This window comes from Rhodovarius lipocyclicus, assembly GCF_009900765.1.
Lineage (GTDB): Bacteria > Pseudomonadota > Alphaproteobacteria > Acetobacterales > Acetobacteraceae > Rhodovarius > Rhodovarius lipocyclicus.
This window is the reverse complement of record NZ_JAAABL010000004.1, coordinates 1-55,436: the sequence shown is the minus strand read 5'-3', so window position 1 is coordinate 55,436 and position 55,436 is coordinate 1. Positions and strand designations below refer to the sequence as shown.

Annotated in this window: 53 protein-coding genes, 2 pseudogenes and 2 riboswitches (1 of these 57 running past the window's edge); of the genes and pseudogenes, 34 read left to right on the top strand and 21 right to left on the bottom strand. The window is 71.0% G+C overall.

The window, feature by feature from the left end; all coding sequences use genetic code 11:
• From GT007_RS06640 to GT007_RS06630, 3 genes are all read left to right on the top strand, one after another.
• Positions 1-187, top strand: the end of a protein-coding gene (locus GT007_RS06640) for a cupin domain-containing protein (RefSeq protein WP_160120813.1). The gene continues 194 nt to the left of window position 1, outside the view; 187 of the gene's 381 nt are visible here — the last part of the coding sequence; the start codon falls outside the window, past its left edge; it ends in the stop codon at positions 185-187.
• Positions 188-360: 173 nt separating this feature from the next.
• Positions 361-1,221, top strand: a complete 861-nt coding sequence (locus GT007_RS06635; protein WP_160120812.1) for a cyclase family protein — start codon at positions 361-363, stop codon at positions 1,219-1,221.
• Positions 1,218-1,769, top strand: a complete 552-nt coding sequence (locus tag GT007_RS06630) for an SRPBCC family protein (protein ID WP_160120811.1) — start codon at positions 1,218-1,220, stop codon at positions 1,767-1,769. The genes GT007_RS06635 and GT007_RS06630 overlap by 4 nt, the downstream gene beginning before the upstream one ends.
• Before the next feature lie 321 nt (positions 1,770-2,090).
• Here the strand turns inward: GT007_RS06630 and gcvP are convergent, their stop codons facing one another.
• The 5 genes from gcvP to GT007_RS06605 all read right to left on the bottom strand — a co-directional run bounded on the left by gcvP (position 2,091) and on the right by GT007_RS06605 (position 9,328).
• Positions 2,091-4,970 (bottom strand): aminomethyl-transferring glycine dehydrogenase, encoded by a 2,880-nt coding sequence (gene gcvP, locus GT007_RS06625; protein ID WP_160120810.1) that lies wholly within the window; start codon positions 4,968-4,970, stop codon positions 2,091-2,093.
• A gap of 20 nt (positions 4,971-4,990) precedes the next feature.
• Positions 4,991-5,362: a glycine cleavage system protein GcvH gene (gene gcvH / locus GT007_RS06620; RefSeq protein ID WP_160120809.1), complete on the bottom strand. Its 372-nt coding sequence runs from the start codon at positions 5,360-5,362 to the stop codon at positions 4,991-4,993.
• 14 nt (positions 5,363-5,376) lie between these two features.
• The gene (gene gcvT / locus GT007_RS06615) at positions 5,377-6,483 is read right to left on the bottom strand and encodes a glycine cleavage system aminomethyltransferase GcvT (RefSeq protein ID WP_201451817.1); all 1,107 of its coding nucleotides are present in this window, start codon (positions 6,481-6,483) and stop codon (positions 5,377-5,379) included.
• Between the two features lie 45 nt (positions 6,484-6,528).
• Positions 6,529-6,616: riboswitch (glycine riboswitch) on the bottom strand.
• Between the two features lie 3 nt (positions 6,617-6,619).
• A riboswitch (glycine riboswitch) is annotated at positions 6,620-6,715 on the bottom strand.
• A 64-nt stretch (positions 6,716-6,779) separates the two neighbouring features.
• Complete coding sequence (locus GT007_RS06610) at positions 6,780-8,261, bottom strand: flavin monoamine oxidase family protein (RefSeq protein ID WP_160120808.1); 1,482 nt, start codon at positions 8,259-8,261, stop codon at positions 6,780-6,782.
• The gene (locus GT007_RS06605; protein ID WP_236571536.1) at positions 8,258-9,328 is read right to left on the bottom strand and encodes an isocitrate/isopropylmalate dehydrogenase family protein; all 1,071 of its coding nucleotides are present in this window, start codon (positions 9,326-9,328) and stop codon (positions 8,258-8,260) included. Before GT007_RS06605 ends, GT007_RS06610 begins: the two co-directional genes overlap by 4 nt.
• 107 nt (positions 9,329-9,435) lie before the next feature.
• On the opposite strand from GT007_RS06605, the gene GT007_RS06600 reads away from it, so the two are divergent.
• Positions 9,436-10,404: a Bug family tripartite tricarboxylate transporter substrate binding protein gene (locus tag GT007_RS06600; protein WP_160120806.1), complete on the top strand. Its 969-nt coding sequence runs from the start codon at positions 9,436-9,438 to the stop codon at positions 10,402-10,404.
• Here the strand turns inward: GT007_RS06600 and GT007_RS06595 are convergent.
• The 3 genes from GT007_RS06595 to GT007_RS06585 form a co-directional block, all read right to left on the bottom strand.
• On the bottom strand, positions 10,401-10,892 hold the full coding sequence (locus tag GT007_RS06595; RefSeq protein ID WP_160120805.1) for a CinA family protein: 492 nt from the start codon (positions 10,890-10,892) through the stop codon (positions 10,401-10,403). The genes GT007_RS06600 and GT007_RS06595 overlap by 4 nt on opposite strands.
• A gap of 9 nt (positions 10,893-10,901) precedes the next feature.
• Positions 10,902-11,330, bottom strand: coding sequence for a phosphatidylglycerophosphatase A family protein (locus tag GT007_RS06590; protein ID WP_160120804.1), 429 nt, complete (start codon positions 11,328-11,330; stop codon positions 10,902-10,904).
• A gap of 286 nt (positions 11,331-11,616) precedes the next feature.
• Positions 11,617-13,551 (bottom strand): lytic transglycosylase domain-containing protein, encoded by a 1,935-nt coding sequence (locus tag GT007_RS06585; protein ID WP_236571535.1) that lies wholly within the window; start codon positions 13,549-13,551, stop codon positions 11,617-11,619.
• A 101-nt stretch (positions 13,552-13,652) separates the two neighbouring features.
• On the opposite strand from GT007_RS06585, the gene dapA reads away from it, so the two are divergent.
• The 5 genes from dapA to GT007_RS06560 are packed head-to-tail and all read left to right on the top strand — an operon-like array spanning position 13,653 to position 17,544.
• Positions 13,653-14,543, top strand: a complete 891-nt coding sequence (gene dapA, locus GT007_RS06580; RefSeq protein ID WP_160120802.1) for a 4-hydroxy-tetrahydrodipicolinate synthase — start codon at positions 13,653-13,655, stop codon at positions 14,541-14,543.
• Positions 14,544-14,550: 7 nt separating this feature from the next.
• Positions 14,551-15,048, top strand: a complete 498-nt coding sequence (smpB, locus tag GT007_RS06575; protein WP_160120801.1) for an SsrA-binding protein SmpB — start codon at positions 14,551-14,553, stop codon at positions 15,046-15,048.
• Positions 15,048-15,881 carry an alpha/beta hydrolase family protein gene (locus GT007_RS06570; RefSeq protein WP_160120800.1) on the top strand — a complete coding sequence of 278 codons (834 nt, stop codon included), beginning with the start codon at positions 15,048-15,050 and terminating at the stop codon, positions 15,879-15,881. Before smpB ends, GT007_RS06570 begins: the two co-directional genes overlap by 1 nt.
• Positions 15,878-16,711 (top strand): alpha/beta hydrolase family protein, encoded by an 834-nt coding sequence (locus tag GT007_RS06565; protein WP_201451816.1) that lies wholly within the window; start codon positions 15,878-15,880, stop codon positions 16,709-16,711. The genes GT007_RS06570 and GT007_RS06565 overlap by 4 nt, the downstream gene beginning before the upstream one ends.
• Complete coding sequence (locus tag GT007_RS06560) at positions 16,708-17,544, top strand: alpha/beta hydrolase family protein (RefSeq protein WP_160120799.1); 837 nt, start codon at positions 16,708-16,710, stop codon at positions 17,542-17,544. The genes GT007_RS06565 and GT007_RS06560 overlap by 4 nt, the downstream gene beginning before the upstream one ends.
• 12 nt (positions 17,545-17,556) lie before the next feature.
• On the opposite strand, the gene GT007_RS06555 is transcribed toward GT007_RS06560, so the two are convergent.
• Positions 17,557-18,492 carry a tripartite tricarboxylate transporter substrate-binding protein gene (locus tag GT007_RS06555; protein WP_160120798.1) on the bottom strand — a complete coding sequence of 312 codons (936 nt, stop codon included), beginning with the start codon at positions 18,490-18,492 and terminating at the stop codon, positions 17,557-17,559.
• A gap of 149 nt (positions 18,493-18,641) precedes the next feature.
• Here GT007_RS06555 and GT007_RS06550 point away from each other — a divergent pair, with 149 nt between their 5' ends.
• Positions 18,642-19,319, top strand: coding sequence for a sulfite oxidase-like oxidoreductase (locus tag GT007_RS06550; RefSeq protein WP_160120797.1), 678 nt, complete (start codon positions 18,642-18,644; stop codon positions 19,317-19,319).
• Positions 19,312-19,857, top strand: coding sequence for a glutathione peroxidase (locus GT007_RS06545; protein ID WP_160120796.1), 546 nt, complete (start codon positions 19,312-19,314; stop codon positions 19,855-19,857). Before GT007_RS06550 ends, GT007_RS06545 begins: the two co-directional genes overlap by 8 nt.
• A gap of 90 nt (positions 19,858-19,947) precedes the next feature.
• Here GT007_RS06545 and GT007_RS06540 read toward each other — a convergent pair whose 3' ends face one another.
• The gene (locus GT007_RS06540; protein WP_160120795.1) at positions 19,948-20,499 is read right to left on the bottom strand and encodes a DUF4337 domain-containing protein; all 552 of its coding nucleotides are present in this window, start codon (positions 20,497-20,499) and stop codon (positions 19,948-19,950) included.
• A 68-nt stretch (positions 20,500-20,567) separates the two neighbouring features.
• Between GT007_RS06540 and GT007_RS06535 the strand changes: the two genes are divergently transcribed.
• Together GT007_RS06535 and GT007_RS06530 are read left to right on the top strand one after the other, a co-directional pair.
• A complete protein-coding gene (locus GT007_RS06535) occupies positions 20,568-21,635 on the top strand; it encodes a threonine aldolase family protein (protein WP_160120794.1) in 1,068 nt (355 codons plus the stop codon).
• The gene (locus tag GT007_RS06530; protein ID WP_160120793.1) at positions 21,613-21,987 is read left to right on the top strand and encodes a YraN family protein; all 375 of its coding nucleotides are present in this window, start codon (positions 21,613-21,615) and stop codon (positions 21,985-21,987) included. Before GT007_RS06535 ends, GT007_RS06530 begins: the two co-directional genes overlap by 23 nt.
• A gap of 3 nt (positions 21,988-21,990) precedes the next feature.
• Here GT007_RS06530 and GT007_RS06525 read toward each other — a convergent pair whose 3' ends face one another.
• Positions 21,991-22,473, bottom strand: coding sequence for a Fur family transcriptional regulator (locus tag GT007_RS06525; RefSeq protein WP_160120792.1), 483 nt, complete (start codon positions 22,471-22,473; stop codon positions 21,991-21,993).
• 21 nt (positions 22,474-22,494) lie between these two features.
• Between GT007_RS06525 and hisI the strand changes: the two genes are divergently transcribed.
• The 4 genes from hisI to lpxB are packed head-to-tail and all read left to right on the top strand — an operon-like array spanning position 22,495 to position 25,490.
• Positions 22,495-22,881 carry a phosphoribosyl-AMP cyclohydrolase gene (gene hisI / locus GT007_RS06520; protein WP_160120791.1) on the top strand — a complete coding sequence of 129 codons (387 nt, stop codon included), beginning with the start codon at positions 22,495-22,497 and terminating at the stop codon, positions 22,879-22,881.
• Between the two features lie 22 nt (positions 22,882-22,903).
• Positions 22,904-23,497: a GNAT family N-acetyltransferase gene (locus GT007_RS06515; protein ID WP_160120790.1), complete on the top strand. Its 594-nt coding sequence runs from the start codon at positions 22,904-22,906 to the stop codon at positions 23,495-23,497.
• Entirely contained in the window at positions 23,494-24,360 is an 867-nt protein-coding gene (locus GT007_RS06510; protein ID WP_160120789.1) for a carbon-nitrogen hydrolase family protein, read from the top strand. Before GT007_RS06515 ends, GT007_RS06510 begins: the two co-directional genes overlap by 4 nt.
• On the top strand, positions 24,357-25,490 hold the full coding sequence (lpxB, locus tag GT007_RS06505; protein WP_160120788.1) for a lipid-A-disaccharide synthase: 1,134 nt from the start codon (positions 24,357-24,359) through the stop codon (positions 25,488-25,490). Before GT007_RS06510 ends, lpxB begins: the two co-directional genes overlap by 4 nt.
• A gap of 3 nt (positions 25,491-25,493) precedes the next feature.
• On the opposite strand, the gene GT007_RS06500 is transcribed toward lpxB, so the two are convergent.
• On the bottom strand, positions 25,494-26,198 hold the full coding sequence (locus GT007_RS06500; RefSeq protein WP_160120787.1) for an aspartate/glutamate racemase family protein: 705 nt from the start codon (positions 26,196-26,198) through the stop codon (positions 25,494-25,496).
• Positions 26,199-26,324: 126 nt separating this feature from the next.
• Between GT007_RS06500 and leuC the strand changes: the two genes are divergently transcribed.
• The 9 genes and pseudogenes from leuC to GT007_RS06455 all read left to right on the top strand — a co-directional run bounded on the left by leuC (position 26,325) and on the right by GT007_RS06455 (position 36,844).
• Entirely contained in the window at positions 26,325-27,689 is a 1,365-nt protein-coding gene (gene leuC, locus GT007_RS06495; protein WP_160120786.1) for a 3-isopropylmalate dehydratase large subunit, read from the top strand.
• A 2-nt stretch (positions 27,690-27,691) separates the two neighbouring features.
• On the top strand, positions 27,692-28,318 hold the full coding sequence (gene leuD / locus GT007_RS06490; protein WP_160120785.1) for a 3-isopropylmalate dehydratase small subunit: 627 nt from the start codon (positions 27,692-27,694) through the stop codon (positions 28,316-28,318).
• Positions 28,315-29,390: pseudogene (gene leuB, locus GT007_RS06485) on the top strand (3-isopropylmalate dehydrogenase). Before leuD ends, leuB begins: the two are co-directional and overlap by 4 nt.
• 166 nt (positions 29,391-29,556) lie before the next feature.
• Positions 29,557-31,494 carry a calcium-binding protein gene (locus tag GT007_RS06480; protein ID WP_160120784.1) on the top strand — a complete coding sequence of 646 codons (1,938 nt, stop codon included), beginning with the start codon at positions 29,557-29,559 and terminating at the stop codon, positions 31,492-31,494.
• Between the two features lie 71 nt (positions 31,495-31,565).
• Positions 31,566-32,543 (top strand): glycosyltransferase family 2 protein, encoded by a 978-nt coding sequence (locus tag GT007_RS06475; RefSeq protein ID WP_160120783.1) that lies wholly within the window; start codon positions 31,566-31,568, stop codon positions 32,541-32,543.
• A complete protein-coding gene (locus tag GT007_RS06470) occupies positions 32,536-33,747 on the top strand; it encodes a glycosyltransferase family 2 protein (RefSeq protein WP_160120782.1) in 1,212 nt (403 codons plus the stop codon). Before GT007_RS06475 ends, GT007_RS06470 begins: the two co-directional genes overlap by 8 nt.
• Positions 33,744-35,279, top strand: coding sequence for a glycosyltransferase (locus GT007_RS06465; protein ID WP_160120781.1), 1,536 nt, complete (start codon positions 33,744-33,746; stop codon positions 35,277-35,279). The genes GT007_RS06470 and GT007_RS06465 overlap by 4 nt, the downstream gene beginning before the upstream one ends.
• Before the next feature lie 27 nt (positions 35,280-35,306).
• Positions 35,307-36,131 (top strand): ABC transporter permease, encoded by an 825-nt coding sequence (locus GT007_RS06460; protein ID WP_160120780.1) that lies wholly within the window; start codon positions 35,307-35,309, stop codon positions 36,129-36,131.
• Between the two features lie 5 nt (positions 36,132-36,136).
• A complete protein-coding gene (locus GT007_RS06455; protein ID WP_160120779.1) occupies positions 36,137-36,844 on the top strand; it encodes an ABC transporter ATP-binding protein in 708 nt (235 codons plus the stop codon).
• 24 nt (positions 36,845-36,868) lie between these two features.
• Here GT007_RS06455 and GT007_RS06450 read toward each other — a convergent pair whose 3' ends face one another.
• The 3 genes from GT007_RS06450 to GT007_RS06440 all read right to left on the bottom strand — a co-directional run bounded on the left by GT007_RS06450 (position 36,869) and on the right by GT007_RS06440 (position 41,062).
• Positions 36,869-38,038, bottom strand: coding sequence for an acyl-CoA dehydrogenase family protein (locus GT007_RS06450; protein ID WP_160120778.1), 1,170 nt, complete (start codon positions 38,036-38,038; stop codon positions 36,869-36,871).
• A 132-nt stretch (positions 38,039-38,170) separates the two neighbouring features.
• Positions 38,171-40,267: an acetate--CoA ligase family protein gene (locus tag GT007_RS06445; protein ID WP_160120777.1), complete on the bottom strand. Its 2,097-nt coding sequence runs from the start codon at positions 40,265-40,267 to the stop codon at positions 38,171-38,173.
• Positions 40,268-40,270: 3 nt separating this feature from the next.
• Positions 40,271-41,062, bottom strand: a complete 792-nt coding sequence (locus GT007_RS06440) for an enoyl-CoA hydratase/isomerase family protein (protein WP_236571534.1) — start codon at positions 41,060-41,062, stop codon at positions 40,271-40,273.
• Between the two features lie 121 nt (positions 41,063-41,183).
• Here GT007_RS06440 and GT007_RS06435 point away from each other — a divergent pair, with 121 nt between their 5' ends.
• The 7 genes from GT007_RS06435 to GT007_RS06405 all read left to right on the top strand — a co-directional run bounded on the left by GT007_RS06435 (position 41,184) and on the right by GT007_RS06405 (position 47,871).
• Positions 41,184-42,593: an MmgE/PrpD family protein gene (locus tag GT007_RS06435; protein WP_160120775.1), complete on the top strand. Its 1,410-nt coding sequence runs from the start codon at positions 41,184-41,186 to the stop codon at positions 42,591-42,593.
• 293 nt (positions 42,594-42,886) lie between these two features.
• Positions 42,887-43,300: a holo-ACP synthase gene (acpS, locus tag GT007_RS06430; protein ID WP_160120774.1), complete on the top strand. Its 414-nt coding sequence runs from the start codon at positions 42,887-42,889 to the stop codon at positions 43,298-43,300.
• Between the two features lie 79 nt (positions 43,301-43,379).
• Positions 43,380-44,114, top strand: coding sequence for a signal peptidase I (gene lepB, locus GT007_RS06425; RefSeq protein WP_160120773.1), 735 nt, complete (start codon positions 43,380-43,382; stop codon positions 44,112-44,114).
• Positions 44,111-44,767, top strand: coding sequence for a ribonuclease III (gene rnc / locus GT007_RS06420; RefSeq protein WP_160120772.1), 657 nt, complete (start codon positions 44,111-44,113; stop codon positions 44,765-44,767). Before lepB ends, rnc begins: the two co-directional genes overlap by 4 nt.
• Positions 44,764-45,672: a GTPase Era gene (gene era, locus GT007_RS06415; RefSeq protein WP_160120771.1), complete on the top strand. Its 909-nt coding sequence runs from the start codon at positions 44,764-44,766 to the stop codon at positions 45,670-45,672. Before rnc ends, era begins: the two co-directional genes overlap by 4 nt.
• Positions 45,673-45,931: 259 nt before the next feature.
• Positions 45,932-47,431, top strand: coding sequence for a peroxidase family protein (locus GT007_RS06410; protein ID WP_160120770.1), 1,500 nt, complete (start codon positions 45,932-45,934; stop codon positions 47,429-47,431).
• 14 nt (positions 47,432-47,445) lie between these two features.
• A complete protein-coding gene (locus GT007_RS06405) occupies positions 47,446-47,871 on the top strand; it encodes a hypothetical protein (RefSeq protein ID WP_160120769.1) in 426 nt (141 codons plus the stop codon).
• A gap of 273 nt (positions 47,872-48,144) precedes the next feature.
• Here the strand turns inward: GT007_RS06405 and GT007_RS06400 are convergent, their stop codons facing one another.
• From GT007_RS06400 to uraH, 5 genes are read right to left on the bottom strand one after another with little or no spacing between them, the layout of a single operon-like run.
• Entirely contained in the window at positions 48,145-49,059 is a 915-nt protein-coding gene (locus tag GT007_RS06400; protein WP_160120768.1) for an NAD(P)-dependent oxidoreductase, read from the bottom strand.
• On the bottom strand, positions 49,049-51,067 hold the full coding sequence (locus GT007_RS06395) for a BTAD domain-containing putative transcriptional regulator (RefSeq protein ID WP_160120767.1): 2,019 nt from the start codon (positions 51,065-51,067) through the stop codon (positions 49,049-49,051). The genes GT007_RS06400 and GT007_RS06395 overlap by 11 nt, the downstream gene beginning before the upstream one ends.
• Before the next feature lie 43 nt (positions 51,068-51,110).
• Positions 51,111-52,265, bottom strand: coding sequence for a YcaO-like family protein (locus GT007_RS06390; RefSeq protein WP_160120766.1), 1,155 nt, complete (start codon positions 52,263-52,265; stop codon positions 51,111-51,113).
• Complete coding sequence (locus GT007_RS06385; RefSeq protein WP_160120764.1) at positions 52,262-53,440, bottom strand: urate hydroxylase PuuD; 1,179 nt, start codon at positions 53,438-53,440, stop codon at positions 52,262-52,264. The genes GT007_RS06390 and GT007_RS06385 overlap by 4 nt, the downstream gene beginning before the upstream one ends.
• Complete coding sequence (gene uraH, locus GT007_RS06380; RefSeq protein ID WP_160120763.1) at positions 53,440-53,796, bottom strand: hydroxyisourate hydrolase; 357 nt, start codon at positions 53,794-53,796, stop codon at positions 53,440-53,442. Before uraH ends, GT007_RS06385 begins: the two co-directional genes overlap by 1 nt.
• A gap of 111 nt (positions 53,797-53,907) precedes the next feature.
• Here uraH and GT007_RS06375 point away from each other — a divergent pair, with 111 nt between their 5' ends.
• On the top strand, positions 53,908-55,191 hold the full coding sequence (locus GT007_RS06375; RefSeq protein ID WP_160120918.1) for a M20 family metallo-hydrolase: 1,284 nt from the start codon (positions 53,908-53,910) through the stop codon (positions 55,189-55,191).
• A gap of 118 nt (positions 55,192-55,309) precedes the next feature.
• Here the strand turns inward: GT007_RS06375 and GT007_RS22340 are convergent.
• Positions 55,310-55,436, bottom strand: a pseudogene (locus GT007_RS22340) (IS1595 family transposase); the annotation flags it as partial.

The window sequence follows — 55,436 nt, the reverse complement described above, 5'->3', positions numbered from 1 at the left end:
CGAGGGCACGGTGCGCGACCACGACCGCGGCACCGAACTGCCGTTCCGCGCGGGCCAGGCCATTCATGTGCCGGTGGGCCGCAAGCATGCCGTTTACGCCGACAAGGGCGTGGGCACGGTCAGCGTCGGCGGGCCGTGCCCCGCCGACAAGGGCCTGCTGCGCGCCGCTGGCATCCTGAAGGATTAGCGGGGCTGCATGGGCATGCGGCCGGTCGGGTCTGGCGGCGGCTTTTCCGCCCTGGGTGCGTCAGCCGCTTGCCCCGATGAACCACATCGGGGCTGCTCGTCTTCCTGCCCAGTTCGAAAAATCCACCACCATCCCTCAACCGCCGCATGCCCAAGCAGCCCCGGAGGCCATTCATGAAAATCACCGACCTGACGCATCTGATGAACGTGCACACCCCCGGCTGGGTGGGGTATGCCGAGAACAAGATGTACTACGCGCAGAACCTGCAGACGAAGCGCATCGTCGCCCAGCGCGTGGACATGGCGCTGCATTGCGGCACCCATATCGACGGCGCCATGCACGGCACCGACGGCATGGGCGACATGGCCAGCTACCCGATGGATTTCCTGGTCGGCGCCGGCGCCGTGGTGGATATCAGCCAGTACATGGACGACTGGGCCCTGATCACGCCCGAGATGCTGGAAAACGCCCCGGTCGAGATCAAGGAAGGCGACATCCTGATCCTGCACACTGGCTGGCACCGCTATTGGGAAGGGCAGCCGCAGCAGGACCTGGTGCGCTACTTCTGCATGCACCCCGGCCCCGGCATGGCCATGCTGGACTGGATGCTGAAGAAGAAGATCAAGTGGTTCGGCATGGACACGGGTTCCTGCGACCACTCCATGAACACCTCCATCCGCTACATGCGCCCCGACCTGGCGGCGCAGTTCGAGGCGAAGGTGGGCATGAGCTGCTCCGAATATTTCGGCACCTTCGAGTACAAGCACAACAAGTCCGGCCGCATCGTGCGCGACGACGTGTTCCCCTTCCACTCCATCGCCTTCCAGGAAGGGCTGATCCACGCCGAGAACATCGGCGGGGATATCGAGATGATGCTGAACAAGCGCTGCATCATCGGTGCCTTCCCCTGGCGCTATGAAGGGCTGGAAGCCTCGCCCTGCCGCATCCTGTGCATCGAGGATGCGGGCGAGCAGGTGGAAGCCGTGGGCAATGTCGCCAAGGCCATCTTCGGGCGCAGCGGCCGCCAGGGATGAAGGTCGAGCAGCGCTTCACCGTCGCGCGGCCGATCGGGGATGTCTGGGCCTTCTTCCAGGACATCCCCGCCGTGGCCTCCTGCCTGCCCGGCGCCGAGATGACCGGGGAGAAATCCCCGGGCGTCTATACCGGCAAGGTCTCCCTCAAGCTCGGCCCTTTCGGCGCCAGCTTCGAGGGCGAGGCGGCGGTCGCCTTCGACGCGGCCGCCCGCACCGGCCATGTCGAGGGCAAGGGCGTGGACAAGCGCGGCGGCAGCCGCAGCAAGATGGTGGTGGATTTCGCGCTGACCGAACCCGCCCCCGGCAGCACCGAAGTGGCGGTGGATGCCGACGTGACGCTCTCGGGCGCCATCGCGCAGTTCGGACGCACCGGCATCATCCAGGAAACCGCGAACATCCTGGTGGGGGAATTCGTGCGGAAGCTGGAAGCCCGGCTGGCCCCAGCCGAGGCCGCCGTGGCCCCGCCCGCGCCCACAGGGGGCGTCAGCGTGCTGCGGCTGGCGTGGATGGTGGTGAAAAGCTGGGTGGCGCGGCTGCTGGGGCGGTAGAAGGCCGGGGGCCTTGCCCCCGGAGCCCCCAGCAAGGGGCTCTGCCCCCAAGGGCGCAAAAGACCGAGGGGCTCTGCCCCCAAGGGCGCAAAAGACCGAGGGGCTCTGCCCCTCGGCTCCCCGCCAAAGGCCGAAAGGCCCTTGGAACCCATCGGTTTGGCGCTTTACCTTGCCAAGTAGAGCGCCATTTTCATTAAAAAAATCAATGGGAACCGCCTGGGCGGAACCAGCGCCAAACTGATGGGGTGCAGGGGCCTTTCGGCTCCTGCCGGGTTCCAAGGGCAGCGCCCTTGGTGGGGGTCCGGGGGCAACGCCCCCGTCTTACTCCGCCGCCTGCGCGAACGCCTTATGTGCGTAGTCTTCCAGCGGCGCGCAGGTGCAGATCAGGTTCCGGTCGCCGTACACGTTGTCCACCCGCTTCACCGGCGGCCAGTATTTGCCCGCCCGCACCCAGGCCAGCGGGAAGGCCGCTTCCTGGCGCGAATACGGGTGTGTCCAGCTTTCCGCCATCACCTCGGCCGCGGTGTGCGGCGCGTTCTTCAGCGGGTTGTCCTGCTTGTCGCTGCGGCCTTGCTCCACGGCGCGGATTTCCGCGCGGATCTGGATCATGGCTTCCACGAAGCGGTCCAACTCCGCCTTGGGTTCGCTTTCGGTGGGCTCCACCATCAGCGTGCCGGCCACGGGCCAGGACATGGTGGGGGCGTGGAAGCCGTAATCCTGCAGGCGCTTGGCGATGTCCTCGACCAGCACGCCGCCGCCCTGCTGGAAGCCGCGGCAATCCAGGATGCACTCATGCGCCACCATGCCCTGGCGGCCGCGGTACAGGATGGGGAAATGCCCGCCCAGCCGGCTGGCGATGTAGTTGGCGTTCAGGATGGCGACCTGGGTGGCCTTCACCAGCCCCTCGGCGCCCATCATGCGGATATAGGCATAGCTGATGGGCAGGATGGCCGCGCTGCCGAAGGGCGCGGCGGAGACCGGGCCATAGCCGGTGGCGGGCCCGGCCTCGGCCACCAGCGGGTGGTTGGGCAGGTGCGGCGCCAGGTGGGCCGCCACGCCGATGGGCCCGACACCCGGGCCGCCGCCGCCATGCGGAATGCAGAAGGTCTTGTGCAGGTTCAGGTGGCACACGTCGGCGCCGATGCGCCCGGGCGCGGTCAGCCCCACCTGCGCGTTCATGTTGGCGCCATCCATGTAGACCTGCCCGCCATGGGCATGGATGGTCTCGCAGATCTCCTGGATCGCTTCCTCGAACACGCCGTGGGTCGAGGGATAGGTCACCATCAGCGCGGCCAGGTTGGCGGCGTGCTCGGCGGCCTTGGCCTTGAGTTCGGCGACATCGATGTTGCCGTCCTTGTCGCAGCCGGTGACCACCACCTTCATCCCCGCCATGGTGGCGCTGGCCGGGTTGGTGCCGTGGGCCGAGGAGGGGATGATGCAGATGTTGCGATGCCCCTCGCCGCGCGCCTTGTGATAGGCGCGGATGGCGAGCAGCCCGGCATATTCGCCCTGGCTGCCGGCATTGGGCTGCAGGGAGACGGCGGCGAAGCCGGTGACGGTGGCCAGCCACCCCTCCAGCCGCCGGATCAGCGTCAGGTAGCCCTGCGCCTGGTCGATCGGCGCGAAGGGATGGATGTTCGCGAAGCCGGGGAAGGTGATGGGGATCATCTCCGCCGTCGCGTTCAGCTTCATGGTGCAGGACCCCAGCGCGATCATGCTGCGGTTCAGCGCCACGTCCTTGTCCTCGAGCCGCTTGAGGTAGCGCAGCATCGCGTGTTCGGAGTGGTGGCTGTTGAACACCTCGGCGGTCAGGAAGGCGCTTTCGCGCGCGAGGCCGGCGGGGATGCCGCCCTTGGCCTCACCCAGCGTGCCGCCCAGGATGCCGGCCAGGGTTTCCAGCTCGGCGCGGGTGATGGTGTCGTCCAGCGCGATGGCGACCGCATCGGTGCCGACGGCGCGCAGGTTGAAGCCGCGCTCCAGCGCGGCGGCGATCACGGCGCTGGTCTCGGTGCCGGTTTCCAGCACGATGGTGTCGAAGAAATCGGCATGGCGCAGCGCGAAGCGGGAGGCCCCGGCCAGCAGCCGCGCCTGCAGGTGCACGCGGGCGGCGATGCGGCGCAGCCCCTCGGGCCCGTGCCACACGGCGAACATGCTGGCCATCACGGCCAGCAGCACCTGGGCGGTGCAGATGTTGCTGGTGGCCTTCTCGCGGCGGATGTGCTGCTCACGCGTCTGCAGGGCCAGGCGCATGGCGGGCGCGCCGGTCACGTCCACGGAAACGCCCACGAGGCGGCCCGGCATCAGGCGCTTGTGCCCGTCCTTCACCGCCATATAGCCCGCATGCGGCCCGCCATAGCCCAGCGGCACGCCGAAGCGCTGGCTGGAACCCACGACGATATCCGCCCCCATCTCGCCCGGCGGCTTCAGCGCCACCAGGGAGAGGATGTCGGCCGCCACGATGGCCAGGCCACCCTTGGCCTGCACCGCCGCGATCTCGGGCGTCAGGTCGCGCAGGGCGCCATCGGCGCCGGGGTATTGCAGCAGCAGGGCGAAGGGCGCCTCGGCCGCCACGGTGGCGGCGATATCGGCGGGGGCGGCGGTGACCACGCGCCAGCCATGGGGTTCCGCGCGCACGCGCAGCACCGCCAGCGTCTGCGGCAGCACGTCGTCGGCGACCACGATGGTGCCGGATTTGCCGCGCGTGGCGGCATGGGCCAGCGACATCGCCTCGGCCGCCGCCGTCGCCTCATCCAGCAGCGAGGCATTGGCGACCGGCAGGCCGGTCAGCTCGCCGATCATGGTCTGGAAATTCACCAGCGCTTCCAGGCGGCCCTGGGCGATCTCGGCCTGATACGGCGTATAGGCCGTGTACCAGCCCGGATTCTCCAGGATGTTGCGCAGGATCACCGGGGGCGTGTGGGTGTTGTGATAGCCAAGCCCGATCAGGCTTTTGACCTGGCGGTTGCTGTCGGCCAGCGCCCGCAGCTCGGCCAGGGCTGCGGCCTCGTTCACCGCCGGCGGCAATGCCGCCAGGTCGATGCCGCGGATGGCGCCGGGCACGGTGCGCGCGGTCAGCGCCTCTAGGCTCTCGGCGCCGACGGCGCGCAGCATCTCCGCGATCTCGGCCTCATTCGGGGCGACGTGGCGGCGGGCGAATTCGCCCGCATCCTCCAGCGCCGACAGTTCGTCGAGCATGCCCATCACAACTTCTCCCACCCGGGTCAGAGCGTGTCGACGAAGGCCAGATAGGCGGCCTCATCCATCAGGTCGGCCGGCAGATCGCCCGCCAGTTCGATCTTGAAGAACCAGCCCTCGCCGGTGGGTTCGGTGTTGATGGTGCCGGGGTTGTCCACCAGCGCCTCGTTCACCGCGACCACCTTGCCCGCGATGGGGGCATAGACGTCGGAGGCGGCCTTCACGCTCTCGACCACCGCCACGGCCTCACCGGCCTCGACCACGCGGCCGGTCTCGGGCAGTTCCACGAACACCACATCGCCCAGCGCGGTCTGCGCGTGGTCGGTGATGCCCACGGTCGCCACGCCGCCTTCGAGGCGCAGCCATTCGTGATCCTTGGAATACTTCATCTCGGCCATGGGGTGCTCCTTGCTCAGCGGGCGTAGCGGTGGGGGTGGAAAGGGGTGGGGGCGACGCGGGCCGCGAGCGGCTTGCCGCGCACCATCAGCGTCAGCGCCGTGCCATCGGCGGCCAGGTCGCGGGCGACATAGCCCATGGCGACCGGCCCGTTCACCGAGGGGCCGAAACCGCCGGAGGTGATCTCACCGGCCAGGGCGCCATCGGGGCCATGCACGGGGGTGTGGGCGCGGGCGGGCTGGCGGCCCTCGGGGCGGATGCCCACGCGCAGGCGCTTGGTGCCGTTGTCCAGCTCGCCGCGGATGCGCTCCGCCCCCGGGAAATCCCAGGCCATGCGGCGGCGCTTGCCCATGGACCAGACCAGCGCGGCCTCGACCGGGCTGGTCGTCTCGTCGATGTCATTGCCGTACAGGCACAGCCCGGCCTCCAGCCGCAGGCTGTCGCGCGCGCCGAGGCCCGCGGGCTGCACGCCCGGCAGCGCCAGCAGACGCTTGGCGAACCCCTCCGCCGCCTCGGCGGGCACGGAGATCTCCACCCCATCCTCACCGGTATAGCCGCTGCGGGAGATGATGAGCGGCAGCCCCTGCCACACGCCTTCCCAAACGCCCATGAAGGAGAGCGCGGCCACTTCCGGCACCAGCGTGGCGAGCCCCGCCACGGCGGCCGGGCCCTGCAGCGCCAGCAGCGCGCGGTCGGGCAGGGGGCGCAGGCTGACACCGGCCGGCAGCGCTGCCGCGATCAGCGGCAGGTCCACATGCTTGCGGCTGGCATTCACCACCAGGAACAGCCGCCCGGCGGAATTGGCCACCATGAAATCGTCCACGATGCCGCCCTCGGCGTTCAGCAGCAGGCCATAGCGCTGGCGGCCGGGCTTCAGTCCCTGCACATCGGCGGGGGTCAGCGCCTCCAGCGCGGCGGCGGCACCCTCGCCCACCAGCTCCGCCTGGCCCATGTGGGAGACATCGAACAGCCCGGCCTCGGCACGGGTGTGCAGATGCTCGGTCAGGATGCCGGCGGGGTATTGCACGGGCATGGAATAGCCCGCGAACGGGACCATGCGGCCCCCCAATTCGCGGTGCAGGCTGGCCAGCGGGGTTTCCAGCAGGGCTTCCGTTTCGGTCACGCATCCTCCGGCCGCGAAGTGCGGCGCACGGGTTTCGTGACCCCCCTCTGTCCCGGGACCTGAGAGATTCGCGCGGGGTTTCCCGCACTTACTCCTTCGGTGCCGGCGCGGTGAGGCGCCGGGCTTTCCAGAGTTCCCTGTCCACGCGGCCCTTGTTGCCTGAGCGGTTCCGGGGGCCGGTTGCGCCTTCGGCGGGGTGACTCGGGGCCACCCTCTCTCCCGCGTGGTGTACGGGTAAGGCTCCGCATACAGGCCGGGCGGATGGGGTGCAATGGGCAAGGCGCCCCATGGCGCGCCTATCCCGGCACCCGTGCCAGCGCGCCCCAGGCGCTGGCCACCGCCCCTTCCTGCCAGCCCGGCAGGGCGCTGAGCCAATCCCCGGCCAGCAGCAGCCGGCCCTCGGGCGCGGTCAGGGCGGGCAGCGCCGCCTCTCGCGTGCCGGGCGCCCATTCGGCCCAGGCCGAGCGCGCCCAGGGCATGCGGTTCCAGGCGACGGAGACCGGCGCGCTGGCCTGCCCCGCCAATTCCGGGTGCAGGGCCGAGAGTTCGGACAGCGCCAGCGCCGCGCGTTCGGCCGGCGCCAGCGCCGCGAAGCGCAAGGCCTTCTCCTCCTCCCAGATATAGGCGCCGAGCAGGATGCCGCGCGGGGCGTGGAAACCGTGGGAGGGATACCAGGCCTGGGTCACGGTGCTCTCAGGCAGCCAGGCGATGCCGCCATACAGGCCCTGCGCCTCCCAGAAGCGCGGGGCCTCCAGCGCCAGCTTGGCCGAGGGCGCCTGGGGAATGGCGGCGAGCGTGGCCCGGCGCTCGGCCGACAGCCCCGGCAGTTCGGCCAGATGCCGCGCCGGCAGGGCGGAGATGACGATGTCGCCGCGCTCGGTGCGGCCATCGGCCAGGCGCGCCAACCCCTGGGCGGGGTCCAGCCCCGTGACGGGCACGCCCAGCCGGATGGCGAAGGGCGGCAGGGCGGCGGCCAGCGCCGCCACGATGCGGTCCATGCCGCCCACCGGGGCCAGCATGGTGGCGGCGTAGTTCACGCCCTCAGCGAAGTCGGCGCTGGCCCACAAGGCGGGGTCCGCGAGGGTGGCGAGCGGCAGCGGCGCGCGGCGGCGGCCTTCTGTCATGCCCGGTGCCTCGGCCCAGCCGGCGCGGGAGGTGCCGCGATACCGCCCCTGCCGGTCCAGCGCGCCGAAATGGCGCAGCATGGCGCGCAGGCGCTCGGTCTCGGCGGGGGTGACGGGGGCGTCCAGCAGGCCGGTGCCCAGCGCCTTCAGCGCCAGTTCGGCCACCACGCCGCGCAGGTCGGCCTTCACCTGGCCCAACGGATGACCCTGCACGCGGGCGGCGCGGTTCTCGTTGACCAGCACCTCCAGCGGCACGGCCAGTTCGCGGCAGTAGCCCAGAATGCCCTGGTGGTGGTGCGGGATGCGGGCCGGGCCCGCGTTGAAGTAGAAGGCGGGGTCCTGGGTGAAGCCCACGCGCTGCTCGGGCCCGTCGGCCTCATGCAGCGTGTCGCCGGCGCGCAGCGTCAGGGAACGGCCACCGATGCGCGGTGCCGCCTCCAGCACCAGCACCTCGGCCCCCGCGCGGTGCAGTTCCAGGGCACAGACCAGCCCGGCGACGCCCGCCCCCAGCACCAGGGCGCGCTTGCCCGCCAGGGGCGGCAGGGTGGGGCGGGGCGGCGTGGCGGCGGCGGGCGCCAGCGCGCCGAGCACGGCCAGCGCCGCCCCCGTGCCCGCCACCGCCGCCACCTGCCGCAGCAGCGCCCGCCGCTTCATGCCAGCGCGCCGATCACCGCCTCGGTCACGGCCTTGGTGCCGGCGGGGCCGCCCAGATCGGGGGTGCGCAGCCCGGCGGCGAAGACCGTGTCCACCGCCTGGCGCACCGCCTGGGCGGCCTCGCGGCAGGCCTGGCCGCCATCCCGAGCCTCCGCCAGCCAGTCCAGCATCATGGCGGCCGACAGGATCATGGCGGTGGGGTTGGCGATGCCCTTGCCCGCGATGTCGGGGGCGGTGCCATGGCTCGGCTGGAACACCGCGTGGTGGTCGCCGATATCGGCGCTGGGCGCGAAGCCCATGCCGCCGATCAGCCCCGCGCCGAGGTCGGACAGGATGTCGCCGAACATGTTCTCGGTCGGCAGCACGTCGAAATCCCAGGGGCGGCGGAGGAAATCCAGCGCCATCGCATCCACGTAATGGGCGCCGAAGGGAATGTCGCGGTTGTCCTGCGCGACCTCCGCGAAGATGCCGCGCATATAGGCGAAGGCGCGGAACACATTGGCCTTGTCCACCAGCGTGACGCCGCCGCCGGGCTTGGCCCGCTGCCGCGCCAGCGCGAAGGAGAAGCGTGCCAGCCGCTCCGTCGTGGGCCGGGTGATGCGCAGGATCTCCTCCGCGAAGCCCGGCGTCACCACGCCGCGGTCGCGGGAATAGAACAGCCCCTCCGTGCTTTCGCGGATGATCACCAGGTCGATCTTCGCGGCCCGGGGGTCCGCCAGCACGGTGGGGATGCCGGGGATGGCGCGGATCGGCCGCACCCCGGCATACAGGTTCAGCCGGAAGCGCAGGTCGAGCTGGGGCGCGATCTCCGTGCCGTCGGCCATGCGGATGCCGGGCCAGCCCATGGCGCCGAGCAGGATGGCATCCGCCTGCGCCGCGCGCTCGAACACCTCCTCGCTCATCGCCTCCCCGGTTTCCTGATAGGCGAAGGCGCCGGCCTTCAGCGTGGTGAAGCGCAGGCCGATGCCGTGGCGCTCACCCGCGTGGCGCAGCACCTCCAGCGTCGCGTCCGTCACCTCCACCCCGATGCCGTCCCCGGGCAGCACGGCGATATCCAGCCGGTTCATGGTGTTCCCCTTTGTTAGTGCCCCTTGGGGGGCGAGCCTGCCCATGACGGGTGGCGCTGGCAAGCGCGGTGCGGCACTCTGCCGGCCAAGAACACTGGAGGAAGACGATGCCATTCACCCGCCGTGCGGCGCTGTGCGCGCCTGCCTTGCTGGTTTCCCCCGTTTCGGCGCAGGAGGACTATCCCAGCCGCCCCGTCCGCATGATCGTGCCCTTTCCGCCCGGCCAGGCGGCGGATGTGTTCGCGCGGCTGGTGGCCGAGCAGCTGTCCACCCGCTGGCCGCAGCGGGTGGTGGTGGAAAACCGCGCGGGCGGCGCGGGGGCGGTGGGGATGGAGGCCGTGGCCCGCGCGGCGCCGGATGGCTACACGCTGGGCATCGGCACCTCCGGCACGATCGGCATCAACCCCTCCGTGCTGCCGCGCCTGCCCTATGACGCGCTGCGGGATTTCGCGGCGGTGACCAACATCTTCATGACCCCGCTGTGCATCATCGTGCACCCGGCCTTCGAGGTGCGGGAAATCGAGGGGCTGATCCCCTTCCTGCGGGCCAATCCGAATTTCCCCTTCGCCTCCGCGGGGCCCGCCACCAGCCAGCACATGACGGCCGAGATGTTCGCCCACCGCGCCGGGGTGCAGATGTCCCATGTGCCCTATCGCGGCTCCGGCCCCGCCATCGCGGACCTGATCGCGGGCAATGTGCAGCTGATGTTCGACAGCACGGCCAGCGCCCTGCCGCATATCCAGGCCGGGCGCGCCCGGGCCCTGGCCGTGACCGCCGCGCGCCGTATCGAGGCATTGCCCGACCTGCGCACCATCGCCGAGACCATCCTGCCCGGCTTCGACGGCGCGGGCTGGTCGGGCATCGTGATGCCCACTGGCACGCCCGCCCCCATCATCGAGAAGCTGAACCGCGAGGTGGTGGCCATCCTGCGCACGCCCGCAGTGGCTGGGCGCATCACCGCCATGGGCGCCGTGCCGGACCCCACCACCGCCGAGGGCTTCGCCGATTTCATCCGGGCGGAAATCGCCAAATGGGGCGAGGTCGCCCGGGTGGCGAATGTGCGGCTGGAGGGTTAGGCCCCCATCTGGGCCCTGACCAACCCCAGCGCCGCGTCAACGGTCGCCGCGCGCACCGCCGTGCGGTCGCCGGGGAAGACCTCGGCCAGATGCAGGGTGGGCTGGCCCTTCCGCGCCGCGGCCATGTGCACCAGCCCCACCGGCTTGCCCGGGCTGCCACCGCCTGGGCCCGCGATGCCGGTGCAGGCCACCGCGATATCGGCCCCGCTGGCGCGCAGCGCGCCCTCGGCCATCGCGCGGGCCACCGGCTCCGACACCGCGCCGAATTTCCGCAGCATATCGGCCGGCACGCCCAGCACGGCCTGCTTCATGCCATTGGAATAGGTGATGAAACCACCGAGCACGGTGGCGGAACTGCCGGCGATGGCGGTCAGCGCCCCGCCGATCAGGCCGCCGGTGCAGCTCTCGGCGGTGGCGAGCGTCAGGGCGCGGGCCTGCATGTCGGTCAGCAGGGCGGCGGCGTCATCGAGGGTGTGCGGGTTCAGCATCCCGCCACGCTACAGCGAAAACCCCGCATACTGCACGCCCAGCAGGATCACGCCCGCGATGCCGCCCGCGATCACGTCATCGGCCATCACCCCGGTGGGGCCCTTCACCCGGTCCGCCCAGCCCACCGGGCCAGGCTTGGTAATGTCGAACAGGCGGAACAGCGCGAAGGCCAGCACCACCCCCAGCCAGGAAAACCCCGGCAAGGCCGCCAACGCCAGGGCCTGGCCCGCCCCCTCGTCGATCACGATCCAGCCCGCATCCTCCCGCGCGGCGGGCAGACGCTTCAACGACCACAGGCCAATGCCCAGCAGCACAATGGCCAGCAAGGCGCAAAAGGCCGGGCCCAACAGCACCGCCGGCAACACCAGCGCACTGCCCCAGGTGCCCGGCGCCGGCCTGATGAAGCCGACCCCGCCCATGGAGGCGATCCACTTCATGGGGCGCTCCCCGGGGCTTTGCTCCGGACCCCAGTCAGGGGCTTTGCCCCCGACACCCCCACCAAAGGCCGGGAGGCCTTTGGAAACCGGGAGCTGGAAGTTTGGGGAGGGGGCCCTGAGCGCCCTTCGGTGCAAACGACCTGCCGTGGCCCCCTCCCCAAACTTCCAGATAACTCGAGGGGGTCCAGGGGCCACTGGCTCCTGGCGGGGGTGCCGGGGGCAGCGCCCCTGGCTGGGGGTTCGGGGGCGAAGCCCCTGAGCAGCCCCATGCAGCGGACCGCCCTCATCAGCGCAGGTACTGCGCCATCGGGTGTGGCATCGCCTGGCCGGCGAGGGCGCGGTAGACGACGACGTTTTCCAGCACGCGCTGCACGTAGTTGCGGGTTTCGTTGAAGGGGATCAGTTCCAGCCATTCCAGCATGGAGGGGCCATTGCCGCGCGGGTCGCCGTAGGTTTGCAGCCATTCGTCCACCCGGGCGGGCCCGGCGTTGTAGGCCGCGATGGCGAAGGGCCAGTGCCCGCCGAAGCGGTCGATCATCTGCCCGATATAGGCGGAGCCGAGGCGCAGGTTGTGTTCCGGCCGGGCTTGCAGCCAGGGCAGCTGGTGCGGGGTGTTGATGCGGCGGGCCACCTGGGCGGCGGTGGTGGGCAGCAGCTGCATCAGGCCGCGGGCATTGGCGCCGCTGATGGCCTCGGGGTCGAAATTGCTTTCCTGGCGGGTGATGCCCTGCACCAGGGCGGGCTCCACCGACAGGTTCTGCACCGGGAAGGGGCTGGGCCAGCCCTCGGGCAGCAGCATGGCGCCGGCCACGCCCGCGCGGCGGGCGACCCAGACCGGGTTTTCCGGCCGGCCGGTGCGGGCGGCCAGCTGGATGGCGGCCGTGCGCTCCCAGGGCTGGGTGGCCGATTCGACCAGCGCCAGCAGGAAGGGGCGGGCGCGCCGGCCTTCCCCCATCTCCGCCAGTTGCAGCACGAGGCGGGAGAGTTCGCGCCCGTTGAAGCTGTTGGTCTGCTGCGCCGTGGGGCTGGGCGGGTGCACGGCGCGGACGCGCTCATTCAGGCGCGCCGGGGTTTCGCCCAGCGCCACGGAGGCGAGCTGGCCATAGAAGGTGACCGGGTAGTTCGCGGCCTGGCTGAAGGCGGCCCGGGCCTCGGCCTGCTGGCCCGCGCGCAGCAGGGCCAGGCCGCGCCAATAGCCGCTGCGGGCCTGGGTGATGGCGGCCTGGCTGCCCTCGGCCACGCGGGCGAAATGGGCCGCGGCCTCGCGCGGCTGGTTCAGCCGCTGCAGGGCGATGAAGCCGGCCAGGAATTCGGCTTCCTGCCGGGGCTCGCCGGGGCCAGGCTGGCCGTGCTGGGCCACCAGCTGATAGGCCGTGCGGTCGTCGTTCAGCCGCAGGGCCCGGCGGGCGAGCAGCTGGCGCTCGTTCCAGATGGCGCGGGCGGCCTCGGGCGTCAGGTTCTGCTGGCTGGCGGCGCCGGCGGCGAAGGCGTTGGCCGCTTCCACATCCTGGCCCCGGCTGCGCAGAGCGCGGGCGCGTTCCAGCGTGGCCCCGGCATCGCGCGCGGCCAGCGCCGCGTTGGCGTTCGGGTCGCCGCCCTGGGCATAGGACAGGCGCAGCTGCGCCACCGCCTGCCGGTTCGCGTCCAGATAGGGCAGCACCCGGGCGGCGGCGGAGAAATCGCGCGCATAGGCCAGGCGATCGAACCGCGCGGCGTGGGTTTCGGGGGTCAGCCGGGCGCCGTGGCGTTCCAGGAAGGCGGGTTCGTTCACCGCATCGCCCGGGGTTTCGGCCCAGCCGCGCCGGGCGGCCTCCTGCGCTTCGCGCGCGCGGCCGGCATTGGCCAGCGCATCGGCATAGCGCAAGGCGCCCGAGAGGCCGCGCGGCGGCCGGGTGGCGAACCAGCGGATCGCCAGCGCGTCATCCGGGCTGGTTTCCAGCAGGGCTTCCATGTTGCGCGCCAGCGCGTCCTGGCCCGGCCAGTCGGGCGCGCTTTCGGCGAAGGCCAGGATCTCCGGCGCGGTGGCCGGGGCGTTGCGGGCGGTCAGGCGCATCCACAGCAGCGCCTTGCGGATCAGCGGGTCGGCGCGGTCGATATTGGCCTCGGCCTCCGCCCAGCGGTTCTGGCTGGCCGCCGTCAGCGCCAGCCGCCCGGCCTCCCGTGGGGTCTGGGCAGCGGCGGGATGGACGGCCGCCAGGGCGGTCAACAGGGGAAGGCTCAACAGCAAAGCGCGCATGGCACCTATCTAGCCCTTCATCCCTGCTTGTTGGAGGGGCCCACCGGAGCTATCTCATTCGATCTTCTCGGGAGAAAGTCACGACAATGTCGCTCAGCCGCTTCCAGGGGTCCATGACGGCCCTCATCACGCCCATGACGGCCGATGGCGCGCTGGACGAGAAAGCCTTCGTGGATTTCGTCGAGTGGCAGATCGCCGAGGGCACCGAATGCCTGGTCCCCGTGGGCACGACGGGCGAAAGCCCGACCCTGTCGCATGAGGAACACAAGCGCATCGTGGAGCTGACGGTGCAGACCGCCCGCGGCCGCGTGCCCGTGATGGCGGGCGCCGGCAGCAACAGCACCGCCGAGGCGATCGATTTCGGCCTGCATGCCCAGAAGGTGGGGGCCGACGCCATCCTGGTCGTCACCCCCTACTACAACAAGCCGACGCAGGAGGGGATGTTCCTGCATTTCTCCGCCATCGCCGACGCGGTCGATCTGCCGATGTTCATCTACAACATCCCCGCGCGCTCGGTGGTGGACATGACGCCCGAGACGATGGGCCGGCTGGCCAAGCACCGGAACATCGTGGGCGTGAAGGACGCGACGGCGAACCTGACGCGCCCCTATCATCAGGCGCGCGCCTGCGGGGCGGATTTCATCCAGCTCTCGGGCGAGGACCATACGGCGCTGGCGCATCTGGCGGCCGGCGGGCATGGCTGCATCTCCGTCACCGCCAACATCGCGCCGCGCCTGTGCGCGGAACTGCACCGCGCCTGGCGCGACGGCCAGGTGAAGGAAGCCATGCGCATCCAGGAGCGCCTGACGCCGGTGCATGACGCCATGTTCGCCGAGACCTCCCCCGGCCCCGTGAAATACGCCGCGAGCCTGCTCGGCCGTGGCAGCGATCATTGCCGCCTGCCGCTCTCCCCGGTCAGCGCCACCGTCAAGGAACAGGTGCGCGCGGCCATGGTCGGCGCCGGGCTGCTGAACTGAGGATCATTTGAGCGCGAAGAAGAGAAAAGCCTCCGGCCTTATCAGCCACGGCATTGCCGCCCAGAACCGCAAGGCTCGCTTCGATTACAAGATCGGCGAGGAGTTCGAGGCCGGCATCCAGCTGATCGGGCCTGAGGTGAAGTCCCTGCGCTCCGGGCGCGCCGCCCTGGCCGATGCCTGGGCCGGCGAGCGCGACGGCGAGATGTGGCTGTTCAACTGCTACATCCCCGAATGGCAGGCCGGCAGCTTCATGGCGAAGTTCGAGCCGCGCCGGCCGCGCAAGCTGCTGCTGCACCGCAAGCAGGTGCAGGCGCTGACGGGGGCCACGACGCGAGAGGGTGCCACGGTGGTGCCGCTCGACATCCACTTCAACGACCGCGGCCTGGCCAAGGTGCTGCTGGGCATGGCCGAGGGCAAGAAGCAGCACGACAAGCGCGCGGCGGTGGCCGCCCGCGACTGGCAGCGGGACAAGGCGCGCATCCTGCGCAACAAGGGCGGCGAGTGATGCGCCTGCCGGCGCTGCTGCTGGGCCTGTGGGCCTTGGCGGCCGCGCCGGCCCTTGGCGCGACCGAACGCGCGCTGCGCATCCCCATCCCCGGCGTGGCTGGGGAAGGCATCGTCACCCGGCTGTGCCTGCCCGATGGCGGGGCGACCCGGCCGCTGGTGCTGATCAACCACGGCACGGCGGGCCCGGCCTTCCGTGCCGCGCTGGAACCCGCGGGCTGCGGGGATGAGGCGGTGCGGTATTTCCTCGATCGCGGCCATGCGGTGGGGCTGCCGCTGCGGCGCGGCCATGGCGCCACCGGCGGCGCCTTCGCCGAAAGCAGCGGCCCCTGCGCCGACCCCGATTACCTGACCGCCGGGCATGAGGCGGCGCGGGATATCCGCGCGGCGCTGGAGGCGCTGCAGGCCCGCGCGGATGTGCCGCACAGCCCGGCCCTGGTCATCGGCCATTCGGCCGGCGGCTGGGGCGTGCTGGCGCTGGCGGCGTACAATCCGGCCGGTGTCGCCGCCTATGTGCTGTTCGCGGCCGGGCGCGGCGGCCCGGGCGGCGTGATGGAGGGGCTGCCCGGCCCCCGCTGCGCGCCGGAGCGCCTGTTGGCGGCGGGCGCCCGCTATGGCGCCACCGCGCGGGCCCCGATGCTGTGGGTCTATGCCGCCAATGACCGTTTCTTCGGCCCCGGCTTCGCGCGGCGGCTGCACGCGGCCTTCACCGGGGCGGGCGGCCAGGCGCGGCTGGTGCTGGCCGGGCCCTGGGGCGAGGATGGCCACGGTTTCTTCTTCGCCGAGGGCGCCTCCGCCGCCTGGGGCCCGATGCTGGAGGGATTTCCGCCATGAGGGCGCTCACGCTGCTATTCCTGCTGGCCGCCTGCGCGCCCGGTGCCCTGTCCGCCGCCGATGGCGAGATGCTGCCCATCCCGGTCACCCAGGCCAATGGCAGCCAGGTGGAGATCCAGGCGCGGCTGTGCCTGCCCGAGGGCGGGGCGCGGCGCCCGCTGGTGCTGATCAACCACGGCTCGCCGCCCAACGCGGCGCGGCGGCCATCCATGACCCCGGCCTCCTGCCAGGCGGAGGCGGTGCGCTTCTTCCTGGCGCGCGGCCATGCGGTGGCGATGCCGATGCGCCGGGGCTATGGCCCCAGCGGCGGCAACTGGGCGGAGGGTTTCGGCCCCTGCAACGCGCCGGATTACGTCCGCGCGGGGCTGGAGGCGGCGCGGGACATGCGCGCGGCCATCGCCACCCTGGCCGCCCGCCCGGATGTGCCGGCGGGCCCGGTGCTGGTGGTGGGGCAATCGGCCGGCGGCTGGGGGACGATCGCGCTGGCCTCGCGGAACCCGCCCGAGGTCGCGGGCTATGTGAACATGGCGGGCGGCCGGGGCGGGCATGTGGACAACATCCCCAACCTGAACTGCGCGCCGGACCGGCTGGTGGAGGCCGCGGGCCGCTATGGCGCCACGGCGCGCGCATCGATGCTGTGGGTCTATACCGCCAATGACAGCTATTTCGCGCCCGAGCTGGCGCGGCGGATGCACGCGGCCTTCACGGCGGCGGGCGGGCAGGCGCGCTTCGTCGCGGCGGCGCCCTTCGGGACCGACGGCCACGGGCTGTTCTTCGGCCGGGGTGGCAGCGCCATCTGGGGCCCGCTGGTGACGGAGGCCTTTCCTTGATCCGCCTGCTGGCGCTGCTGCTGCTGCTGGCCGCGCCGGCGGCCGCCGAGGAGATGCTCATGCTGCCCGGCCCCGATGGCAGCCAGTTGCAGACGCGCCTCTGCCGCCCGGAGCAGCCGGGCCCGCGCCCGCTGCTGGTGCTGAACCACGGCGCCCAGCCCCGCGCCGAGATCCGCGCCCAGCTGGTGCCGGCGGCCTGCGATTCGGAGCCGGTGCGCTGGTTCACCGCCCAGGGCTATGTGGTGGCGGCCCCGCTGCGCCGCGCCCATGGCGCCAGCACCGGCGTGTGGGCCGAAAGCTTCGGCCCCTGCGAGGACCCGGACTTCCTGCGCGTGGGGCGGGAGACGGCGCGCGACATCCGCGCCGTGCTGCTGGCGTTGCTGGGCAGCCCGGGCATCGCGCCCGCCCAGGCGGTGGTGCTGGGCGAGAGCGCGGGCGGCTGGGGCAGCATCGCCCTGGCGGCCGAGGCCCCGCCGGGGGTCGCGGGCATCATCAACGTGGCGGGCGGGCGCGGCGGCTGGGCCGGCGGGCGCGCCCGGCAGAATTGCGCGGCCCCGCGCCTGGTCGAGACGATGGGCGGCTTCGGGCGCACCGCGCGCATCCCCATGCTGTGGCTGTACGCGGCCAATGACAGCTTCTTCGCCCCGGCCCTGGCGGGCGCGCTGTTCGATGCCTTCACGGCCGCCGGCGGCGTGGCCGAGATGTCCGTGCTGCCGCCCACGGCACCCGACGGGCACTACATGTTCTTCCACGAGCACGGCAGCGAGACCTGGGGGCCCCGGGTGGAGCTGTTCCTGCGCAGCCTGGCTCCGCCGGTCACGGCGCGGCGCTGACGCCCGCCGGGATTATTGCTCGGTATCGCTGCGGATGTTGCGCTCGCGGATCAGGCGGCGCCATTTCCGGGCTTCCGCCTGGCGGTGGGCGCGGGCGGCCTCCTCGGTGCCGCCCTCGCTGATGAAACCGGCGGCGAACATGCGTTCCGCCGCCACATCATGCGCCAGCGCCTTGTTCGCGGCCGCATTCCACCGCGCCGCCATCGCGTCCGAGGCCGAGGCGGGCAGCCAGAAGCCGCACCAGGTGCTGGCCTCGAAGCCCGGCAGCACCGTCTCATCCAGGGTGGACAGGCCGGGAAACCGCAACATGCGGTGCCTGCCGCCCAAGGCCAGGGCGGGCAGGATGCGGTATTCCACCAGGGGGGCCGCGGCGCCGGCATCGGCGAAGCTGAAATCCACCCGCGACGCCGCCAGCTCCGCCAAGGAGGGCGCCCCGCCCAGGAAGGGGATGTGGGTGATGCTGACACCGGTCATGGAGCGGTAGAGCTCGGCGGCCAGATGCTGCACGGAACCCACCCCGGCCGAGGAATAGGCCAGGCTTCCGGGCGGTGCCGCCTGCATCAGGCGATGCCAATCCTGCACCGTGCGGGCCGGGAAACCCGGCCGGGTCACCAGGATGGTCGGCACCGAGGCCAGCAGGATCACGGGGCGGAAATCGCGCTCCGGGTCATAGCCCGGCCGGCGCCGCATGAAGGGCGCGGTGAGGGAGCCGAGCCCCGCGCACAGGATGGTGTGCCCATCCCCCAGCCGGCGGGAGGCGAAGCGCGACCCCACCAGCCCCGCCGCGCCCGGGCGGTTCTCCACGATCACCGCCTGGCCCAGCTCCTGCTGCTGGATCGGCGCCAGCACGCGCGCCACCAGGTCGATGGTGCCCCCGCCGGGAAACGGCACGATGATGCGCAGGGTGCGCTGCGGGTTCCAGGACTGGGCCAGGGCTGGGCTGGACAAGGCAGCAGGGAGAAGCGACGGGCTGAGGACCAGAAGCGATCGCCGGCGCATGGGAAGGGTCCTCACATTACCGCCACAGTGCCAGACCCGCGCCTCGGATGATACCGTGAAACCCTTGTATCCTGCGCCGCGAATGGCATGTGAACCTCATGACGGAGCCTGACATGGACGAATCCTCCAACCCGGTGGCGCCGGGCCGCGAGAAGCTGGTGGCCCGCAAGCAGGAATGGGCGCGCGAGGGCCGGCTGATCACCGGCACCACGGCCACCCCCGAACAGCGCCTGCCGCCCGGCCAGCGGCTGGTCGGCGACTTCCCGGTGCTGGATCTGGGCGTGCAGCCCGATATCCGCCCCGATCGCTGGCGCCTGCGGCTGGAGGGATTGGTGGAGAACCGTCTGGCCTTGGATTGGGATGCGTTCAACGCCCTGCCACGTCACGAATGGTTGAACGACATCCACTGCGTCACGGCCTGGAGCCGCTACGACAACACCTGGCAGGGGGTGGGCGCGCTGACCCTGCTGGAGATGGCGCGGCCCGCGCCGGAGGCGAAACATATCGTCTTCCACAGCTATGACGGCTACACCACCAATGTGCCGCTGGAAGCCTTCGCCCGGCCGGAATGCTTCGTCGCCACCCACTGGAACGGAGAGCCGCTGACGCGCGTGCATGGCGGGCCCGCGCGCATCGTCATCCCGCACCTGTACCTGTGGAAAAGCGCCAAATGGATCACCCGCATCGAATTCCGGGCCGAGGACCAGCCCGGCTTCTGGGAGGTGCGGGGCTATCACAACAACGCCGACCCCTGGCTGGAGGAACGTTATGGTTGACCGACGCGCCCTGATGATCGCCGCCGCGGCCGTTGCTGCCGGCACCGCCCAGGCCAGCCCCGCCGGCACCGCCGCCTGGGGCTTCACCATCCCGGCGCTGGAGGGCGGCGACCTGCCGCTCTCGGCCTGGCGGGGGCGGGTGCTGCTGGTGGTGAACACCGCCAGCTTCTGCGGCTTCACCCCGCAATACGCGGCACTCCAGCGCCTGCACGACCGGTTCGAGGGCCAGGGGCTGACCGTGCTCGGCGTGCCGTCCAACGACTTCAACCAGGAAAGCACGGAAGCCGGGCGGGTGCGGGAATTCTGCGACACCATGTTCGGCATCACCTTCCCGCTGGCCGCCATCTGCCATGTGCGCGGCGAACAGGCCACGCCGCTGTTCCGCTGGCTGGCCAGCCAGGGCGGCGGCGCGCCGCGCTGGAACTTCCACAAGTATCTGGTGGGGCGGGATGGCAGCCGGGTGCAGGGCTTCGCCACCCGGCTGGAACCGGATTCGCCCGAACTGCTGCGCGCGGTCGAGCAGGCGTTGCGGGCCTGAGGGAGTATAAGGCCGAGGGGCTCAGCCCCTCGGGCAACCTCGCCAGGACCGTAGCGGCCCTGGACCCCGATCGGTCGGCGCCCCCACCGTTCACAGATGGATCAATGTCGGCGCGAAGAAGCCGAGCCCGGTCAGCGCCATGCCCACCAGCCCCAGCGCGCCCGCGAACCAGATCATCAGCCCCACCCCGGTGATGATCGCGGCGGAGGCCACGACGATCGCCACCTGGAACGCGCCCGATCCGTATTCGAACATGTGGTAGCGGGCCAGGCTCACATCCCGCTGGGCCTCGGCGGCGCGGGCGCGGGCGGTCAGTTCGCGGCGGCCCTCGCCGGTCTCGGGCTCGCTTTCCCAGCGCTGGGCGGTGTCGCGCCAGCGGCGCTGCTGGGCCTCGACCGTCTCGCGGTTCGCGTCGGTGCGGATCAGCTCCGCTTCCTCGGCGGCCGTGCGCACCGTGGTCTGGCGGATGGTGCGGGCCTGGAAGAAGCTCCAGAGGTTGGCGGCCTGGACATTGGCGTTCAGCGCCTCCGTCTGGGAGGATTTGGCCCCCATCTCGGCTACGGCCAGGAACAGGGCCAGCACCGAGATCAGCAGGGCCACGCCCTTGTTCTCACCACCATGATGCGCGCCGTGTCCGGCCATGCGAATCGCTCCTGATTTTGGGTGTGCAGGGGATGCCATGGCGCGCGGGGCCGCGCTACCGTCACGATATGGTACACGCACCCCTCCGCCCGCCGCCGGGCGCGCCCCCTGTCCGCATCAACCTGTATTCGGACACCCAGACCCGCCCAACGCCGGCCATGAAGGACGCCATGATGTCCGCCCTGGTGGGCGACGAGCAGCATGGCGACGACCCGACGGTGAACGCGCTGTGCGACCGCATGGCGGCGCTGATGGGCAAGGAGGCGGCGATCTTCCTGCCCTCCGGCACCATGTGCAACGTGATTGCCATCCTGACCCATTGCCAGAAGGGCGATGAGGTGGTGGCGCATGAGACCAGCCACATCCTGCACAGCGAGGGCGGCACTCACGCCGCGCTGACCGGCGTGCAGATCATGCCCCTGCGCGGCCCGCGCGGCATGTTCAGCGCCGATGAGCTGCGGCAGGCGATCCGCCCGAAATCCCGCTACGCGCCCCCCCAGCGCCTGCTGGAGGTGGAGCAGACCGCCAATATCGGCGGCGGCGCCGTCTGGCCGATCGAGCTGCTGAACGCCGTCGCCCTGATCGCGCATGAGCAGGGCTGGGCCACCCATATGGACGGCGCGCGGCTGATGAATGCCTGCGTCGCCGCGGGCATTTCGGCCGCTGAGATGGCCGCTTCCTATGACAGCGTGTGGCTGGATTTCACCAAGGGGCTGGGCGCGCCGCTGGGGGCCGTGCTGTGCGGCAGCGCCGAGTTCATCGACCGCGCCTGGCGCTGGAAGCAGCGCCTCGGCGGGTCCATGCGCCAGGCCGGCATCTGCGCCGCCGCCTGCGACTACGCCCTGACCCACAACGTCGAGCGCCTGGCCGACGACCACGCCAATGCCCGCGCCCTCGCGCGTGGCCTGTCGCAGATCCCGGGCGTGGCGGTGCAGGAGCCGGAGACCAACCTGGTCTTCTTCGACATCAAGGACACCGGCCTGTCGCTGGATGCCTTCCAGACCGCGATGCGGGCGCAGGGGGTGATGATCTCGGGCCTCGGCGGGCGGGTGCGGGCTTGCACGCATCTGGACGTGACGGCGCCGCAGATCGAGGAAGCGCTGACCATCATCCGTGCCGTCCTGGCGAAGGGCTGAACGGGGCCTGCGCGCCGAGGCCGGGGGCCGGGGCGCGGAGGAGACCGCCGCCCAGGCCCTGGCGGCGGAGGGCTGGCGGGTGCTGGCACGGCGCTGCCGCACGCCCGCGGGCGAGATCGACCTGGTGGCGGAGCATGCGGGGTTGCTGGCCTTCATCGAGGTGAAGGCGCGCGCCAGCCTGGCCGAGGCGGCCTATGCCCTCGGCCCGCGTCAGCAAGCGCGGCTGCTGGCGGCGGCGGAATGCTGGATGGCGGACAACCCCGGACATGGCGCGGCCGGGGTGCGATTCGACGTGATGGTGGTGGCCGGCGGCGAGATCCGGCGGATCAGGGATGCGTTCCGGGTGATGTAGGGGTTACCCCGCGCAATTCCCGCACAGCCCCTCGATCTCCACCGTCATCTTCAGCGCCGTGAAGCCGGCCTTGCCCGCCGCGGCGCGCAACGCGGCCTCGATCCCGGCATCCGTCAATTCCCGCGTCGTGCCGCAATTGCGGCAGATCAGGAACTGGTGCGCGTGCTGCTCGCCGGCCGTGGCGCAGCCGACGAAGGCGTTCAGCCGCTCCACCCGATGGATCAGCCCCTGTTCCAGCAGGAAATCCAGCGCGCGGTACACGGTGGGCGGGGCGGCACCGGCCCGTTCGGCCTTCAGCTGGTCCAGCAGCGCATAGGCCCCCACCGGATTCTCGGATTTCAGCACAAGCGCCAGCACCTGCCGGCGCAGCGGCGTCAGCTGTGCGCCGCGCTGGCGGCACAGGGTTTCCGCCTGGGCTAGTTGCGTGTCCAGCGGGGCGTGATGGTGGTGATGGGCATGGCCGTGCCCATGGCTGTGATCCTGCATGGATATGCTTATATCACACCCATGGAAAACCCGCTTCTCTCCGCCGTCGCCTTCAACGCCGATGGGCTCGTCCCCTGCATCGCCCAGCAGCATGACACCGGCGAGGTGCTGATGATGGCCTGGATGAACCGTGAGGCCGTGGCCGAGACCCTCGCCACCGGGCGCGTCTGCTACTACTCCCGCAGCCGCCGCGGTCTGTGGCGCAAGGGCGAGACCAGCGGCCAGGTGCAGACGCTGAAGGAGCTGCGGCTGGATTGCGATGGCGACACGCTGCTGGCCCTGGTGGACCAGCAGGGGGTGGCCTGCCACACCGGCCGCCGCAGCTGCTTCTTCCAGGCCGAGCGCGACGGCCAGCTGGTGGCGATCACCGAACCGCTCGTCTCCCCCGAGAAGCTTTACGGCCACTAGGCCACCGCCTATTCACCCGGGCATGGCCGAGATCGAACTCTCCACTGTGACGGGGGCCGCGCTGCACCCGTTCCTGCCCGCCGTCGCGCGGCTGCGCGTGACGGTGTTCGCGGAGTGGCCCTATCTGTACGAGGGCAGCGAGGGCGACGAGCAGCGCTATCTGCGCGCCTATGCCGACAGCCCGGGCGCCGCCGTGGTGCTGGCCCGGCTGGGTAATGAGGTGGTGGGTGTGGCCACCTGCCAGCCCATGGCCGAAGCGGCCGAACCCGTCCGCGCCGCCTTCCTGCGCACGGGGCTGGACCCGGCCGCACACTGCTATTTCGGCGAAAGCGTGCTGCTGCCGGAATACCGGGGCAGGGGGGTGGGCGTCGGCTTCTTCCAGCAGCGGGAGGCCCATGCCCGCGCCCTGGGGGCGAAGGTCGCCACCTTCTGCTCGGTGGTGCGCAACCCGAACGATCCGCGCAAGCCGGCCGGCTACACGCCGCTCGACGCGTTCTGGCGCAAGCGCGGCTACACCCACCGGCCGGAGATCGCCTGCGTGTTCCGCTGGGCCGAACCCGGCGATGCGGGGCGCGAAACCCCGCACACCCTCAGCTTCTGGACCAAAACCCTATGAGGCTCGCGACCCTGGCCTGGAAGGTGGAGCGCCACACGGGCCTGGCCAGCTACGCCGCCCGGCTGGACGCGCTGGTGGCCGAGGCCGCCCCCCACGCCGACCTGCTGCTGATGCCCGAATACGCCGCGATGGAGCTGGCCCCGGCCCTGGCCGCCGAGACTGGGGAGGCCGCCGAACTCGCCGCCATGGTCGATGCCGCCGATGCGGTGCTGGCCGCCATGCGCGCCGCCGCGATGAAGCACCGGGTCTGGCTGCAGCCGGGCACCCTGCCGATGCGCGCGGGCGATCGCATCATCAACCGCGCCCCCCTGATCCGCCCGGACGGCACGCTCGCCTTCCAGGACAAATGGCAGATGACCCGCTTCGAGAACGAGCGCTGGGGCGTCTCGCGCGGGGCGCCGCCCGCGGTGTTCGACACGCCCTGGGGGCTGATCGGTATCTCCATCTGCTATGACAGCGAATTCCCCAAGCATGTGCGCGTGCAGGTGGAGGCCGGGGCCTGGCTGATCCTGGTGCCCACCTGCACCGACAGCGTGGCGGGCTTCACCCGGGTGGCCATCAGCGCCCGCGCGCGGGCCATCGAGAACCAGTGCATCCTGGCCGTCGCCCCCACCGTGGGGTCCGCGCCCTGGTCCTCGGCGCTGGATGAGAATGTGGGCGCGGCCGGGGTCTATGGCCCCGCCGACCGGGGCTTCCCCGAAACCGGCATCATCGCCGAGGGCGCGCTGAACGCCCCCGGCTGGGTCTATGCCGAAGTGGAGCAGGCCATGGTGGACAAGGTCCGCCGCGAGGGCGCGGTGCTGAACCACCGCGACTGGCCCCGCGCGCCCATCGCCAGCGTCGGCCGCGCGGCCTTTTCGTGACGCTGCTCTACCTCATCGCCGGCGAGGCCTCGGGCGATGTGCTGGGCGCGCGGCTGATCGCGGCCCTGCGCGCCCGCGACCCCGATCTGGATTTCGCAGGGGTGGGCGGGGAGCGCATGGCCGAGCAGGGTTTTTCCTCCCTGTTCCCCATGCGCGAACTGGCGCTGATGGGGCTGCTGGAGGTGCTGCCGCGCATCCGCAGCCTGTCCCGCCGCATGGACCAGACGGTGGTCGATATCGAGGCCCGCCGCCCCGCCGCCATCATCACCATCGACAGCCCGGGCTTCACCCTGCGGGTGGCGAACCGGGTGAAGCCGCTGGGCATTCCCGTCATCCATTACGTGGCGCCGCAGGTCTGGGGCTGGCGCCAGGGGCGGGCGCGCAAGCTGGGCCGCAAGCTGGACCGCATCCTGGCCCTGCTGCCCTTCGAGGCGCCCTTCTTCACCGCCCATGGCATCCCGGTGGATTTCGTGGGCCATCCGGTGCTGGAAAGCGGGGCCGACCGGGGCGACGCCGCGCGTTTCCGCGCGAAGCATGGGCTGGCGCCGGACGAACGCCTGCTGATCGTCATGCCCGGTTCCCGCCGCACAGAGGTCTCGCGCCTGCTGCCGGTGTTCGGGGCCACGCTGGCCCTGCTGCCGCCGGGCATCCGCGCCGTGGTGCCCCTGGCCGGCCCGGTGGAGGAGGCGGTGCGCGCCGCCACCGCCCATTGGCCGCGCCCGCCCATCCTGGTGCGCGACGTGGCCGAGAAATACGACGCCTTCGCCGCCGCCGAGGCCGGGCTGATCAAATCCGGCACATCCTCATTGGAATGCGCGGTGGCGGGGCTGCCGCATATCGTCGGCTATCGCCTGAACCCCATCACCGCCCAGATCGTGAAGCGGCTGATGAAGGTGCGCTTCGTCAGCCTGGTGAACCTGCTGGCGGAACGCGAGGTGGTGCCGGAATTCCTGCAGGATGCCTGCAACCCCGCTACGCTGGCCGCCGCCCTGCGGCCTTTGCTGGAGGGCGGGGCCACCCGCGCCCGGCAATTGGAAGGCTTCGCCGACGCGCTCGGCCGGCTGCGTCCGCCCGAAGGCACGCCGAGCGATGCCGCCGCCGAGGCCGTGCTGCGCGCGATCGGGCGCTGAGGCTCAATCCCCGGCCAGGGCCCGCTCCACCGCGGCCTCGGCATGGATGGCCGTGGTGTCGAACAGCGGCACGCTGGCGTCGCCCTCGCCCACCAGCAGCATGATCTCGGTGCAGCCCAGGATGATCGCCTCCGCCCCCGCCGCCACCAGCCGCGCCATCACGGCGCGATAGGCCTGGCGGGAGGCTTCCTCCACCCGGCCCTGCACCAGCTCCTCATAGATCACGCGGTGGACCAGGGCGCGGTCGGCCGCGTCGGGCACCAGCACCTCCAGCCCGTGGCGGGCGGCCAGGCGGCCCTTGTAGAAATCCTGCTCCATGGTGAAGGCGGTGCCGAGCAGCCCCACGCGGCGGAAGCCCTGTGCCTTGATGCGCTCGGCCGTGGGGTCCGCGATGTGCAGCAGCGGGATGGCGACGGCGGCCTGCACGGCATCGGCCATGCGGTGCATGGTGTTGGTGCAGATCAGCGCGAAATCGGCGCCGCCGCGCTCCAGCCTCCGCGCGGCCTCGATCAGCAGGGCGGTGGCCTCGTCCCATTTCCCGGCATGCTGCAGGGCCTCGATCTCGGCGAAGTCGAAGGACCACATCAGGCAGCGCGCGGAGGCGAGCCCGCCCAGCCGCGCCCGCACCGCCTGGTTGATGATGCGATAGTATTCGGCGGAGCTTTCCCAGCTCATGCCGCCCAGCAGGCCGATGATCTTCTGCGGCATGAACGCCCCCTGTCGTGATGTGCGCGGCAGGATGGGCGGGCGGGCGGCGCTGTCAATCATGCCCGCATGGCCTTGCCACCCGTGGCCCGCCGCGCAGAATGCCTCCCGTCCAAGAAAGGGAAGCGCATGCCGCGCACGATGTTCGACAAGATCTGGGACAGCCATGTCGTGGCCGATCTCGGCGATGGCTGGTCGCTGCTCTATCTGGACCGCATCCTGCTGCATGACCTGTCCGGCGGCCGCGCGATCCAGGAGGTGCTGGAGGCGGGCCACATGGTGGCCGAGCCCGAGAAGGTGTTCGCCACCCCCGACCATGCCGTGTCCTCCCGCCCCGGGCGCGATGCGGGCAGTTTCGCGGGCGGCACGGCGCTGGTGAACTCGCTGCGGGAATCGACGCGCGTGTCGGGCGCGCATTACTTCGGGCTGGGCGACCCGGGGCATGGCATCGTGCATGTGATGGCGCCCGAGCTGGGCATCGTGCTGCCCGGCCTGACGCTGGCCTGCGCGGACAGCCACACCTGCACCAATGGCGGGCTGGGCTGCATGGCCTTCGGCATCGGCGCCAGCGAGATGGTGCACGCGCTGGCCACCCAGACCCTGCCGCAGCGCAAGCCCCGCACCATGCGCATTTCCTTCGAGGGCGAGCGCCCGCCGGGGGTGACGGCCAAGGACATGATCCTGGCCGCGATCGGCCGGCTGGGGGCGGCGGCGGGCACGGGCTGCGCCATCGAATACGCCGGCGATGCCGTGCGCGCGCTGTCGGTGGAGGAACGGCTGACGCTGTGCAACCTCTCGATCGAGATGGGCGCCAAGGTGGGCATGGTCGCGCCGGACGAGACGACCTTCGCCTGGCTGAAGGGCCGCCCCTACGCCCCCAAGGGCGCGCTGTGGGAGGCGGCGCTGGCCGACTGGCGCCAGGTGCCCAGCGACCCCGGCGCGCGCTTCGACATCGAGCACGCGATCCCGATGGCCGAGATCGCGCCGCAGATCACCTGGGGCACCAGCCCCGAGCATGTGGCCCCCATCACCGGCCACGTGCCCCAGGGCCACGCGGCGGCGCTGGAGTATATGGGCCTCACGCCCGGGCAGCCGCTGATCGGCACCCGGGTGGACTGGGTGTTCATCGGCAGCTGCACCAATTCCCGCCTGTCGGACCTGCGGGCGGCGGCCGACATCATCAAGGGCCGCAGCAAGGCCAGCCACGTCACCGCCTGGGTGGTGCCGGGCAGCGAGGCGGTGAAGCGCGCGGCCGAGGCCGAGGGCCTGCACGAACGCTTCCTGGCGGCGGGTTTCGAGTGGCGGGAGCCCGGCTGCGCCCTGTGCGTGGCCGCGAACGGAGAGGCGGTGCCCCCCGGGGCGCGCTGTGTCTCCACCAGCAACCGCAATTTCGTGGGGCGGCAGGGCACGGGGGCGCGCACCCACCTGGCCAGCCCCGCCATGGCGGCCGCCGCCGCGCTGGCCGGCGCATTCGTGGATGTAAGGGGCTTCTGACCATGCAGGCTTTCACCAGCATCACCGATGTGGCGGTGCCCTATCTGCACGCCAATGTGGACACGGATGTGATCATCCCGATCCAGCGCCTGCTCGGCTCCCGCCGGGAGGGGCTGGGCCCCTATGCGTTCGAGCGCCTGCGCTACAATGCCGATGGCTCCGACAACCCGGATTTCCTGCTGAACCGGCCGGAATACAAGGGCTCCGCCCTGTTGCTGGCGGCCGAGAACTTCGCCTGCGGTTCCTCCCGCGAAGGCGCCGTCTGGGCGCTGATGGGCATGGGGGTGCGCTGCGTGATCGCGCCCAGCTTCGGCGACATCTTCTTCGCCAACTGCTTCCAGAACGGGCTGCTGCCGGTGCGCCTGCCGATCGAGGCGATCCGCCGCATCGCGGAGGAAACCGAGGCCAGCCCCGGCAATGCCCGCACCACGGTGGACCTGGCCCGCCGCCTGGTCATCACCCCCACCGGGGCGGAAATCCCCTTCGCGGTGGATGCCCGCAAGCGGGAGGCGATGCTGGAGGGCCTCGACGACATTTCCCTGACCAAGCGCCACACCGCGGCCATCGCCGCCTGGCGGGAGCGCGACCGCGCCGCCCGCGCCTGGGCCTGGGAGGGCCTGCGCCCATGAGGATCCTGGTCCTGCCCGGCGATGGCGTCGGCCCCGAGGTGACGCGGGAGGCGCTGCGGGTGCTGTGTTGGTTCATCGAGCACCGCGGCCTGGAGGCCGCGATCGTGGAGCGCGATTTCGGCCTGCTGAACTGGCAGCGCCACGGCACCATGATGCCCGACGAGACCTGGGCCCGCATCGAGGAGGCCGACGCCATCCTGTTCGGCGCCGTCGGCACGCTGGACCAGAAGGCGATCCCTTCCGAGGAGCGCCGCAAGGGCGGGTTGCTGCGCATCCGCAAATCGCTGGACCTGTTCGCCAACATCCGCCCCGTGCCCTGCTGGAGGCCAGCCCCTACAAGGCGCGCGTGGTCGAGGGGGTGGACCTGTGCTTCGTGCGGGAGCTGACGGCGGGGATGTATTTCGGCACGCCGCGCGGCGTGACGGGCGAGGCGCCCGACCGGCGCGGCGTGAACACCCATTCCTATACGGAAGGGGAGATCGCCCGGGCCGCGCGCTTCGCCTTCGAACTCGCCCGCACCCGCCGCAACCATGTCACCAGCGTGGACAAGGGCAATGTGATGGAGGCCGGCGCCCTGTGGCGCGATGTCGTCACCGGCATCCACGCCGCCGAATACCCGGATGTGGAGCTGCGCCACCTGCTGGCCGACAATTGCGCCATCCAGCTGGCCCGGGCGCCGAAAAGCTTCGACGTGATCGTCACCGACAATCTGTTCGGAGACCTGCTGAGCGACGCGGCGGGGGCGATCATCGGCTCGCTCGGCATGCTGCCCTCGGCGGCGCTGTCGGCGCCGGACGCCAGCGGCCGCAGGCGGGCGCTGTATGAGCCCATCCATGGCAGCGCGCCGGATATCGCTGGGCAGGGGGTGGCGAACCCGCTGGGGGCCATCCTGTCGGTGGCGCTGCTGCTGCGGCATTCGGCCGGCCGGCCCGCCGATGCCGCCCTGCTGGAGGCGGCGGTGGAGGCCGCCCTCGATTCCGGCGCCCGCACCGCCGATATCGCGGCCCCGGGCGAGGCGGTGCTGGGTACCACGGCGATGGCTGACGTCGTGCTGTCACGGCTGGAGCAATGACATAAAGTGATATTTCTTAATTTACTGGTGGTTTGAAAGGATATCCCGCGCCGGCCGCATGATTTGATGAAGAAACAAAGCAACGGCATAAAACTAGATATTTATATCGACGCATGAAAAAGCATTCCGATGCTACCAGAAACGCCTATCCATTCGGAGGCGCAACGTGGCTCGGGTATATGCGAATGCCAATACGGCACTGGATCTGGAGCGGGATCAGATCCTGCGGCAGGAAGCCATCCTCTTTTCCGCGGGAAGCCGTGGCGAAAGCTATGCCCTGGGCAGCTACGCGCTGGCCGGCGGTTCCACCCTCTCCACCGAGCTGCGCGGGGTGGGTTTCACCTATGACGGCACCGGCAAGCTGACGGGCGGCACCATCGTCGATGCCCGCACCCTGCTGGCGGGCGGCGGCGTGGCCTTCCTGGCGGACCAGATCAGCGTGCCCGCCAGCGCGCTCGGCACCGCCACCAACGCGACCATCCTGTCCGGCGCCGACCTCATCGTCGGTTCCTCCCTGGCGGACCGGCTGTTCGGCTATGGCGGCAACGACATCATCGTGGGCGGCGCCGGCAACGACCTGGTGCAGGGCGATGACGGCGACGACGTGCTCTCGGGCAATGAGGGCAGCGACACGCTGATCGGCGGCGCGGGCAACGACACGCTCTATGGCGATGACGGCAACGACACGCTGGTGGGCGGCGCCGGCGACGACCGCCTGCTGGGCGGGGCGGGCGACGACCTCATCTCCGGCAATGACGGGGCCGACATCATCACGGCCGGCACCGGCAACGACAAGGTCTGGGGCGATGCCTGCAACGACGTCATCTCCGGCAATGAGGGCGATGACCGGCTGGAGGGCATGGACGGCAACGACACGCTGTATGGCGATGCCGGCAACGACCTGCTGATCGGCGGGCTGGGCGATGATCGGGTCGAGGGCGGCGCGGGCAATGACGTGCTGTCGGGTAATGACGGCAACGACATCATCGTGGGCGGCGACGGCGAGGACCTGATCTCGGGCAATCTGGGCGACGACACGCTGTATGGCGGCGCCGACAACGACACCATCTATGGCGATGAGGGCAACGACGTCATTTATGGCGGCGATGGCGACGACATCATCTACGGCGGCGCGGGCGCCAACTACCTGGATGGCGGTGCCGGCAAGGACATCTATGTGGTGGATGTGGTGGCGGGCCTGCCGCTCGAATTCCTCGATACCATCAACTTCAACCCGATCGAGGACACGCTGCGCCTCAACATCCCCGACGCGGCGAACAACACGCTGCGGCTGGATGTCAGCCTGCAGGGCATCGGCATCTATGGCGACCTGAACGGCGACGGCACCAATGACCTGGTGATCACCCTGCCGATCCTGGGCCTGGTCGGCGGCACCGACCTGCTGAACGGCCTGCTGGGCGAAAGCGGCATCGTGAACCTGGGCGACACGCTGGCGGGCGTGACCGGCCTGCTCAGCGGCCTGCTGAACGGCGACACCGGGCTGCTGGGCGGCCTGCTGGGTTCCAACGGCCTGCTGGGCCAGCTGCTGGGCCCCGACAATGTCGTGACCAACCTGCTGGACACCGTGATCGGGCCCGATGGGCTGCTGGGCGGCCTGCAGGGTGGCAACCTGCTGGGCGGCGGCCTGCTGGATGGGCTGCTGGGCCCGGATGGCCTGGTCGGCGGTCTGCTGGGCAGCATCCTGGGCGGGGGCACCGACCCGCTGGGCGGCCTGCTGGGTGGCGACCTGCTAGGCAGCCTGCTCGGCCCCGACGGTCTGGTCGGCGGTCTGCTGGGTCAGGACGGGCTGGTGGGCAACCTGCTGAACGGCCTGCTGGGCGACAATGGCCTGCTGGACGGGTTGCTGGGTGGCAATGGCGGCCTGCTCGATGGGCTGCTGGGCGGCCTGCTGCACGATGGCGGCCTGCTGGATGGGCTGCTGGGCAACAACGGCGCGCTGACCAGCCTGCTGGACGGCCTGCTGGGTGGCGACAGCGGCCTGCTCGGCGGCCTGCTGGGTGACGGCGGCCTGCTGGGCGGCCTGCTCGGCGGCGACAGCGGCCTGCTGGGTGGCCTGCTGGGCGATCTCCACCTGCTGGGTTGAGGCCCGTGACCGGGGGAGGCGCCCTGCCTCCCCCGGATTTCCCCCGCCATCCTCCGACAGGGAGCATCCCGGTGACAGGGATCAAGCCAGAGGCGCCCCGGCCGCGCGTCGCAGCGGTCATCGTGACCCGCAACCGGCCCGAGGAGCTTCGCCGCCTGCTGGCGCAGCTGGAACGGCAATTCCTCGCGCCCTGCGACATCATCGTGGTGGATAATGGCGACTGCCCCGTCACGCCCCGGCTGTGCCAGGACGCGGCGGCGCTGCATCTGCGCTCCGAGGCCAACCTCGGCGGTGCTGGCGGTTTCGCGCTGGGCGCGCTGATGGCGCTGGCGCGTGGCGCCGAATGGCTGTGGCTGTGGGACGATGACGGCTGGCCGTGCGAGGCCGATGCGCTGGCCCGGCTGTTGCAGCGCCAGCGCGCGGGCGGTGCCGCCATCGTCTCCCCCCTCGTGCTGGATGCGGCGGACCCTGAGCTCTGCGCCTTTCCCTTCCGCCTGGGCGGGCGGCGGCTGCTGGCGCGTGCCGATGTGCAGCGCCGGCCCGTGATCGCGGGCCAGGCCCATCTGTTCAACGGCGCGCTGATGCCGGCGGCCACCTTCCACCGCTTCGGCGTGCCCGACACCCGCCTGTTCATCCGCGGGGATGAGGTGGATTTCATGCTGCGCGTGATGCGCGGCGGCGGCGCGGTGGAGACTTTGACCACCGTCACCGCCCGCCATCCCTCCGGCATGCAGGAGGCGATGCCCGTGCTGGGCGGGCTGCTGCTGGCCGCAGTGCCGCCGGACGATCTGCGCCGGGGCATGATGTTCCGCAACCGCGCCCATGTCGCGCGGCTGCACCGGCGCTGGCCCATGCTGGCGATCGACGTGCTGCGCTATGGCGCCTTCTTCCTGGCGCGCCGCCGGCCGGACTGGGCGGGGTGGCGGCATTGGCTCGCTTCTTCCGCGCGCGGCTGGCGCGGTGAACTGGGCGGGCCCGTTGCCCAGCCCCGACCCGCCCCCATCCCTTCCATCCCGCCCCTGACCGAAGCGGCCCCCCATCATGCTTGACGCCACCGCCACCCTGCAGCCGCCCCTGCTCAGCCAGCAGGGCAGCGCGCGCATCGCCGCGCGCTCCGCCCTGTGGAACCAGCCGGGGCCGGAGCCCGTGCTCTCCGTCGTGGTGCCGGTGTTCCGCACCCGGGCCTGGCTGCGGGCCGCGCTGAACTCCCTGGTGCCGGCCATGCCGCGGCAGGTGGAGATCATCGTGGTGCATGACGGCGGCGATGACGGCGCCCTCGAACTGGCCTGCGAATGGGTGCGCAACGCCCCCCTGCGCGCCCTGGTGCTGGACCAGGCGAACCGGGGGCTGTCCGCCGCGCGCATGGCCGGCGCCGCCTTCGCCACCGGCCAGTGCCTGGCCTTCCTGGACAGCGACGACATCGCCGACATCGCCGTGCTGCTGCGCATGGCGGGCGATGTGCGGGAGCGCGACTGCGACCTGGTGCTGTGCCGTTCCGCCGTGCTGGATGGCGAGGCGCTGACCGCCGCCCCCTTCTATGACGCCTGGCTGTGGGACCGGATTTTGCAGGGCGCCGAGTTCCGCCGCGTGAACGTGACGCGCGAACCCCGGCTGCTGCGGCTGGAGCCCAACGCCAACCCGCGGGTGATGCGGCGGAGCTTCTTCGAGGCCTCCGGCCTGGAATTCCCCGAAGGCCGGCTGTTCGAGGACATGCCCACCCATGTGCGCGCCCTGCTGGCCACCCAGCGCGTCGGGCTGCGGGGGGAGGTCGGCTACCTCTACCGCGTCAACCGCCCGGGCAAGATCACGGATGAGCGCAGCGTGCGCCGGATGGACGCGATCGTGACCTGCCGCATGGCGGTGCGGGCCGCGTGCCAGGCGGCGGTGGAGCCGGCGGCGGGGGCGGAATTGTCGCTGGCCCTGCTGCGCATGCTGTTCTGGTGCGGGCAGAACATCACCGCCGCCCATCGCCGGCGCTTCTTCACCGAGGCGGTGGCGATCTTCGCCGCCATGCCCGGGGAATGGCTGGCGGTGGCGGCGCTGTCCGGCCTGTCGGGGCGGGATGCGACATTGCTGGCGGCCCTGCGCCATGGCGACGCGGCCCTGCTGGAGGATCTGGCCATTCCGCGCCGCCCGCGCCTGCTGCCGGTGCTGCGCTTTCTGGCGGGGCGGCATGGCGCGCCGGGGCGGGCGCATGCCCGCGCCTGGCTGCGATACCGCCTGGCCCCCCTGTTTCGCCGGAGGTCCGCATGATGCACCACCCGCAACAACTGCGCCGCGCCATGGCCGTGCTGCAGGGGCTGGGCGCCGACCCGCGCATGCTGGAGGACGACGCCTGGCGCCTGACCCATGGCTATTACGGCGCCATCACCTGGCCCATGGCCGCCGATGGCCGGCCCTGCATGGTGCTGCTGGGCGCGCGCTCGGGGCTGGAGGTGCAGTTGCAGTTCATGCGCTGCGCCAACACCCGCGTCATCGTGGTGGAGCCCTTCACCGGCCGCAACCCGGTGCTGGCCAATTCCGTCCTGCAGGGGCTGCGCCGCCTGTGGCCCTGGCTGGAGCTGGTGCCCGACGCCGCCGCCGCCCACCGCGCGCTGGAGGGTCGCGCCCCCGACCTGGTGCGGGTGGACGGCACCCGGCACACGCTGGAGGAAGTGCGCACCCTGCTGGGCGGGCTGCGCTGCGGCCACATCTGCGGCGTGTACACGGAGGCCGGGGCCGACCCCATCTCCCTGTACCGCATCAGCCGCGACGAGCTGGCGCACAGCTTCTTCTGGCGCGACGACCAGCGCCATCGCGGCTTCGGCAGCGACCGCGGCCCGGTGGAGGTCGAGGTCTCGGTCATCGTGCCGGCCTATCGCGTCGAGGGCGACATCGACCAATGCCTGGAATCCCTGGCCCACCAGACGCTGGAGCGGCTGGAGGTGATCGTCGTCGATGACGGTTCCCCGGACCGGACCGGCGCCATGGCCGATGCCTGGGCCGCGCGCTTCCCGGGCCGGGTGCGGGTGGTGCACAAGCCCAATGGCGGCTGCGCCTCCGCACGCAATGCGGGGATGGCGGTGGCGCGTGGGGAGTTCATCGGCTTCGTGGATGGCGACGACTGGGTGGACCCGGCCATGTTCGCCGAGCTGTACCGCGCCTCGATCCTCGCCTGCGCCGATGTCGCCCAATGCGGCTATGCCGAGGCCTGGCCGGACGGCACGCTGGCCCGCCATCGCGGCGCGCCGGAGGGGGTGGCCGACTGGCCGCATGTGACCGAGGACACCGTGGCGCTGCTGACCGAGCGCCCGACCATCTGGCGCCGCATCTACCGCCGGGACCTGCTGGAGCAGAACGGCATCGTCTTTCCCGAACACATCGCCCGCTTCGACGACCTGCCCTTCCAGTTCGAGGCCCTGCTGCGCGCCCGCCGCGTGGCGATGGTGCCGGAGGCCTGGTACTTCTACCGCCAGGGCCGCCCGGGCCAGACCATCGCGGCGCGGGACCAGAAGCTCTACGTGCACTTTCCCATCCTGGACTGGATCTGGGACCGCGTGATGCCCTCGGCCTCCGCCCGGGTGGAGGCGCAGTTCCAGCGCATGGTGCTGAACACCCATGCCTGGGCGCTGGAGCTGCTGCTGCCGCAATACCAGGCCGAGTACCGCGCCCGGATGCGCGCGCAGATGGCGCGCCAGCGCCTGCATCTGACGCGCTTCGACATGCTGCGGCTGGGGCTGAGCCAGGGCCGGTTGCGGCTGGCGGGCGGCGCGCTGTTCGCCGGAAGGGCCGCCGATGCGGCCTGACGCCCCCCGCGCCGGCTTGCCCGCCTGATGGCCGCGCCCGTCCGCCTGTTCGATGCCGAGGCCCCGCGCCGGGGCGCCGAGGCGCTGGAAGACCTCGGCCAGGGCTTCCGCCGCATCCGCCTGGCCTGGGCGCTGGCGCGGGGCGACATCATGCACCGCTTCCGGGGCTCGCTGCTCGGCCCGTTGTGGATGAGCGTGACCACGGCCGTGATGCTGGGGGCGCTGGGCTTTCTCTACGCCCATCTGCTGCGGATGGAGGTGGCGGAATACCTGCCCTGGCTCGCCGCCAGCCTGATCCTGTGGAATTTGCTGGCCCAGGGCATCACCGAGGCCTGCAACTGCCTGACCGCCGCCGAGGGCATCATCCGCCAGATGCCGCTGCCGCACAGTATCCAGGCGCTGCGGGGGGTGTTCCGCACAGGGCTGGTGGCGGCGCACAACCTGCCGCTGATCCTGGGCGTGTTCGTGGTGTTCGGCTTCAACCCCGGCTGGGCCGCGCTGCTGGCGGTGCCGGGCTTTCTGGTGGTGGCGGTGAACCTGTTCTGGCTGTCCCTGCTGCTGGGCATGCTGTGCGCGCGCTTCCGCGACGTGACGCAGATCGTGGCGGCCGTGCTGCAGGTGGCCTTCTTCGTCACCCCGGTGATCTGGCAGCCCGGCATGGTGCGCTGGCTGGAGCCCTGGCTGCCGCTGAACCCGCTGTTCTGCCTGATCGAGGTGGTGCGCGCGCCGCTGATGGGGGCCGCCGCCGGCTGGGGCGCCTGGGCGGGCGCGCTGGGCTTCACCCTGCTGATCTGGGCGACGGGGCAGGCGGTGTTCACCCGCTTCCGCGCCCGCGTGGCCTTCTGGGTGTAGCGGCCATGGCGAGCATCCAGGCGCATGGGCTGAAGGTGGAGTTCCCGCTCTATCACCACACCGCGCGCTCCCTGAAAAAAAGCCTGCTGGCGCGGGCCAGGGGGCCGATGCTGGTGCATGCGCTGCGCGGCCTCGGCTTCGAGATCCGCGGCGGGGAGCGGGTGGCGCTGGTGGGGCCCAATGGCTCGGGCAAATCCACCCTGCTGCGCACGCTGGCCGGCATCTACCAGCCCTGCGCCGGCCGGCTGCGGGTGGAGGGGGAGATCGGTTCCCTGATCGACCCCATGGCGGGGATGGACCAGTTCCTGACCGGGCGCGAGAACATCATGCTGCGCGGCCTGTACAAGGGGCTGAGCGAGCGCGAGAGCCGCGCGGTGGTGGAGCGCGTGGTGGAATTTTCCGGCCTTGGGGAAGCGATCGACCTGCCGGTGCGCGGCTATTCGGCGGGGATGAACATCCGCCTGGCCTTCGCCATGGCCACCGAGATGGCCCCCGACATCCTGCTGATGGATGAATGGTTCCTGGCCGGCGACGAGGATTTCATGCGCCGCGCCGAGGCCCGGCTGCACCGGCTGGTGCGCGATGCCGAGATCATGGTGCTGGCCACCCACGACATGGCCGTGGTGCGGCAATGGTGCAACCGGGTGATCCGGCTGGAGAACGGGCTGATCGTGGCCGATGAGCGGATGGTGGCGCTGCGCGCGGCGGAGTAGGGGGGATCGCTCCCCCCTTTCGCGTCAGACCTTGCCGTGGCGCAGCACGCGCTTGGCGATGGCCATGCGGTGCACTTCCGTCGGGCCTTCATAGATGCGCATCAGCCGCACCTGCTGGGCGAACAGCTGCAGGGGCAGTTCCTTGGTCATGCCCATGGCGCCGAAGGTCTGCATGGCGCGGTCCACGATCTCGGTCGCCATTTCGGTGGCGAAGACCTTGATCATGCTGGCCTCGTTCTTCACGTCGCCGCCGTCTTCCATGGTGCGGGCGGCGCTCATGACCATCAGCCGGCAGGCGTGGATCTTCACCGCGGCGTCGGCGATCCACCACTGGATGGCCTGGCGGTCGGCCAGCGGCACGCCAAAGGTCACGCGGCTTTTCGCCTGCTCGCACATCATCTCCACCGCGCGGGCGGAGATGCCGACGCAGCGCGCGCCCATCTGCAGCCGGCGCACGTTCAGGCGCAGCTGCATGGGGGCATAGCCGCGGCCGAGCGTGCCCAGGATCTGGCTGTCCTTCAGGCGCATCTCGTCGAAGACCAGCTCATAGGTCCGCCGGCCGCCGATCATCGGGATCTCGCGCTCGATGATGAAGCCTGGGGTGCCCTTGTCCACGATGAAGGCGGTCATGCCTTCCTCGCGCTTGCCTTCGCCGGTACGCGCCATGAGGATGATGAAGTCGCAATAGGGCACGCGGCTGACCCAGATCTTGCGGCCGTTGATCACCCAGTCATCGCCATCCTTGCGGGCGCGGGTGAGCATGCCGGCGGGGTCGCCGCCCGCGCCGGGCTCGGAGATCGCGATGGCGGATTTCATGCGCCCTTCGGCATAGGGCTTCAGATAGCGCTCGCGCTGGTCCTCGTTCGCGGCGGCCATCAGCATGTGCAGGTTGGGGCTGTCGGGGGGGAATTCGAAGGGGACGATGGTGCGGCTCACCTCCTCCTCCACCAGCATGCGGGCGACGGGGTTGAGGTTGGCGCCGCCGAATTCCTCGGGCACGTCCAGGCCCCACAGGCCCAGCTCCTGGCACTTGGCCAGCAGGGGGGCTTCCTCGGCTTCGGAGAGGCCGTATTTGCCGCCCTCCGCCTCACGCTTCAGGATGGCGGGCTCCAGCGGCATCAGTTCGTTCTGGACGAACTTCGCCACCAGCTCCTGCAACATGCGGTCTTCGTCGGACAGCGCGATCGTGCTCATGCGCGGGTATTTCCTCTCAGGCTGAAAAAGGTGGGCATGAGGCGCTGCCTCATGCCAAGGCCGTGAATGCGGCCCGCCGGCGGTCCGGCGAAGCCAAGGTCGGCGGATGCCGGCCGCCCGGCGTCTGAGGGATCAGCCAAGGATGATCAGGCCGTCCACGGCCACGACGCCTTCGCCTTCGCGGCGGATGAACAGCGGGTTGATCTCGGCTTCCTGCACCGTCGGCCCATCGGTCGCGGCCAGCAGGGAGATGGCGTGGATGGCACGCGCCAGCGCCGCCACATCGCCGCGCGGCAGGTTGCGGAAGCCGGTCAGCATGCGCAGTTCCGGCAGCTCCGCGATCATCTCCGCCGCCGTTTCCACGCTGACCGGGGCCAGGCGCACGGTGAAGCTCTTGCGCAGCTCCGCCAGCACGCCGCCCATGCCCAGCATGACGATGGGCCCGACCTCCGGGTCGCGCCGGAAGCCCAGGATCACCTCGGCCAGGCCCTTGTGCATCGGCGCCACCAGCGCGCCGCGCAGCCGGGCCTGGGGGAAGTGCTGCTTCGCGCGGGCGGTCAGTTCGGCCACCGCGTCGCGGATCGCGCCCTCGCTGACCACGCCCAGCCGCACCAGCCCGGCATCGGTCTTGTGCAGGATGTCGGGCGACAGGATCTTCACCGCGACCGGCCCCTCGATGCCGCGCACATCCTCGGGCTTTTCCACCACCCGGGCGCCCGGGCCCTCGATGCCCAGGGCCTGGAACACGGCGCCGGCCTCGGCCTCATCGAGGGTGGAGGAGGGGGCGGCGGCCAGCAGGGCGCTGGCCTTGGCCATGGCCTCGGGCGCGCCCACGCCGCGCGCCACCGGGGCGCGCCAGTTCAGGAAGGCATGCAGCGCGTCGGCGCAGGATTCCGGCGTGCGGAAACCCGCCACATCCGCCTCGTCGCAGATGCGCAGCGCCTCGTCGGCCTGGGGCGCGCAGAACACCGCGATGGGCTTCGTGCCGTCATAGATGTCCAGGATGTTCTCGTTCACCTGGGTCGGGCGCAGGCGGGCGGTGCTGCCCAGCACGGCCACCACCGCGTCATTGCCGTCGGAGGCCACCATCTCCTTCAGCACGGCGGTGTACTGGCCGGTGCCGCCGCCCATGGGCAGGTCGATCAGGGGCGAATCGCTCAGATGGATGCCCTGGGCGGAGAGGTTTTCCTGCATGGCGGGCGTCGGCCCCACCAGCTCGTCGCCATACAGGCCCAGGCGGTCCACGATCATCGCGGCCCCGCCGCCGGTGCCGGTGATGATGGACACGCGCCGGCCCCGGGGCGGGGTGCGGCCCAGCACCAGGCGCGGTGCCTCCACCAGCGCCTCCAGCGTTTCCACCCGCAGGATGCCGTGCTCGCGGAAGAAGGTGGCGGCGAGCTCGTCCGCGCCCACCATGGCACCGGTGTGGGAGACGGCGATGCGCCGCCCGAGGTCCGAGCGCCCGAGCTTATAGGCGATGATCGGCTTGCCCAGCTGGTGCGCGCGCGCGGCGGCGGCGGCCAGCTTCGGCGCGTCGCGCAGGGTTTCCATGAACAGCAGCACGCAGCGGGTGGCCTCGTCCTCGACCAGCAGCTGCGCGACCTCGCCCACGCCCACATCGCATTCATTGCCGACGGAGACGAGCTTGGAGAAGCGATGCCCGCGGGCCATGGCGCGCGACAGCAGCGCGCCCATCATGCTGCCCGACTGGGACGCCACGCCGATGGAGCCGGCCTTGATGTCCTCGGCCTCCACGGCCGCGTTGTTGGTGATGGGCACGCCGTCGGTCACGTTGACCAGGCCCAGGCAGTTCGGCCCGATCAGCCGCAGGCCGCCGCGCCGGGCGGTCTCGGTGAACGCCTCCTGCATGGCGCGGCCCTCGGGGCCGATCTCGGCGAAGCCCGCGCTGTAGATGGTGGCGACCTTCACGCCCTTTTCCACGCAGCCCGCGATGGCATCCGGCACGGCGGCGGCGGGCACCATGATGAACGCATGGTCGATCGGCCCCGGGGCGGCGCGGATATCGGGATAGGCGGTGTCGCCCATGATCTCCGTCCGGCCCGGATTGATCGGGATGATCCGGCCCTGATAGCCGTTCTTCTTCAGCACCCGCTGCGCGCGGGAGTTGTTCTTCTTCTGGTCGGGCGTCGCCCCCAGCAGGGCGATGGCGCGGGGGCGGAAGACGGCATCCGCCAGCACGTTCAGCTCATTCGGCACGGGCATGTCCATCGCTCAGATTCCCTTGAAATCGGGGGTGCGGCGCTCGGCCATGGCGGCGCGGCCTTCCTTGAAATCCTCCATCTGGCGCTGCCAGACCTGCTGCTCGTATTCGCGCTCGGTGGCGCGCTCATACGCCTCGGAGAAGCCGCGCCGCAGCGTGGCGCGCAGGCCCTGGATGGCGGCGGGGGCGGATTGCGCGATCTCCCGCGCCAGGGACTGGGCGGCGGCCAGCACCTCGGCCTGGGGCACCAGCACATCGGCCAGGCCCATGTCGAAGGCTTCCTGACCGGTGATGCGGCGGCCGGTGTAGAACAGCAGCGCCGCCTTCTGCAGGCCGATCAGCTTGGGCAGGGTGTAGGAGAGCCCGAAGCCCGGATGGAAGCCGAGCCGGGTGAAATTGGCGGAATACCGCGCCTCGACGCAGGTCACGCGGAAATCGGCGATGACGGCGAGCCCAAGCCCCGCGCCGATCGCCGCCCCCTGGACCGCCGCGATGATGGGCTTCGCGGTGCGCGTCAGCCGCGCGGCCTTCTTGTAGAGGGTCTGGCCCGGCTCCTCCGCCGGCCAGGACAGCCCGCCCGACTCGCCGCCCGAGAAATCCGCGCCCGCGCAGAAATGCTTGCCCGCCCCCGTCAGCACGATGGCCCGGCAGCCGGGGTCGGCATCCAGCGCCTGCAGCCGGTCGCCGAGGGCCACCACCAGGTCGCGGTTGATGTGGTTGTTCGGCGGGCGGTCCCAGATGAGGGTGACGACGTGGCCCTCACGCGTTTCGCGCGGGTATTCGGGCAACACGGGCTCGGCCAAGGCGGTCTCCTCAAACGTTTCCCCAATGGGGTTCATAGGCCGGCTTGCGCGGCCCTGGGCTTGGTCATAAACTTGTTCGTACAAGATGACAACCGGGCGGGCCACGCCCCAGGAGGAACCGATGGATATGCCCTTGCCCGTGACGACCGCAGGCCCCACCCGGCAATTGGCCGATTTCGCCGCGGGGCTGGAACAGGCGGCGGTGGATGCCGTCGCCCGCCACGCCGCCCGGCGCCACCTGATCGACACGCTGGCCTGCATCATCTCCGGCGCCGGGCAGGATGCCACGCTGTCGGTGCAGCGGGCCTTGTCCGCCGCCGGGGTGGGGGTGGGGCCGGTGGCCATGCCTGGCTTCCGGGAGCGGTATGACGCGCTGTCGGCCGCCTATCTGGGCGGGGCGGCCGCGCATGGGCTGGAGCTGGATGACGGCTTCCGCGCCGGTTCCGTCCACCCCGGCGCCGTGGTGGTGCCGGCCGCCATCGCCCTGGCGGGCCAGCGCGGCCTGTCCGGTTCCGCGCTGCTGACCGCCGTGATCGCGGGTTACGAGACCGCCTGCCGCATCGCCGCCGCCGCCCATCCGCGCAGCCGCTGGCGCGGCTTCCACAACACCTCCACCGCCGGGGTGTTCGGCGCCGCGGTGGCCGCCGCGAAGCTGCTGAACATGTCCGCCGACGACATCGAGGCCGCGATGGGCATCGCCGCGTCCTCGGCCGCCGGTATCTTCACCTTCCTGGCGGGGGGCGATGTGAAGCGCATCCACCCGGGCCATGCGGCACGGGAGGGGCTGCTGGCCGCGCTGCTGACCGAAGCCGGCCTGCCCGCGCCGCGTGGCGCGCTGGAATTCAAGGAGGGCTTCTTCGCCGCCTATGCCGGCGGCGACACCGGAGAGGTGGATTACAGCGCCATCGACATCCTGGCCGCCGGCGACAACAACCCGCAATCGCGCTTCGCCATCGCCAATTGCTACATGAAGCCGCACGCCTGCTGCCGCCACATCCACGCCGCCATCGACGCGGTGCTGGAGATGGCGCGCGATGACGGCATCTCCGCGCCCCAGGTGGAGCAGGTGGAGATCGGCACCTATGCCGTCGCCGCCAGCCATGCCGAGGTCGGCTGGTCCGAAATGACCACGGCGCAGATGAGCTTCCCCTTCGTGATCGCCACCGCGCTGACCCGCAACCAGGTGGGTGTGGCCGATTTCGGCGATGCCGAACGCAGCGACGGCGACACGCTGGCCATGACCGGGCGCATCCAGGTGCGGGTGGATGATGCGTATGAGGCCGCCTATCCGCGCAAGCGCGGGGCCCATGTGCTGATCCGCACCAAGGATGGGCGGGTGGCGGAACGCCATGTGCCGGAACCGTTCGGCTCGGCCTCCAACCCGCTGAGCGACGCGGGGCTGGAGACGAAATTCATGGCGCTGGCCGGGCCGCGGCTGGGAGAGGCCAAGGCACGGCAGGCGCTGGAACTGCTGTGGAAGGTGGATGAGCTGGGGGATCTGGGAGTGCTGGTGGAGGCGATGAAGGGGTAGGGCGGGCTGGGGAGGCGCTGCCTCCCCAAGGGGAACGCGGACTGGGGAGGCGCCGCCTCCCCAGACCCCTCCGCTGGGGAGATAAGATCTCCCCAGGCCCCTGCGAATAGTTTTAATATATTGATATTATTATATAATTTATCGGAAAAACCTTCGTAAGCTCAGCGCTGTCCCAAAACTGACGGAAAGTAATGGGGGAGTTTGAGGGGGAAAGTCATTTCCCCCTCAATGGGAGTTTGAGGGCGGAGCCCTCAAGGCTTGCCCCATATCGCGCCCCATGCTGAACCATCTCCATGATCATCGGCCTGGGCAGCGACCTCATCGACATCCGCCGCATCGCGGCCGCGCTGGAGCGTCACGGCGACCGTTTCCTCGACCGCATCTTCACGCCCGAGGAGCGCCGCAAGGCCGAGCGCCGGGCGGAGCGCATCCGGGTCGCCACCTATGCCAAGCGTTTCGCGGCGAAGGAGGCGGCGTCGAAGGCCCTGGGCACCGGGTTCCGGGCCGGGGTGTTCTGGCGCGACCTGGGGGTGGTGAACCTGTCCAGTGGCGCGCCGACCTTGCGGATGACGGGCGGGGCCGCGCTGCGCCTGGCCGCGATCACGCCCCGGGGCATGGTGTCCCAGGTCAGCCTGACGATGACGGACGAATACCCTTACGCGCAGGCGATGGTGTTGATTTCGGCTATCCCGAGCCCCATTCCTTGACAGGTGCGGGGGTGGCGCGCTTCATCCGCCCGTTTTGCACCCCCCTTTGCCGGATATCCGCCCGCCCATGAGCCATTCCATGACGAAGAAGAAGTCCGGCTGGGGCGAAAGCATCCGCACCATCCTGTATGCCGGGCTCATCGCCATCGGTATCCGCAGTATCGCGTTCGAGCCGTTCAATATCCCCTCCGGCTCCATGATCCCGACGCTGCTGGTGGGCGATTATCTGTTCGTCTCCAAGTATTCCTACGGCTATTCGCGGCATTCCTTCCCGTTCAGCCCCAACCTGTTCTCGGGCCGTATTCTGGGCAGTGTGCCGCAGCGCGGCGATGTGGCGGTGTTCAAGCTGCCGCGCGACACCAGCCAGGACTACATCAAGCGCATCATCGGCCTGCCGGGCGATCGCATCCAGGTGATCCGCGGCATCCTGCACGTGAATGGCGAGGCGGTGCGGCGCGAGGCGATCGGCCCCTATGTGACCGAGGGCGACGGCCCGCGCATGACCGTGCGCCTGTATCGGGAGGTGCTGCCGGGCGGCCGCACGCATGAGATCATCGAGCAGACCGATGACGGCGTGCTGGACAACACGCCGGAATTCACGGTGCCGCCGGGCCATGTCTTCGCCATGGGCGACAACCGCGACAACAGCCTGGACAGCCGCGTGCAGTCCGCCGTGGGCTTCGTGCCGATCGAGAACCTGGTGGGGCGCGCGGAGTTCATCTTCTTCTCCGTCGATGGCTCCAGCCCCTTCTGGCAGGTGTGGAACTGGCCCTTCGCCATCCGCTGGACACGCCTGCTCTCCGCGGTGCGATGAGCCTGGAGGCGCTGGAACGGCGCATCGGCCACGCCTTCGCCCGGCCGGAGCTGCTGACACACGCATTGACGCACCGCTCCAGCGCGGGCGGTGCCGGCAGCAACGAAAGGCTGGAATTCTTGGGCGACCGGGTGCTGGGCCTGTGCATCGCCGAATGGCTGACCGAACGCTATCCGAACGAAAGCGAGGGGGGGCTGAGCAAGCGCCTGTCCTCGCTGGTGTCGCGTGAGACCCTGGTGCCGGTGGCCGAGGCGCTGGGCCTGCCGGCCGCGCTGAAACTGCCCAAGGCGGAGCGCCGCAGCGGGGTTTCGGCCAGCCACAATGTGCTGGCGGATGCGATGGAGGCCCTGCTCGGCGCCATCTATCTGGATGCGGGGCTGGAGGCGGCGCGCGCCTTGATCCGCCGCGAATGGGCGGGGGTGATGGAACGCACCACCGCCCCGCCGGTGCCGGTGAAGACCCGGTTGCAGGAACACACGCTGGGCCGGGGCGCCGGCCTGCCGGTTTATGAATTGCTTTCCACCACCGGGCCCGCGCACGCTCCGGTTTTCGTGGTTCGTGTGCGCGCGATGGGTCGGGAGGCCGAGGGTATGGGCGACACCAAACGGGCGGCGGAATCGGCCGCCGCCGAAGCCTGGCTGGCCGCGCTGTGAGCGGCACGCCGGAACAGACGCGCTGCGCGATCATCGCGGTGATCGGGGCGCCCAATGCGGGCAAGTCCACCCTGGTCAACGCCGCCAGCGGCACCAAGGTCAGCATCGTCTCGCCCAAGCCGCAGACGACGCGCTTCCGCATCCGCGCCGTGGTGATGCGCCCGCCGGCGCAGCTGGTGCTGACGGACACGCCGGGCATCTTCAACCCCCGCCGCCGGCTGGACCGCGCCATGGTGGCCGCCGCCTGGGGCGGCGCCACGGACGCCGACATGGCGCTGCTGGTGGTCGATGCCCGCGCCGGCCTGACGGAGCCGCTGCAGGCCATCATCGCCAAGCTGAAGAACGTGAAGCTGCCGATCTGGCTGGTGCTGAACAAGATCGACCTGATCCCGCGCGACCGGCTGCTGCCGCTGACCGCGGCGCTGACGGCCGAGCTGACCTTCGCCGAGACCTTCATGATCAGCGCCGAGAAGAACGACGGCGTGGACAAGCTGTTGCAGGCGCTGGCCGATATCGCCCCCCCGGGGCCCTGGCTGTTCCCGGAGGAAGACCTCTCGGACGTGCCGAACCGCATGCTGGCGGCCGAGGTGGTGCGCGAGCAGATCCTGCGCATGACGCATGAGGAAGTGCCGCACCACGCCCATGTGGAAACCGAATCCTGGACGGAACGGCCCGATGGCTCGGCCCGGGTGGACTGCACCATCTATGTCAGCCGCGCGAGCCAGAAAGCCATCGTGATCGGCGATGGCGGCAGCCGGATCAAGGAAATCGGGCGCCGGGCACGGCAGGAACTGGTGGGGCTGCTGGAACGGCCGATCCACCTGTTCCTGAACGTGAAGGAAAAGGCCGGGTGGGATGAAAGCCGGATGCATATCCGGGCGCTGGGGCTGGAAGACGAAGGGTAGGGCTGGGCCCTCAGCCCTCCCCGAGCGTTTGGCGCCTCACCTTAGCGGGTGGGGCGCTTTTTTGTGGAACTTCAACAAGCAACTCATCCCAGGGGCCCGCACGAAACCCCCGGGGGCGGCCCCCCGGCGGGAGAGTGCGGGAGGGCGGCGCCCTCTCGTTTCCGCCACCCTCGTCATCCATTCGGACGTTGACTTGCCGCCGCTCTCGCGGCCCACTCCCGTCATCGTGAACGCGGAATAATGGCGAAGGAATGCGTGTGTGAGTGGTGTGATGCAGGGCATTCATGGCGGCGCGCCGCCCGCGGGCGGCGCCACGCCGGGGCGTCTGGCGGGCTTGCCGCCGGGTTATCGCCACATCCTGCCGCACGGCCCTGATCTGGCCGATGAGCGCCACCCGGCGGAGCGCCTGGCGAAGCTGGCCACCCGTATCAGCGTGGAGCCGCAGCGCGAGAACCCGGACATCCCCTCCGGTTACACCTATTTCCTGCAATTCGTGACGCATGACTGCGTGTTCACGGACATCCCCTTCTGGGCCGCGGAGGCGGCGGGCGAACCCCCGGGCAATGAGCGCCTGCGCGCCCTGAACCTGGATACGCTGCATGGCGGGGGCCCGGCTTCCTGCCCGCATGCCTATGTGCCGGCGCGGGACCGCGCGCGGATGCGCGTGGGCTGCCTGGCCACCGGCGCCGCGCGTGACGTGCCGCGCATAGCGCCCGAGCCCGGCGCCCCCCTGACCGACACGCTGCTGGCGGACCCGCGCAACGACGACAACGCGCTGCTGGGCCAGGTGACCGTGCTGTTCCACATCGCCCACAATGTGGTGGTGGGGCTGGAGGGCGGCTTCTTCGCCCCCGCCCGCGCCCGGCTGCGCGCGCTGTACCGCCGGCTGATCCGCGAGGACCTGATGCCGCGCCTGTTGCAGGCGGATGTGCTGGCTTTCTACCAGGGCGGCGGCGCGCCGCTGAGCGACCCCCACACCGAGGAGGTGCCGCTGGAGGCCAGCCACGGCGTGTTCCGCGTGGCCCACGCCATGGTGCGCGAGACCTACAACGTGAACGCCCCGCCGCCCGCCGAGGGGCTGCCCCTGGCCGAATCCCTGCGCCACAGCTCCGCGCGCTATCCCAAGCTGCTGCCGATGCCCGAGACATGGGTGGCGCGCTGGTCCAACTTCTTCGACGGGCTGGGCGGGACCGCGCAGCGGGCGATGCGCTTCGCACCCTGCTATGCGCCGCCGCTGCAGACCGGCAGCTTCTTCCCCGCCGTGGACGGCACCCACCGCACCGGCCTGCATTACCGGGACATGCTGAGCGCCGAGGCCGCCGCGCTGTGGCCGCTGGAGGAGCTGATCGCGGACATGACCGGGCACCACTTCCCGCCCGGCGACCCGCGCACGGCGGCGCTGAACGCGGGCCCGCTGGGCACGCCCGCGGCACGCCGGCAGGCGATGCTCGACTGGCTGCTGAACGACGGCAAGCCGGGCGGCATGGAGGCCGAGGACGCGGCCTCTATCGCCGCCGACCCACCCATGCCCTTCTGGCTGATGCTGGAGGGGATGATCGCGGGGCAGGGCCGCAGGCTCGGCCCGCTAGGGTCCATCATCCTGGCCGAGGCCTTCTACCCCAACCTGAACGCGGCGGCCGAGGCCGATGAGGCCGCGCTTGCCGCCAGCCCGCTGAACGCCATCCATGACATGGCGGGCCTGATCCAATTCCTTGCCGCCCAGCCCGGGCTGCAGGGCGCGACCCCTCCCTTCATCTGACACAGGAGCACAGGATGCCCGACTTCGACCCCTTGAACCCGCCGCGCATGAAGATCGACGACTACGAGGCCTTCGGGAAGCTGGTGAAGACCTGGTCCACCCAGGACTCCAAGTATTTCGGCAAGGTCTATCCGGTGCCCCGCAGCCTGGCGGAATTCAAGGCGCAATGCGCCGAGGCGGGCGTGGGCCTCTCCCTGCCGGACTTCCTGACCGGCTTCTCGGTGGCGATGTTCGACAACAACACCGTCTACGTGCGCATCCCGCCCAAGGAGCGCGTGCTGGCCAGCGAAGGCAAGTTCGCCGCCGGCGGCAGCTACAATGTGCCGAGCTTCTACGGCGACCTGGCCTTCGGCGGCGCCACGCCGGCGGTGGACCCGGCCGACCGGATGAAGTTCCACGCCAGCCGTATCGGTGACTATACGATCAGCTACTGCGAGTAAGATCGGCGGGGTGTTGGGGGGTGCGCTCAGGGGCTTTGCCCCCGAACCCCCACCGAGGGGCTCTGCCCCTCGGCTCCCCGCCAAAGGCCGAAAGGCCCTTGGAACCCATCAGATTGGCGCCGATCCTGACAAGTCTGGCGCCAATTATATTATAAATATCAATAAGAAACATGTTTCCCAAGATCAGCGCCAAACTGATCTAGGTCCAGGACCGAGCACGGTCCTGGCGGGGGTGTCGGGGGCGGAGCCCCTGACCGCTTCCCGTCCCACGCCTCACAGCCCGGACCGTTCCGCGATCTCCTGCCCCAGCACCACGACATCCTTGGCCCCGCGCCCGGTTTCGACCACCACGCCCAGCGTGCGGGTCGCGGCTGCGGCCATGGGCGCGTAGACGCCATGGGCTGCCAGTGCCGCGCTGGCCAGCTTCATGTCCTTCAGCATCAGTTCCGCCCGGAAGCCCGCGGTGAAGCGTTCCTCCAGCCAGCGCAGCGCGTGGTTCTCCAGCACGGCGGAGCGCGCGGAGCCGCCCAGCAGCGCCTGGCGCATCACCTTGGGGTCGAGCCCGGCCTTGCGGCCCAGCACCAGCGCCTCGAACACCGCGTGCATGGTGGCGGAGATGATCATCTGGTTGGCGGATTTGCAGATCTGCCCGGCGCCGGACCCGCCCATATGCGTCACCGTGCCGCCCACCGCCGCCAGGAAGGGCCCGGCCGCCGCGAAGGCCGCGGCATCGCCGCCCACCATGCAGGTCAGGTTGCCGTCGAGCGCGCCCTGCGGGCCGCCGGAGACGGGGGAATCGAGCAGGATCGCCCCGGTCTCGCTTTTCAGCCGCAGGGCGAAATTGCGCGTGGCCTCGGCGGAGATGGTGGAGAAATCGACCACCACGGCACCTTCGTTCACGGTTTCGGCCACGCCGCCGGGGCCGAACAGCACGCGCTCCACATCCGGCGTGTCGGGCACGCAGATGCCGATGATCTCGGCGTTCTCGGCAGCGAGAGCCGGCGTCGCGGCCCAGGTGGCGCCCGGCACCTCCTTGTGGGTGCGGCTGGTGACCGCCACCCGATAGCCGGCCTGGACCAGATTGGCGGCCATGGCATGCCCCATGACGCCCAGGCCCACGAAAGCGGCCCCCGCCGGAGGCGCTATACCCATCACGGCCGGCGGCGTGCCGGCCTTCTCACCACCCATGATGCCTGGCCCCTGCCGATGGTATGCCGGCCCCCGTGATTCCCTGCCGCAGGCGGGACCAGTCCCGTTCCTTGGCGATGGGAAACAGATGCAGAAGCCAGGAGCCGATCGCTTCGTCCGTCGGCTCCTCCTGACCATACCATTGCATGCGGGCGCCGGCCAGGAAGCCACGAGCGATCTCGCGTGCCTCCTCCTCCCGGCCCAGGTTGAACAGGGCGGCGGCGTGCCAGGCGCGGCTGGGCAGCGCGGCGCTGAGGGTGCGCCCCGCCGCCTCGGCGGCCAGCGCGTCGTCGCCGCGCAGATAGGCGATCGCGCTCTGGTACACCCAATGCGCGGCATTGGGGGCGGCGGACAGGGTCAGGCTCTCGGCCGCCAGCTCCGCCGCCCGGTCGTGCTCGCCGCTATAGGCGTTGAACAGCGCCCCCGCGACCAGCGTCCAGGGGTCGAGCGGGTTCAGCTTGATCGCCTCGTTCATATGGGTGGTGGCGCGGTCGTAGCGCTTGGCCATGGCCAGCGCCCAGCCCAGGCAGAGATGCGCGCGGCTGTCCACCGGGTCCAGCGCCACGGCCTGCTCGGCGCGCTGGATGGCCTGCAATTCCCGCGCGCGGCTGCGGCGCATGCCCGGGTGGGCGATGTGCACCGCGTTGTCCATCTGCACCAGCGAGGAATAGGGCGGCGAATAGGACGGCGCCTCGGAGATCGCCTCGTTGAACAGGGTCTCGGCGCGCTGCCAGTCCTCGGGCCGGAACAGGCGGATGATGGCCTGCCCGCGCAGCCATTTGTCGTGCGCGGCCAGGCTGACATCGGGCACGGTGTGGGTTTCCGCCAGCCGGGCCGTGGCGATGGAGCCGAGCAGGGAGACCGCGATATGGGAGACGATCTTGCGCCGGGTCTCGAACCAGTCCTCCAGCGTCAGGGTGAAGCGGTCGGACCAGACCATGACGCGGCTGGCCTCGTCGCGCAGCAGCAGCACCAGGCCGAGCTGCCCGCCCGCTTCCTCGGCGCGCACCTCCAGCGACATCTGGGTGCCGACGCGCACCATTTCGGAGGCGATCTGCGGCAGGGTCGGGCCATCCACCACGAACCATTCGCGGAACCGCGTGAGGCAGGCGATCAGCTCATGCCGGAAGCCATCGACCAGATGCGCGCGCTCCGGGCTCACGCCCAGGGCCATGAAGGGCGGCACCAGGATGGCCAGGCGGACCGGGTTCTTTTCCCTGGGCGCGGCCGGGGCGGGGGCGGCGGGCGCGCCGGCCTTGATCTCGGCCACCAGCGCCTGGGTCTGGGCGGCCGGCTCCATGTCCAGCTCCAGCGCCAGGGCGTCCCACAGCGTCTCATAGGCGCGCAGGGCGCCCGCGGTGTCGCCCGCGATGTGAGAGGCGCGCATCACTTCGCGGCAGGCGGCCTCATGCGTCGGGTCCAGGCGCAACAGGGCCTGGGCGGCGTCCAGCCGCTCCGCCACCGGGGCCTCGGCCCGTAGCATCAGGGCTTCCAGCGCGCGGGACCATTGCCGCGTCAGGCCCCGGCGCAGGCCGAGCAGCCAGGTGCGGATGGCGGGGTCGATATCCTCGAACCCTTCCAGCAGGGATTGGGCGAGGGCCGTGCGCTGCTGCAACAGCGGGTGGATGCGGCCCTGGTCTAGTGCCTCCTGCACCGCGCGCAGGTCGGTTTCCACCGGGTGCAGGCGCAGCGTGTCGCGTTCGGCGGAAAAGCCCTCCGCGCCGCCGAGTTCGGCCAGCACCCCGCGCAGCTCATGCAGGGACTGGCGCAGGGTGGCCCGGGCGCGGTCGTCGTCGGATTCGCTCCAGAGCAGGCTGGCCAGCCGCGACCGCGCCTCGCCCGCCTGGCCCGCCATGGCCAGGGCAGCCAGCAGGGCCTGGGTCTTGCGGCCGCGCAGGCGCAGTTCCTGCCCGTTCACCCGGGCGTCGAAACTGCCCAGCAGGCGAAAGGCCATGGAGCCCTGCGGCGGCGCGGCCTGTGCTGATCGGCGTTGCGGACCATCCGGCATGCTTGTTCTCTATCACGCCCGGCCCGGCTGTTAAGGGCCTCTGTTACAAGAGTTCCACTTCGGCCACCGGCGGCGCCACGGCCCGGAAGCGCGGGCCGCGCGGCAAGGCGCCGGGATGGTCCAGCATCGGTGCCAGGGCGCGCATGGCCACCAGCGGCCCGCCGCCGCCCGGCAAGGGCAGAAATTGCGCCAGAATACCATTCTGCTGCAACGACTTGCACAGATCCCCCAAGCCCGGGGCGGGCCCGTGCCGGCGCGGTGCTCCCTGGGGCATCAGCCCCGCCATGCCCGCCCGCAGCGCCCCCGCCCGGGCCAGATGCACCTTGTCCGAGGCATTCAGCCCCGCCTCGCCCCGTTCGCGCGCGCGGCGGGCCACGATGGAAAGGGCCAGCTCCATCTGCGCCATTTCCAGCACCGCCGCCCGGGCGGCTGCCGCCGGAGTCGGGCGCGCGGCGAAGCCCAGGCACACATCCCCGCCCGTGGCGGCATCCGCCGAGGCCGCCACCACCACCGGCACGCCCAGCCCCTGGCTGATATCCAGCAGCCAGCTGGCCCGGCCGGTGAAGCCCGCGCGGATCTCCGCCAGCGCGGCGGCGGCCGGGGCGGCCTGTTCCAGCGCCAGCGGGGCAGGGGGGTGCCCGCCCTCGAACCACAGCGCCACCGCGTCGCGCTCGATCAGTTCCAGCAGGGCGGAGAGGCAGGCGGCCCCGGCATCCGGCCCCACCGCGCAGCCGGCCGACAGCGGCCATGGCGGGCGGAATTCCGGCGCGGCGCGGCGAAAGGCCAGGTCCAGCGGCAGGCCCGGGGCCAGGCAATCGACCTCCGCCGGCATGGCGGGCAGGCGGGCGGCCCATGCCGGCGCCGGGCCGCGCAACGCCACGGGCGGGGCCGAGGCGACCGCGGCGCGCTCCATCGCCTCCGCCACGCAGGCCATGAAGGCCGGGCCATGCGCCACGCCCACACCCGAGGCGAAGGAGCCGCCGAGCGGGGTCTCCACCTCCGCGCCCCAGGCGCACAGGCCCGGCGCCCAGGGGGCGGCCAGCGCGAAGACCCGCCGCAGCCCGGCGGCATGGCGCAGGAAGGGCGCGAGCGCCGCATCCCCGCCCAGGAAGGCCAGCAGCTCCGCCGCGTCGGCCGAGGGCAGGGCGCGGCCTTCCAGCGCCTCGGCGGCGCTGAGCATGGCTTCGGGCGGGATCATCGGGGCGCGCCCGCGCCGATCCAGGCGAGCAGGGTGGCGCGCTCGGCCGCCGTCAGGCCGGTGGCATTGCCGGGGGGCATGGCTTCGCTGCGCAGTTGCGGCTCCATCAGCCGGGCATTGCGGCGGATCTGCGCCGCGCTGTGCAGCAGGATGCCCTTGGGCGGGCTGGTGAAGCCAGTGTTGGCGGGCCGGGGCGCGTGGCATTCGGCGCAGCGCGCGGCCACGATGGCGCGCACGGCGGCGAAGGGCGGGGCCTCGGCCGGTGCCGCGCGGCGCGGGGGCGCGAGGAAGACCGCGACCACCGCCACGATCACCGCGCCGAACAGCCAGTAGTCATACATGGCGATGCCCTGGTGGCGCAGGTTGAAGAACTGTCGCACCAGCGCGCCCGCCAGCGCCATCGCCACCAGCGGCACCCAGGCATTCGGGTGCTGCCAGAACATCGGGTAATGCGGGCTGAGCATCAGGAAGATGACCGGCAGCGTCATGTAATTGTTGTGCACGCTGCGCTGCTTGCCCCAGCCGCCCCAGCGCGGGTCGATCTCCCGGCCCTCGGCCACGGCCGCGACCATCTTCTTCTGGCCGGGGATGATCACGGCCATGACATTGGCAGCCATGATGGTGCCGATCATGGCCCCCACCTGCAGATAGGCCCCGCGCCCGGAGAACACCCGCGTGCTGAACCAGGCCGCCAGCGCCAGCCCCGCGATGCCCAGCACCGCCATGGCCTGGCCATTCCCGCCCACCGGCAGCCGGCAGAGCAGGTCATACGCCCCCCAGGCCACCAGGATCATGCCCAGCGAGATGCAGACCGCCTGCCAGCGCTCCAACTCCATCACCTCCGGGTCGATCAGATAGGTCTCGGCCTGCAACCAATAGAGCAGCACGAACAGCGAGAAGCCGCTGAGCCAGGTCCAGTAGGCCTCCCATTTCGACCAGTGCAGGGGGGCGGGCACGAAGCCTGGGCCCGCCACGAACTTGCGCTTGTGATAGAAGCCGCCGCCATGCACGGCCCATTGTTCCCCGCGCACCAGCGGGTCGCCATCGGCGGGCGGGCGCAGGGATTGGTCGAGCCCCATGAAATAGAAGCTGGCGCCGACCCAGCACATGGCCGTCAGCACATGCAGCCAACGCAGCAGCAGCCCCGCCCATTCCGACAGATAGGCGTAGTCCATCAACTGCCCCGGTAGGTGGTGTAGCTGAAGGGCGCGCAGAGCAAGGGCACATGATAATGCTGCGTGGTGTCCGCGATGCCGAAGGCCAATGTCACCTCATCCAGGAAGGCGGGGTCGGGCAGCGCCACGCCCTGGGCCCGGAAATAGGCCGCCACTTGGTACACCAGCTGGTAGCGTGCGATTTCCAACTCCTCATAGCCCAGCAGCATGCCCTCGCTGCCGCGGCCGTCGGCGTTGGTCACGCCCCGCTTCAGCAGGGTGCGGGTGCCATCGGCCTCGATGCGGAACAGCGACCAGCCCATGCCGGCGGCCGGGCGGCCGTGCGCCGTGTCCAGCACATGTGTGGAAAGACCCATCGGATTGCCCCCTTGTTCGCTCAGGATTCCCGAATTGCCCGGCGCCGGGCAAGCCTTGATCCGGCGCGGCATTGGCCGTAACGCCGAAGCCCAGCAGGAAAGGTTCCGGTGATGGTGCAGGCGGTGGCTCCCAACCTTGTCGCGGCGGTGAATGAGGCCCGGCAATGGGACAGGCTGATGGAGATGGCGAAGCTCGGCGCCATCCCGGGCGACAGCCCGGACGACCAGGGCGTGAACCGCCCCTGCCTGAGCCCGGAGGACCGCCAGGCCCGCCGCCTGATCATCGGCTGGGCCGAGGCGATCGGCCTCAAGGTCAGCGTCGATGCGCTGGGCAACCTGTTCTTCCGCCATGAGGGCACGGAGGCCGGCGCCGCCCCCGTCGTGTCGGGCAGCCACATGGACAGCCAGCCCAAGGGCGGGCGCTTCGACGGCATCTATGGCGTGATCGCGGCCTTCGAGGCGGTGCAGGCGCTGCGCGAGGCGGGCGTTTCCACCAAACGCCCCATCGAGGTCGTGGCCTGGACCAATGAGGAAGGCGGCCGCTTCGCCCCCGGCTGCATGGGCAGCATGGCCTATGCCGGCTACGCGCCCCCCAACACCTGGGACGAGATCCGCGACAATGCCGGCATCCGCTGGGCCGACGCGCTGGCCGAGCACCAGGCCGCCGAGGCCGACATCGCCCGCCGCCCGCTGGGCGTGGTCGAAGGCCCCACCCCCTTCGCCTATGTCGAGGCGCATATCGAGCAGGGGCCGGTGCTGGAGCAGAAGGGCCTCGATGTCGGCGTCGTCACCGGCATCCAGGGCAGCCGCTGGTTCAGCGTGGAGATCCGGGGCCGCTCCGACCACGCCGGCACCACGCCGCTGTCCGTGCGCCGCGACGCGATGCAGGACGCCATCCGCGCCATCACCGCGCTGAACACGCTGATGCGCGACCCGACCGACGTGCTGCGCTTCACCGTCGCCCGCATGGAGGTGTTCCCCAACGCCTCCAACTCCGTCGCCGACCTGGTGCGCTTCTCCATCGACTTCCGCCACCCGGACAACGCGGTGCTGCAGGCGCGCGGCAACGCCATCGAGGGCGTGATCCAGGCGGCGCTGACCACCTGCACCGCGCAGGTCTTCGAGCGCTTCCACGCCACCCCCGCCGTGTTCGACCCCCTGGTGACCGACGCCGTGCAGCGCGCCGCCGAAGCCCAGGGGCTGGGCTGGCTGCGCATGCCCTCCGGCGCGTTCCACGACGCGCAGTTCATGGTGCCGCTGTGCCCCACGGGCATGATCTTCGTGCCGTGCCGGGGGGGCGTTTCCCACAACCCGGCCGAGTTCTCGACCGCGCCGCAACTGGCGGCCGGGACGCGGGTGCTGGCGCAGGTGCTGGCGGAGCTGGCGAACGGGTGAGGGAGGCTGGGGAAGGCTCTGCCTTCCCCAGACCCCATCCGCTGGGGAGATCAGATCTCCCCAGGCTCCTGCGAGAAGTTTGGGGACAGTGCCAGTACTATATAATTGAGGGTCTCGACTAGGAGAGCGGGTTATCCCGGCAGAGTTTGAGCAGGAGGCGAGTAAGGTTCCTGGCTCTGTTGTTGTACCTGAACTCGCACTCCTTGAGGTGCAAGTGGAAGGTGGCGCGGCTGAGCCCCCGGAAG

Coding starts and splice junctions, on each gene's coding strand:
- acpS (WP_160120774.1), top strand. CDS start 42,887: ATGATCATCGGCCTGGGCAGCGACCTCATCGACATCCGCCGCATCGCG.
- GT007_RS06405 (WP_160120769.1), top strand. CDS start 47,446: ATGCCCGACTTCGACCCCTTGAACCCGCCGCGCATGAAGATCGACGAC.
- GT007_RS06550 (WP_160120797.1), top strand. CDS start 18,642: ATGACGGAGCCTGACATGGACGAATCCTCCAACCCGGTGGCGCCGGGC.
- GT007_RS06465 (WP_160120781.1), top strand. CDS start 33,744: ATGATGCACCACCCGCAACAACTGCGCCGCGCCATGGCCGTGCTGCAG.
- GT007_RS06635 (WP_160120812.1), top strand. CDS start 361: ATGAAAATCACCGACCTGACGCATCTGATGAACGTGCACACCCCCGGC.
- GT007_RS06540 (WP_160120795.1), bottom strand. CDS start 20,499: ATGGCCGGACACGGCGCGCATCATGGTGGTGAGAACAAGGGCGTGGCC.
- uraH (WP_160120763.1), bottom strand. CDS start 53,796: ATGGGTCTTTCCACACATGTGCTGGACACGGCGCACGGCCGCCCGGCC.
- GT007_RS06610 (WP_160120808.1), bottom strand. CDS start 8,261: ATGAAGCGGCGGGCGCTGCTGCGGCAGGTGGCGGCGGTGGCGGGCACG.
- leuC (WP_160120786.1), top strand. CDS start 26,325: ATGCCGCGCACGATGTTCGACAAGATCTGGGACAGCCATGTCGTGGCC.
- GT007_RS06510 (WP_160120789.1), top strand. CDS start 23,494: ATGAGGCTCGCGACCCTGGCCTGGAAGGTGGAGCGCCACACGGGCCTG.
- rnc (WP_160120772.1), top strand. CDS start 44,111: ATGAGCCTGGAGGCGCTGGAACGGCGCATCGGCCACGCCTTCGCCCGG.
- GT007_RS06450 (WP_160120778.1), bottom strand. CDS start 38,038: ATGAGCACGATCGCGCTGTCCGACGAAGACCGCATGTTGCAGGAGCTG.
- GT007_RS06390 (WP_160120766.1), bottom strand. CDS start 52,265: ATGATCCCGCCCGAAGCCATGCTCAGCGCCGCCGAGGCGCTGGAAGGC.
- GT007_RS06460 (WP_160120780.1), top strand. CDS start 35,307: ATGGCCGCGCCCGTCCGCCTGTTCGATGCCGAGGCCCCGCGCCGGGGC.
- GT007_RS06525 (WP_160120792.1), bottom strand. CDS start 22,473: ATGCAGGATCACAGCCATGGGCACGGCCATGCCCATCACCACCATCAC.
- GT007_RS06570 (WP_160120800.1), top strand. CDS start 15,048: ATGCGCCTGCCGGCGCTGCTGCTGGGCCTGTGGGCCTTGGCGGCCGCG.
- GT007_RS06445 (WP_160120777.1), bottom strand. CDS start 40,267: ATGGACATGCCCGTGCCGAATGAGCTGAACGTGCTGGCGGATGCCGTC.
- GT007_RS06535 (WP_160120794.1), top strand. CDS start 20,568: ATGGTACACGCACCCCTCCGCCCGCCGCCGGGCGCGCCCCCTGTCCGC.
- GT007_RS06385 (WP_160120764.1), bottom strand. CDS start 53,440: ATGGACTACGCCTATCTGTCGGAATGGGCGGGGCTGCTGCTGCGTTGG.
- GT007_RS06375 (WP_160120918.1), top strand. CDS start 53,908: ATGGTGCAGGCGGTGGCTCCCAACCTTGTCGCGGCGGTGAATGAGGCC.
- GT007_RS06500 (WP_160120787.1), bottom strand. CDS start 26,198: ATGCCGCAGAAGATCATCGGCCTGCTGGGCGGCATGAGCTGGGAAAGC.
- gcvP (WP_160120810.1), bottom strand. CDS start 4,970: ATGGGCATGCTCGACGAACTGTCGGCGCTGGAGGATGCGGGCGAATTC.
- GT007_RS06395 (WP_160120767.1), bottom strand. CDS start 51,067: ATGCCGGATGGTCCGCAACGCCGATCAGCACAGGCCGCGCCGCCGCAG.
- GT007_RS06565 (WP_201451816.1), top strand. CDS start 15,878: ATGAGGGCGCTCACGCTGCTATTCCTGCTGGCCGCCTGCGCGCCCGGT.
- hisI (WP_160120791.1), top strand. CDS start 22,495: ATGGAAAACCCGCTTCTCTCCGCCGTCGCCTTCAACGCCGATGGGCTC.
- leuD (WP_160120785.1), top strand. CDS start 27,692: ATGCAGGCTTTCACCAGCATCACCGATGTGGCGGTGCCCTATCTGCAC.
- GT007_RS06595 (WP_160120805.1), bottom strand. CDS start 10,892: ATGCTGAACCCGCACACCCTCGATGACGCCGCCGCCCTGCTGACCGAC.
- GT007_RS06600 (WP_160120806.1), top strand. CDS start 9,436: ATGCCATTCACCCGCCGTGCGGCGCTGTGCGCGCCTGCCTTGCTGGTT.
- GT007_RS06630 (WP_160120811.1), top strand. CDS start 1,218: ATGAAGGTCGAGCAGCGCTTCACCGTCGCGCGGCCGATCGGGGATGTC.
- GT007_RS06545 (WP_160120796.1), top strand. CDS start 19,312: ATGGTTGACCGACGCGCCCTGATGATCGCCGCCGCGGCCGTTGCTGCC.
- GT007_RS06435 (WP_160120775.1), top strand. CDS start 41,184: ATGGATATGCCCTTGCCCGTGACGACCGCAGGCCCCACCCGGCAATTG.
- GT007_RS06455 (WP_160120779.1), top strand. CDS start 36,137: ATGGCGAGCATCCAGGCGCATGGGCTGAAGGTGGAGTTCCCGCTCTAT.
- dapA (WP_160120802.1), top strand. CDS start 13,653: ATGTCGCTCAGCCGCTTCCAGGGGTCCATGACGGCCCTCATCACGCCC.
- GT007_RS06605 (WP_236571536.1), bottom strand. CDS start 9,328: ATGAACCGGCTGGATATCGCCGTGCTGCCCGGGGACGGCATCGGGGTG.
- gcvH (WP_160120809.1), bottom strand. CDS start 5,362: ATGGCCGAGATGAAGTATTCCAAGGATCACGAATGGCTGCGCCTCGAA.
- GT007_RS06470 (WP_160120782.1), top strand. CDS start 32,536: ATGCTTGACGCCACCGCCACCCTGCAGCCGCCCCTGCTCAGCCAGCAG.
- GT007_RS06590 (WP_160120804.1), bottom strand. CDS start 11,330: ATGAAGTGGATCGCCTCCATGGGCGGGGTCGGCTTCATCAGGCCGGCG.
- lepB (WP_160120773.1), top strand. CDS start 43,380: ATGACGAAGAAGAAGTCCGGCTGGGGCGAAAGCATCCGCACCATCCTG.
- GT007_RS06400 (WP_160120768.1), bottom strand. CDS start 49,059: ATGGGTGGTGAGAAGGCCGGCACGCCGCCGGCCGTGATGGGTATAGCG.
- GT007_RS06515 (WP_160120790.1), top strand. CDS start 22,904: ATGGCCGAGATCGAACTCTCCACTGTGACGGGGGCCGCGCTGCACCCG.